Genomic DNA, 55976 nt, shown 5'->3' on the forward strand with positions numbered 1-55976 from the left:
CGCCGCCCGATCCAACTTCCCCACCGGCGTCAACGGAATCTCATCCAACACCATGATCGACGCCGGAATCATGTACGCGGGCAACGACTCGGCGATGAAGTCGAACAGCGCCGCGGTGTCGAATTCGGCCCCGACGCCCACCGCGTGCGCCTCCGGCAGCACATAGGACACCAACATGGTCGTGCCGTTCTGCTGCCGCTTGCCCAACGTCACCGCGAACTCCACATCGGGGTGGCGGCTGAGCGCGTCATCGATCTCGCCCAGTTCGACGCGGAAGCCGCGCACCTTCACCTGGAAGTCGGAACGTCCGAGGACCTCGATGCCGCCCCCGGCCAGCCTGCGGGCCAGGTCGCCGGTGCGGTACATGCGTGACCCGGGATTGCCCGCTTCGCCGCCGAAAGGGTTGGCCACGAAGCGCGCCGCGGTGAGCCCTCGCCGGTTCAGATAGCCTTCCGCCAGCGCGGGACCGGACAGATACAGCTCACCGACCACTCCGGCCGGGGCCGGGCGCAATCGGGAATCCAGCACGAACAGGCCGAATCCCGGTATCGCGTTGCCGATGGTGATCGTCTCGCCCGCCACGAGCGGCGCACTGCTGGTCGCGATGACCGTGGCCTCGGTGGGGCCGTAACCGTTGATCATCGCGCGGCCGTTCCCGCTCCACCGGCTGACCAGGTGCGGGCCGAACCGGTCCCCGATGACCATCACGACGCGCAGATCGTCCAGGCCGGCCGGGTCGACCGATTCCAGCGCTCCCGGTGTGATCAGCATGTGCGTGACGTGTTCGCGGCGCAGCAGATCGGCGAGTTCGAACCCGCCGAACACCGTCGGCGGCGCGATCACCAGGGTGGATCCGGTGGCGAAAGCCAGCAGCAGTTCCAGCACCGAGACATCGAAGTTCGGCGAGCAGATGTGCATCACCCGCGAGCCTTCGGTGACGTCGTAGCGCTCGCGTTCGGACGCCACCATCGCGCCCAATCCGGAGTGGGTGACCACGACACCCTTCGGCTTGCCGGTCGAACCCGAGGTGAAGATGACGTAGGCGGGATGCTGCTCGGTGAGCGGCCGCACCCGATCGGCATACGAAACCGGGTGCGCGGGCCGCTGCGCGATCCGCTCCTGGTCGCGTGGGTCGTCGAGGTCGATCCACGGGATGGACGTGCCGAGCGCTTCACGGTACGCGGAGGTGGTCAGGCCGAGCGCGGCTCCGGAATCGGACACCATGTAGGCGATCCGCTCGGGCGGGTAGGTGGGATCGATCGGCACGTAGGCGGCGCCCGTCTTGGCGATCGCCCACACCGACAACACCGACTCGATGGAGCGCCGGATACCGATGGCCACCACGTCACCGGGGCCGAGGCCACGGTCGATCAACTCCCGTGCCAGCCGAGACGAGGCTTCGTCGAGCTCTCGATAGGTCAGCTGGGCGTCATCGGCGGGGTCACCTGTCGGATTGAACCGGATCGCCACGGTGTCGGCGGCGGACTCCACCGCGGCCGTGAGCAGTTGCCCGAAGAGTAGACCGCCGGAACGGCGACGGCGGTTTCCACGCGCAGAACGGCGGTCCATCTTCATTTTCCGTGCTCTCCTTCAAGTGGTGCCGGCACTCGCGGCCGTACACCAACGATCCAACCCACAACCTCGCTACTTGCTCGCAATGGTGTCGCAGACAGCCTGCGGGCACGCTCGCGAGCAGCCCCGGACCGTCTGGTCCCGTCGGGACAGTACACAGCCGGTAACCCGCTTACGGCACGGCATACTGCGGCGCCGGCGAATTATGCTGTGTCTCACACCTTTCACTGATCAAGTGTGCCAACGCGGCGCGACTCAGACGATGATTCCGGTCGACCCGCTCGACTGGCTCCCCGAACTCCATCGCGAGGATTTCTTCCCCCACTTCTGAGATGGCAAGCCGATCAGGCTATCTCACGCCCCCCGGTGCCGTAGTCGCGGGACCTCGCTCGTGCTCCGACCTCGATGATCCTTCGGATTCGCGTCCGCGGCATCAGGGGAGTGCGCAGGCGGGGCCGCCGCCGGAACCGTCGATTTACCCGGCGCGCAACATCCGCAGCAGCAGGCACAGCGGTCACGTTGCCGATCCGGACGCGACCGACCCCGTTTCCGCGAGGGACGCCTCCGGCTGGATCGGCGCGGCGTGTGCGGTCGCCAGTGGTGCCAGGAGTGTGGCCGTCGCGAGGGTGCCCGCGGTGATCGCCTTCATGGGGACGAGTATTCGGCGAACTCCTCCGTCCCGCACGACCCTATTCATCGGGGCGCGGCGCACGCCATCGGGCCCGTGTCAGCGGCTGCCCGTCGGCATCAGTGCGAACCCAGCGGCTGCAACGACCACGATGTCGCCTCGATCGGCACCGCCGCGGCGGATCGCGCCACGCGGCCGGTCTTGGATCCGGTGAGGAATTCGGGATCGGTTCCCATGATGACGCGGCCTTCGCTGTTGACCAGCACCACTCGCCGACCGAATGCCCGGAATCGGGGCAGCAGGACTTCCTCGATCGAAGCGACCGGCACATCGGCGCCGGCGATTCCGAGGAAAGCGCCGGAATCGATCGTCACCGGTATCGCGAAGGTGCAGACATATTGATCGGTACACGCGTAATCGAGGCACGGGCCGTGTACCCAGCGCCGACCCTGGTCGCGCGGAATCGCGAACCATTCCATGGTCGTGTAGTCGTAGAAGTATTCACTGTGGGGATTCAGTTCCAGCACAAGGCGTTGCGATCCGGTCGCGGTGCCGAGAAACCACCATTCCAAGTATCGGGGGCGATCCGCCAGAACGCCGTCAGCCATCACCACGCCCGCGCTTTCGAGCAATTCTCCGCGGCGCTCCAGTTCGCCGACAATGGTGTCGCGCAGCGGTGCGAGATCCGTCGACCGCGGCGGGCGCTGCGCCTTCGCGGTGTAGCTTCCCCATAGCGTCGTCAGCGCGTCTCCGATGAAGCCCAGCGATCGGTAGATCTCCTCGGCCAATTCCGTGACGGCGTGAACGAGCGATTCGACGGTCACCGGGGCGCGAGAACTATCGGTATCCCTCATCGATCAACTGAGCTCCAAGCGTAAGGCGACGAGGCGGCGGATGCGTGATTCGGTTTGTGATTCTGCCAGTTCTCTGGCCCGGATGTCGTCTTCTCTTTCGATCGCGTCCACCAGGTCGCGATGAGCGGTGGCTTCGGCCGCCGGATCGAGTTTCAGCCGGGGCAACCAGAGCAAGGCGGAGAGTTCCGTCTGCAGCGCCACTTGGGCGCGGGTCAGACGGGTGGATTGCGCACACACCGCCATCTCGATATGGAAGCGGCTGTCGGCCCTGCGCGCCGAAATGGGCTCGCTGCTGACCTGTAGCCGGTCGGCCAGGGAACGCAGCCGTGCGATATCGGCCCGCAACCCACGGCGGGCGGCGAACACCGCGGCGGCTCCGGTGACGGCGAAGTGTTCGTCCCCGAGATCGCGCAATTCTTGAACGCTCATTTTCCTCAGACGCGCCAACGCGGTGCCCTCGAGGATTTCCGCCGCGCCGCGGATGAAGCTGCCGCCGCCGCGTCCGCGCTTGGTCTGCACAATGCCCTGCTGCCGGAGTACGGCCAGCGCCTCCCGTAGCGTCATCGTGGAGACGCCCAATTGGTTGGCGAGGTCGGTCTCACTGGGCAACTGCTGGCCGTCGACCATCAGGCCCAGACTGATGGCGGCGCAGAGTCGCTGCACCACGGCCTCGGTCTTCGGGCCGCCACCCTCGAGGGGGGCCAGCACGGCGCCGAGCGCGGTCAATCCGGCGCTCTCCTGCTTGGACAACGCGACTCCTCGCGTGGAATGTAACTCGATCCTAGCCAACGAACACTTGAACTATGAACTCTCGAGTTAGAGGTCAGTATCGCTGATCCGCGCTCTCCCGGTCGCGGCAGGATTGCCCCCCTTGTGCTCGGCTAACTTAACGCAATCCTTACCTGGCACCCGTTGAACTATGAAATCTAATGTCTTATGTTCAAACCCGTGCAACTGTCTTTCCTGGCACCGGGACGCGGCGGCGTCACGAACAGCCCTAGCGTCCACCGACGGTCACCCCGTCGCGGCCGTGCCGAGGCGTCGCGGCGGGGGCTGCGAACGGTGGGCGACGGTCGGCACGACTACAGGCAAATGGTGCGGAGCCACGGTGTCCGCGATGGATGACGTGCGCCATACCGAAGTCGACGGTGTTCGCGTGACCTGGCGTTTCGTACAGCATCACCTGATCGCGATCGTGGCCGTCCACAACGCCTCCGACGCTTCGCCCGTGGTCTCGTTCGGCCCGGGCAGCTATCCCGACCTCGCGCAGGCGCGTGAGCTTCTTCCGGAACTGGCGCGGCTGTGGGACGCGGTGCGCCGCGAATTCTGGGCGAAACTCATCCCGCCGTTCGGGCAGACAGCTTGGGCGTGACCCGGCTTCCGCCACGTCGGCGCGCGCATCGCCTGGACCTGCGCCCCGCCACCCGTGGCCGCTCGGACCGGTCGAGCCGGTGCTTGCGGCTGCGCGCCCGGCTTCGAGGCCGGGCGCGCAGCGTCGTACCCGCGCGGGAACCGGATCTCAGTCCCGCGTGATGGCCCCGTCCACGCGCCGCCAGATGCCGAGCGGGTTGTCCGCGCGGATCTCGTCGGCGAGCAGGTCGTCGGGGACGTTCTGGTAGGCGACCGGGCGCAGGAAGCGCTCGATGGCGCGGCTGCCGACAGAGGTGGTCGATGGCGCGCTGGTCGCGGGGAACGGGCCGCCGTGAACCACCGCGTGGCCGACCTCCACCCCGGTGGGCCAGCCGTCGAACAGCACCCGGCCCGCGATCAGTTCCAGCCTGCCGAGCAGGGTCACGGCGAGCTCGCGATCCGAGGGCGCGGCGTGCACCGTGGCGGTGAGCTGGCCCTCGAGCTCGTCCACCAGGGCGGCGAACTGCTCATCGCCGGTCACCCGGACGATGATCGAGGCGGGCCCGAACACCTCTTCCTGCAGTTCGCGGTCGGCGCGGAAGCGCTCACCGGTGGTCACGAACAACTGCGGCACGCCGGTGCACACCGCCTCGGCGCCGGCGCCCTTCGCGACGGTTCGCACGGCGTCGGTGGCGGCCAAGCGGCGTACGCCCGCGTCGAACGCGGAGGCGATGCCCGCGTTCAGCATCGGCGCGCCGGACGCGGCGGCGACCGCGGCGCTCGCCGCCGCGACGAAATCGTCCGCTCCGGGACCGTCGGCCAGGAAGACCAAGCCGGGGCTCGTGCACAGCTGCCCGACGCCGGTGGTCAGGGAGGCGACGAATTCGGCGCCGAGCCGCGCTCCGTGCTCGGCCAGGGCGCCCGGCAGCACGAACACCGGATTCACGCTGGACATCTCCGCGAACACGGGGATGGGTACCGGCCGCGCCGCGGCCGCCGCGACGAGCGCGAGCCCCGCCCGTCGCGACCCGGTGAAGCCGACCGCCCGGATGCGTGGGTCGCGCACCAGCGCCAAGCCGGTCTCCACGCCGCCGTGGACCAGCGAGAAGGTGCCCTCGGGCAGGTCGTGCTCCCGTACGGCCGCACGCACCGCGCGGCCCACCAACTCGGAGGTGCCCGGATGGGCAGGATGGGCCTTCACCACCACCGGCGCGCCCGCCGCCAGCGCGGAGGCGGTGTCGCCGCCGGCCACCGAGAAAGCCAGGGGGAAGTTGCTCGCCGCGAACACCGCGACCGGGCCGAGCGGGATGCGGCGCTGGCGCAGGTCGGGTTTGGGCAGCGGGCTGCGCGCCGGGTCGGGCCGGTCCAGCCGGGCGCCGGTCCAGCTGCCCTCCCGCACCACCTCGGCGAAGAGCCGGAGCTGGCCGGTGGTGCGGCCGATCTCGGAACGCACGCGGGACTCGGGGAGTCCGGTCTCGGCGATCACCCGGTGGACCAGGGCATCGCCGAGCGCATCGATTTCGCGCGCGATGGTGTCCAGGAACGCCGCGCGCGCGTCGAAGCCGGTATGCCGGTAGCGCTCGAAGGCGGCCGCGGCCAGTTCGGCGGCGCGGGCGACCGTCGCGGCGTCGGCTTCGCCGTACACCGGGTCGAGGTCGGCGCCGGTCGCCGGATCCGTCGCCCGGAACGCTCCGGCTGCGCCGTGGACGTCCACGGCGCCCACCAAGTTGGCGCCGGTCAGAAGTGCGGCATCGGTGTGTGCGGTGGTCATCAGCTCACTTTCTTCACAAGGTCGGCCAGCTCGGCGAGTTCGACTTCGTCGAGGTCGGTCAGCGGGCTGCGGACCGGGCCGGCCGGGCGTCCGATCACTTTCATGCCCGCCTTGATGATGCTCACCGCGTAGCCCGGCTTCCGGTTGCGCAGGTCGCAGTAGGGAATCACGAAGTCGTTCAACGCGGTGCGCACGAACTCGGTGTCGCCCGCCCGCAGAGCCCGGTAGAAGGCCAGCGCGAATTCCGGGACGAAGTTGTAGATCGCCGAGGAGTAAGTGGTGACGCCGAGGGCCAGGTACGGCAGCGCGAACATCTCCGCGGTCGGCAGGCCGCCCACGTAGGTGAGCCGGTCGCCCAGAGCGGCGTAGATGCGGGTCATCTGCTCGATGTTCCCGATGCCGTCCTTGAATCCGACCAGGTTCGGGCACCGGTCGGCGAGTTCGGCGACGGCGGTCTCGGTGTAGGCGGCGTTGGCCCGCGAATAGATGATCACGCCCAGCTCGGTGGCCGCGCACACCTGCCGGACGTGCGCGACCAGTCCCTCCTGGCTGGCCTCGGTGAGGTAGGGCGGCAGCAGCAGGATCCCGTGCGCGCCCGCGCGTTCGGCCGCGCGTGCCATCTCCACGGCGGTGGCGGTGCCGTATCCGGCCGGTGCGATCACCGGCAGCCCCTCGGGCGCCTCGGCCACCGCGGCGGTGACCACCTGCTCCACCTCGGCAGGGGTCAGCGAGAAGAATTCGCCGGTGCCGCCCGCGGCGAAGAGGCCGGAGGCGTCGTAACCGCCGAGCCAGGCGATGTTCTCCCGGTAGGCGGCCTCGTCGAAGGAGCCGTCGGCGCGCAGATGGGTGACCGGGAAGGACAGCAGCCCGGAGCCGAGCTTGCGGGCGATGTCCTGCGGTGCGGCAGTGGTCATGGGGCTCTCCTGTTCGATGGGCCGTGTGAGCCCACCCTAGGAACGACTTATGATTCACGTCCAACACTGTTTGCATATCTTTCAATACAAGGTCGGTATCGAATGTTCACCTTCGTGCAGCTCACCCACTTCGTGGCCGTCGCCGAGGAACTGCACTTCGGACGCGCCGCCGAACGCCTCCGGATGACCCAGCCGCCGCTGAGCAGGCAGATCCAGCTGCTCGAGAAGGAAGTGGGCGCCGAACTGTTCGACCGTGCCAATCGCACCGTGCGGCTCACCCGGGCCGGTCAGGCGTTCCTGGTGGATGCCCGCCGCCTGTTGCAACAGGCCGAGCGCGCGACTTTGGCGGTGCGCCGGGTCTCGGCGGGCACCGGCGGCGTGCTGCGTGTGGGTTTCACCGGGGCCAGCGTGCACTCCGGCCTGCCCTTGGTGCTGGCGACCGCCCGTTCGCTACTGCCGGACGTCGACGTGGAACTGCGCGAACTGGTGACGATGGACCAAGTGGAGGCGCTCTCGGACGGATCGCTGGATCTGGGCATGGTGCGCCCGCCGATCACCCGGCCCGATCTGACCGCCCGTACGTTCGTGCGGGAGGGCCTGATCGCCGCGTTGCCCGGCGGGCATCCGCTGGCGGCGTCGTCCGAGCCGCTGCCGGTCTCGGCGTTGCACGGCGCCGACATGGTCATGCATGCGCCGGTCGAGGCGCGCTACTTCCACGAATTGGTGACCAGCGTGCTGCACGCCGCGGCGGTGGTGCCGGTGGTGACCCAGTACATGACCCAGGTGCACAGCATCCTCGCTTTGGTCAACCTGGGGTGGGGCGTGGCGCTGGTGCCCGAATCGGCGGCGGGAATGCGATTCGACAACGTGCGGTACCGGCCGCTGGCCGAAGCCGGGAAGGCGGTCGAACTCGATCTCGTCTGGCGGCAGGACAACGAGAACCCGGCCCTGGCCCGCTTGCTCCACGGGCTGGAGCAGCAGGCCGAACCGTCGTCCGATACCTTTCCTGTATCGATTCATCCGTAAATAGTGTTGGACGGGAATCGTGCCTGCTCTCTAAGTTCGGTGCTGTGAGGCGAGTCACTCGCCCCGATGATCTCTTCCCACAGCACCGCGCAGCGCGGTGGTGGTTCGACCGAAAGGAGTGGACGATGTCGTTCACTCGGCAGCCGACGGCAGAACTGGATGCGGCCGTATCAAAGTTCTTTCGACGCGTCGTTCCGCTGTTCATCGTCATGTTGATCTGCAATCAAATCAACCGAGCCAATATCGGTTACGCCCGCGAATACCTCGAAGCGGACGTCGGCATCGGCGCCGCCGCGTACGGGTTCGGCGCGGGCGTGTTCTTCATCGCCTACGCGCTGTTCGAATTGCCGAGCAACGTGATGATGGAAAAGTTCGGCGCCAGGATCTGGCTCACCAGGATCATGGTCAGCTGGGGGTTGATCTCCGCGGCGATGATGTTCGTGCAGAACGCGACGATGTTCTACGTCCTGCGGTTCCTGCTCGGCGCCGCCGAGGCGGGATTCTTCCCCGCCGTGATCTTCTACCTGGCCAAATGGTTGCCCAACAGCCACCGCGGACGCGCCACCGCGCTCTTCGTCGCCGGATCGTCGATCGCGGCCGCGATCTCGGGGCCGCTGTCCGGACCGCTGCTTTCGCTCGACGGCGGCGGCGGGCTGCACGGCTGGCAATGGATGTTCGGCATCGAGGGAATGGTCTCGGTGATCGTCGGCTGTATCGCCTTCTTCTTCCTCGATTCCCGGATCGAGGACGCGAAATGGCTGACGGCGGGGGAACGAAAAGCATTGAACGAGACCATCGCCGCGGAGGAAGCCGACAAGGCCGTGCGTTCGGGCGTCGCGCACAAAGCGTCACGCTGGCGCATGCTCGCCGATCCGAAACTGCTGCTGTTCTGCTGGATCTATTTCGCCATCCAGCTTTCCATCTACGCCAATACGTTCTGGCTGCCCTCGATCATCCGCCGTATCGACGGCGTGAACGACATCACCGTCGGTCTGCTGGCCTCGCTGCCGTGGATCTGCGCCGTGGTGGCTATGTACGTCTCGGCCCGGATCGGTGACCGCACCGGCAACCGGCGGCCGCTGCTGATCATCGCGCTGCTCACCGCGGCGGCCGGCACCTACCTGGCCGCGATCACCTCGCCGTGGCTCGCCCTGGTGTTCCTGTGCATCGCCGCCATGGGCTTCAAGAGCGCAAGCCCACTGTTCTGGTCCATCCCGCAGTCGGGGCTGCACCCGTTGGTGCTGGCGCCCGCCATCGCCATCATCAACTCCATCGGCAACCTCGGCGGCTTCGTCGCACCGTACGGCTTCGGCCTGGTGAAATCGGCCACCGGCGAGGTGACCTGGGGTCTGTACGCGCTGGCCGCGGCGTCGGTGCTCGCCGCCGCATCGGTGCTGCTGGTGCGGCGTCACGCGGGATCCGGAACCGTCGACACCGATTCGCGTGCCGCCGCCGCCGAACCTTCCGTCGATCGCGCACCGGTCGGCTCCCCGAACACTCTTGCCGTCACCACCTCGGAGAATCGGTCATGACATCCTCGTCCCGCACTCCTCGCATCACCGGCATGCGCGTCGTCCCGATCGCGGGCCACGACAGCATGCTGCTCAACCTGAGCGGCGCGCACGCTCCCTACTTCACCCGGAACCTGGTGATCCTCACCGATTCCGAGGGCCGGACGGGGGTGGGGGAGGTGCCCGGCGGCGAACGCATCCGCACCACCCTCACCGACGCCGTCGACCTGGTGCTCGGCCGCTCGATCGGCGAGTACCACGCCGTGCTCGGCGACATCCGAAGCACCTTCGCCGCCCGCGACGCGGGTGGGCGCGGCAACCAGACGTTCGATCTGCGGGTCACCGTGCACGCGGTCACCGCCGTGGAATCCGCGCTGCTGGATCTGCTCGGCCAGCATCTGGACGTGCCGGTGGCCGCGCTGCTGGGCGACGGAGTGCAGCGCACCGAGGTACCGGTGCTCGGCTACCTGTTCTTCGTCGGCGATCGCACCCGCACCGACCTGCCGTACCGATCCGCCGCCGACGAGCCCGCCGACGCCGACACCTGGCAGCGGCTGCGGCACGAGGCGGCGCTCACGCCGGACGCGGTGGTGGCGCTGGCCCGCGCCGCCCGCGAGCGTTACGGCTTCCGCGATTTCAAACTCAAGGGAGGCGTGCTGGCCGGGCGGGAAGAGGCGGCCGCGGTGCGCGCGCTCGCCGAGGAGTTCCCGGACGCCCGCATCACGCTGGACCCCAACGGCGGGTGGTTGCTGAGCGAAGCGGTGCAGCTGTGCCGTGAGCTCACCGGCGTTCTCGCCTACGCCGAAGATCCGGTCGGCCCGGAGGGCTCCTACTCCGGTCGTGAGGTGATGGCCGAGTTCAAGCGGGCCACCGGCCTGCCCACCGCCACCAACATGATCGCCACGGACTGGCGCGAACTCGGCCACACCGTCCGGGCGGGCGCGGTCGACATCCCACTCGCCGACCCGCACTTCTGGACCATGGCGGGCTCGGTGCGGGTGGCGCAGCTGTGCGACGCGTGGGGCCTGACCTGGGGCTCGCACTCCAACAACCATTTCGACGTCTCCCTGGCGATGTTCACCCACGTCGCCGCGGCCGCCCCCGGCGCGATCACCGCCATCGATACCCATTGGATCTGGCAAGACGGTCAGCGCATCACGCGGGAGCCCTACCGCATCACCGACGGCCTGCTGACCGTGCCGTCTCGCCCCGGTCTGGGCGTCGAACTCGACGAGGAACAGGTCGCGGCCGCGAACGAGCTCTACCACCGGGAGGGCTTGGGCGATCGCGACGACGCCGCGATCATGCAGTATCTCGTGCCGGGCTGGCGCTTCGACAGCAAGCGTCCGGCGCTGGTGCGCTGAACCGCCCACGGGCCGGTCGGACATCACGGATGAGGGGGTGTCCGGCCGGCCCGGCTCGTCGGCGATGTCCGTCGAAGCCTCTTGACGAACATACGTTTGGGAGCCCCCTCAGGAGGCATTACCCCAGCGGACAAGCTCGACAAGGAGGTTCGGATGTCGGCTGCAGTTTGGGTAATCATCGTCGTCATCGCCATTGTCGTCATCGCGGCCGCTGTCGCGCTCCTGGTCCGGCCGATGCTGCGCAGACAGCGACTACGCCGCAGATTCGGCCCGGAATACGACCGCACGGTGCAGGAGCACGAGGACCGCAAGACCGCGGAGCGCGAACTCGCCGAACGCGAGCGCAGGCACGCGCAATTGCGGTTGCGTGAGCTGTCGGACGACGAGAAGCGGGTCTATTCCACTCGCTGGGTAGAGGTGCAGGAGCGATTCATCGACGACCCCGCCGGGGCGTTGAGCGAAGCCGACCGCCTCGTCACCACCATCATGGCCGAGCGCGGCTACCCCACGGAGAACTACGAGCAGCAGTTGGCCGATCTGTCCGTGGAGCACGCCGAGCCGCTGGGCCACTATCGCGCCGCGCACGACATCGCGACCCGGCCCGCCGGGGCGGCGGTGTCCACCGAGGACCGACGCACGGCCATCGTGCACTACCGGGAAGTGTTCCAAGATCTGATCGGCGTGGGCAGCCAGGGCAAGAAGGACGTGAAAGCATGAGCACCGAATCCGAGCGCCGACCCTACGGCGATGGGGCGGAAGGGAATTCGACGGCGGGGGAGAGCCGGGCAGAATCGCGGTACGACGGAACCGGGGCGGCCGACCGTCCGCAGACCGGACCGGTCGTGGACCCCGCTGCGGTAGAGCACGAGTCCGGGCAGGTCGCGGCGTCGGGCGGGATCGATGACGCCGAACGCGCGCAGGCCACCGGTGCGCCCGGATCGGGTACGCCCGCCGCCGCGGCCGCAGGCGCCGAGCCGGTCCGCGCGGATGCCGCGGCGCGACAGCAGACCATCGGCACCGAGTCCGGTGGCGCCGCGGCGGCCGAGCAAGCCGCGCCGACGGCGGAAGCCGCGGAGGCACGGCCCGAGCCGTTGTTCCCGGAAGCCGATCTCGATCGCCTGCGCACCCAGTGGCGAGAAGTGCAGGTCGCCTTCGTCGACGATCCCCGTGCCGCGGTCGATCGCGCGGACGAACTGCTCGGCAACACCATTCACCAGCTGACCGCCACCTACGAGCAGCGCAAGCACGAACTGGACTCGCGGCTCGGCGACACGTCCGACACCGAGGGGCTGCGGCAGGCGCTGCGCGGGTACCGGGCGTTCTTCGACCAGCTGCTCTCGATCGGCGGCTAGCGGAAAGACCTTGCGCATGAATGTCTTCCGATTGGCCGGCGGCACGGTCGACCGGGCGACGGACTGGGTCGCCCGGCAGGTGAAGCAGCGGGTTCCCGCCGCCGACCCCGCCGATCGCGACCCGCAGTTCATCGCGAGCACCGTGGATCTGGGCTGGCGGCTCGTCCGCCTCTACTTCCGCGCCGAGGTACGCGGCCTGGAGCGGATCCCGGAAGAGGGGCCGGTGTTGCTGGTGGGCAACCACTCCGGCGGGAACGTGTCGCCGGAGGTTTTGGTGACCACGCTGGCCTTCGTGCGGCGTTTCGGACCGCACCGGCCCTTCTTCCAGCTCGCCCACGACATGGTGATGGCCTATCCGGTGATCGGCTCGTTGCTGCGCCGCTTCGGGACGGTCAACGCCGACCCCGCCAATGCGGAGCAAGTGCTGCGTGACGGCGCGGCGGTGCTGGTCTATCCCGGTGGCGATTGGGAGGTGCACCGGCCGACCTGGGAGGAGGACCGGATCGACTTCGCCGGTCGCACCGGATTCCTTCGCCTGGCCTGGAACCAGGGCGTTCCGATCGTTCCGGTGGTGAACATCGGGGCGCAGCAGAGTCAGCTGGTGCTCACCCGGGGTGATCGGATCGCGCGCCTGCTACGGCTGGATCGGATGTTGCGGCTGAAGGTGTTCCCGATCTCCATCGCTCTGCCGTGGGGGCTGAACGTCGGTGATCTCGCCGGGCATCTTCCGTTGCCGAGCAAGATCACCGTCGAGTTCCTCGACCCGATCGATCTGCGCGAAGCGATCGGGCCCGAACTCGATCTCGACGCGGCCTACCGGTACGTCACCGGCATCATGCAAGGCGCGCTGACCAGGCTCGACGAGGAGCGCGCCCTGCCCATCGTCGGTTGACCGGAAGCGGCGGTGCGATCGCGCCCGAAGACGGCCACCTTCGTGATACTGTAAGTAACATATATTCGCTCGTGTGATGGAGGTCACCATGCGCGATGTCGCGCATGCAAGGATCGAATGGTTCGCCGCACCCGGTGCCGAGGGCGGCGGAGCGGCGCTGGACCAGGTGGCGATCATGACCGGCGCCGCCGGTCTGGTCGCGGTCGTTCTGCTGTGGGTCGGGTATCTGCACCGAACCCGCCGGATCACCTGGTTGCAGCGCGTCGCCGACCGGATCGGGCGACTGTTCAACCGGCCCGGCTGGGTCGCCCTTCCGCTCGCGATGTTCCTCGCGACCATCCTGACCGCGCTGCTCGGCTTCATCTGGGATGTCAGCTTGCACGTCGGCAACGGCCGCGACAACGGGCCGCTGGCGAACCCGGCGCACTACTTCATCCTGGCGGGACTGTTCTTCCTGTTCACCGCCGGAATGTCGGCGATCGTGCTGCCTTTGGACGAGAAGCCCGGCGCGGCGGCCGTGCGGATCACCCGCACCTGGTACGCGCCCGTCGGCGGCATCCTCATCGCGGGCGCCGGTCTCTACGCCTTGATCGGTTTCCCCCTCGACGACATCTGGCATCGGCTGTTCGGGCAGGACGTCACGCTCTGGGGCCCGACGCATCTGATGCTGATCGGCGGCGCAGGCTTGTCACTGGTCGGAGTGTTGCTGCTCGAATTCGAAGGCAGGCACAGCAAACCGGAGCCCGACCGCGCCGACGGCAGGCTGATGTGGCTGCTGCGTTCCTTCGCCTTCGGCGGCCTGCTCATCGGGCTCTCGGTGTTCCAAGTGGAGTTCGACTTCGGGGTGCAGCAGTTCCGGCTCGTCCTGCAGCCGATGCTGATCGCCGCCGCGGCCGCGATCTCCCTCGTCGCCGCCCGCGCCAGCCTGGGGCCGTTCAGCACACTGGTGGTGGTCGGCTTCGCCGCCTTGGTCCGCGCCGTGGTCGCCGTGCTGGTCGGCGGACCGGTCATCGACGCGCCGCGCAATGTCTTCCCGCTCTATCTCGGCTGCGCGGTGGTGGTGGAACTGCTCGCGCTGCTGCCGCTCATCCGGCGGCCGATCTGGTGGGGCGCGCTGTGCGGCCTCGGCATCGCGACGGTCGGGCTGTGGCTGGAATCCCTGTGGGTCGGGGCGATGTTCGTCAATCCGTGGCCGGCCGCCATGTGGCCGGAACTGCTCGCGATGGCCGTGCCCACCGGCGTCGCGGGCGGTGTCGTCGGGGCGCTGCTGGCGATGACGCTGCGCGGCGAGCCGCTGCCGCGCCCGGCGGTGCGGCGCGGGTTGATGGTCGCCGCGGTCGTGATCGTGGCGGCCGCCACCGCCAACGGGTTGCTGGTCGACGTGCCGCCGCAGGCCACCGCCACGGTCGCGCTGCGCGACGCCGGATCGGGCCCGGAAGGCAGGATGGTGCTGGCCGACGTTCGCGTCACGCCCGCCGACCTCGTCGGCTCCGATCCGGAATGGATGCAGATCCTGTCCTGGCAAGGTGGCATCGGCGGTGACAGTCCTGGCCGCGGTCTGGTCGTCGATCACCTGCAACGAGTGGGCGCCGGACACTATGTCTCCACCGAACCCGTCCCGGCCTACGGGTCGTGGAAGACCGTGCTGCGACTGCAGGACGGGCGCGTCCTGACCGCCGCGCCGATCTTCATGGCCGCCGACCCCGGCATCGGCGTGGAAGAGGTTCCCGCGCTCACGTCGTTCACCCGCCCGTTCATCGCCGAGATCACGGTGCTGCAGCGGGAGCGCTCGTTCGACTACCCGTCCTGGCTGTTCGGCGCGGCGTCGCTGGTGGTGCTGGTGTGCAGTCTCATCCTCGTCGGCGCGCTGTCCTGGGGTGCGGCGCGGATCAACGACCGATACCCGCATGCGAGCCGGGCGGCGGTGGCGGAACCGGCGGTGGCGCGATGACCCGAGGCTCGGGCAGCGTGGACGTGCTGGCCGATCACTCGCTCCTGCTCGCGATACCGGCCTTCCTGCCCGCCTTGGCCGTGGTGGCCGTCGTCGTGTTCGTCGCCGTGCGCGACCGCCGCGCCGAGGAACGCGATCGCACGCCAGGGGCGCCGTCCGAGCACGGCGCGGAGAAGGAGCGGTGATGGCCTCCGTGCGGCGCTGGGGCGCGCTCGCACTGCTGTGTGGTCTGCTGGTGACCGGCTGCGCCTCCTCCGAGCCCGCCACCGCCCCGTCGACGAGCGTGCCCGCAGGCGACTCCGACAGCCTCGTCGTCGCCGTCCGGATCGCGGCCGGGGAGGTGAGCCCGGCCGAGGTCCGCTTGGAGACCCGGGTGGGACGACCCATCGAGGTGGTGGTCGACAGCGACGCCGACGACGAATTGCACGTCCACGCCTCGCCGCAGCACACGTTCGCGATCACACCGGGGACCGGTCAGCGTTTCCGCTTCACCGTGGACGTGCCGGGGCGGGTGGAGATCGAACTGCACCACGCCCGGCGGACGGTGGCGACCCTGCTCGTGCGCGGATGACGGTTCTCGCACACGGCATCGGCGGTGCCGCCGATCTGCCGATCCCGTTGTCGTACGCGCTCGTCGGCGCCGCATGGGCCCTCACGTTCTCGTTCGCGGTGCTGGTGCTCGCCTGGCGCGAACCGCGACTGGATCCGCGGTCACCGGGAATCGCGGTCCCCTCGCTGGTGCGTGCGATCGTGGACGCCAGGGCTTTGCGGGTGGCTATCTCGGCGGTGAGCGTGACCGTCACGGTCGTGGTCGTCGTGATCGGCGTTTTGGGAAGTTCTGATCCGGCGCGCAATCCCGTGCCAGGTGTCGTGTACATCTTCCTCTGGGTCGGTGTGATGGTCGCCTCGCTGGTCGCCGGACCCGTGTGGAAGGTCTTGTCCCCGGTGCGCGCCGTGCACCGGGCGCTCTGCCTGGTGCGGCGCCGTGAACCCGGGCACGGCCCGGTACGGTATCCCGATTCTTGGGGACACTGGCCCGCGGTGCTGGGTCTGTTCTCCTTCGTGTGGATGGAATTGGCCTGTCCGGAACCGGGTTCGGTGGCCGTCGTGACCACCTGGCTGGTGGCATACCTCGTCGTGAACACCACCGGGCTCGTCCTGTGCGGCACCGCGTGGGCCGAGCGTGCCGACCCGCTGGAGGTGTACAGCAGTCTGCTGGGCAGGTTGAGCCCGTTGGGCCGTCGCGCGACCGGCGAACTCGTGCTGCGCTCGCCATTGGACAATCTGGCCGGCACGCCGGTCCGCATCGGCGCGGTGGCCGTGGCCGCCACCCTGCTGGGCTCGACCGCGTTCGACAGCTTCTCCACCTTCCCTTCCTGGCGCGGACTGCTGGCCGACACGGGCGGATCCGAGGTCATGCCGACCGTGCTGAAAACGGCGGGGCTGCTGAGTTTCATCGTGGTCGTCGGCGTCGCGTTCCGGACTGCCGCACAGGCCACCGGAGGCCTGCCCGCAGCCGAGCGGAAATTGCTACCCGCCCGCCTCGCGCACAGCCTGACCCCGATCGTCGCGGGCTATCTCGTGGCGCACTACCTCACGTTCTTGGTCGAGAAGGGCCAGGCGACGGCGCTGTTGTTCGCGGATCCGTTCGGACGGGGATGGAACCTGGCCGGCCTCGCCGACCGCGACGTCGCCTATCTGCTGTCCACCCACCCCGCCGTGCTGGGCACGATCAAGGTGCTGGCCGTGGTGATCGGCCATATCCTCGGCGTCGCCGCCGCGCACGACCGCTGCCTGCAGTTGCTGCCACGAGCCCATCGGGTCACGGGTCAGCTGGCCTTGATGCTCACCATGGTCGGTTTCACCTTCACCGGTCTCTACTTGCTGTTGGAACACCCATTTGGCAGCGAATTCGCCACGAAAGTGGGTTCATAGCGCGTCTCCCTACCGTGTCGGTCTCGCCGGGCTTGCCCCGCCGTCGCTCGACAGCGGATGTCGCGTGCCGATGGGGAGCAGTGGATGGGCCTCGGCGCTCAAGGCGACCAGCGCCTCGACGTCGAGCAAGCTGGCTTTGGTGTAGGTGAAGGTGGTCGGCTGTCGTCGTCGCGGCGACGTGGTGTCCGACGACGTGCGGAGAGTGCCGAGCACGTCGAGGGTGCTGCGCGGTGTAGTGGGCTGGCCGAGGCTGTCGGGGTGGGCGCGGGCGGGTTCGTTGGCGGTGTCGGCGCTGTCGGCCAGATGCAGCCATCCCAGTTCGTCGGGGAACAGCCGCCGCCAGGCGTCGGCCTCGGCGCACTCGGCCAGCATGTGCCGCGGCATCTTCGCCCAGCCGCGGGAAGGGTCGCCGGCGACGGTGCACGACACCGACGACGGTTTCGCGGCGACGTACGGAACAAAGAACTCGACAAGCTGCTCAGCGCGGCCGAGCAGGGGTTTGAGGGACAGTCACCCGAGGTCCGGCGCCGAGGAAAGTTCCGGAGCTCCGTCGAACCGGGGTCCCGGTAGTCGCGCGCCGCTGACAGTTGCGCCCAGATGATCGATTCCGAAAGTGCCACCTCGATGCACCCAGCGCCTGCGTGAACCTGCGTGTCGCATCCACCATCTACGCCCTTCCAACGTTCTTGCCGTGCCGTTGTTCGTCCACGACAAACCAACGAATTCGGTACGTCGGCGCATTCGCGCCGAACAACAGGCCTCCACGAGCTCACGCTCGAGGAGACCGCAACTGCCCGGATCCTCCACTACGAAAAGCTGGATCCTTGACCATCGGCCCGAACCAGCGATAGACCTGGGCGACAAAGCGCCCGCGTCATGAGGGCGAAGTGACGTCACTATTCGCCGTCACGATCACGGCTGAACTGACACACGCGGCTTCCGATTTCACCGATAACCGACGCCGGAATTCACTGGCACAACCACGCCCGGTCGCACAGCGGTGCACGGCTGCTGCGAATCTTCGCTTGACATTGTCGCGGCGACAACGTTTTCACTGGTGCTATGCGGATCAGAGAACTCGCCGACGCCGTCGGCATCACCACCCGTGCCGTGCGGTACTACCACCGCATCGGACTGCTGCCGGAACCCCCGCGCCAACCCAACGGTTACCGTCGATACTCGCTGCGCGACGCTGTCGAGCTCGCTCGGATCCGCCGTCTCGCCGAGCTGGGTTTGAACTTGGACGAGGTCGGTGACGTCCTGGCCGAGGACGCGGGCAAGGACTTGGTCGAAGTGCTCGTCGAGCTGGAGGCGGACCTGGCGCGCCAGGAGGCGTCCATCCGACAGCGCCGCGCCCGCTTGGCGCAGCTGCTGCGGCAGGCGGAGGAGGGCGGCGGGCTGTCCGCCGACGCGCCGGTTTCCCCGGCGCTGGCCGCGCTGTTCGACGACATGGCCCGCGCCGGCGCCCGCCATCCCGGTCCGGAGCCGGCGATGGCGGTCAAAGAACGCGAGCTGCTGGCGCTGCTGGAGACCAGCGCACCGGTCGATGACGGGTGGCTCGACGGCATGATGCGCGCGCTGAGGGCTGATCCGGAGGCCATGACGCGCGCGTATGAGATCTATGTCCAGCTCGACGAGCTGTCGGGACTACCCGAGGACGATCCTCGGGTGGAGCAGGCAGCCCGTGCCGTTGTCGCCGCCATGCCGGAGGGGATGCTGGAGGCGCTGAGCTTTCCTGGCGATCAGCAGCTGGAGCCGCCGGGCGGGAATGGTTTCGCCGAAGCGTTTTTCGCGGACTTCGCACCGGCGCAGGCGGCGGCGATACGTCGCGCCATCGAATTGCTGCAGGAGCGGGGACGATGAAGGGACTGTCGGCGCTGCGCACGGCCGTGCGGTGGTCATTCGCGGCGGTGCTGCCCGGCGAATCTGCGCTCGTCGTTTGCCTGGTGTCCGGGACATCCATCGCACCGCCTGTGCGGTTGGCCGTGGAGCTATCGGTGTTCGCCGTGCTGACGGCGGCGGCCACGCTGCTGGCCCTGGACTCCCACCGGCGCCGCCGCGCCGCCCTGACCTGGCGTCAGGCGATCACGGCTGCCGTCACGGATCTGGTTCCCGCGGTCGTACGCAAGCTCGTCGCGCACGAGTTCGCTCTCGTCACCAGCTTTCTGCGCTGGGCAACTCGTCGCGGTCCCCACGGTGTGCGCGACGGCGACGTGGCGGTGCCGTACGCCTCCGGGCAGGCGGCCGTCATGTACGGCTTCCTCGTCGTCTGCGTCGTGGAGACTGCGGCTCTCGCGTACCTCATCCCGTGGCCGCTGGTGCACGCGGTCGTCCTCGTCATCGACGTATGGGGGGTCTTCTTCGTCACCGCGTTGCATGCCTCCTGTGTCGTCCGCCCGCACGTCATCGGCGCCGACGGCTCGCTGCGGCTGCGTTACGGGGCGCTGCTCGACATCCACATCCCCGCCGAGCGCATAGCATCCGTCCGCGTGCACCGCCGGTACCCCGACACCCGACTGGCGGCCGTGGACAGCGACGCCGCGGCAGACCTCGCCGTAGCCGGCCAGACGTCGGTCACCGTGTCGCTGACCGAACCGATCGTCTTCACCAGGCCGTTGGGCAAGCCGGCGCGGGCTCGCACCTTCCGCTACTTCGCCGAAGACCCCGCCTCCGCTGTCACCCAACTCCGCGCTCGCGCGTCCCTCGACAGAAGCTGAACCCCGCGTTCCACACATGTGGTCCTCAGGTATCAGCTCAGAATCAATTCTGCGAATGGGGACACTCTTCCGTAGCGAACCCGCAAACCAGCGGCGGATCTACAACCGATCCGACACAAAGGCAGCCGGCGACGGGGGGTTGCGCTCCCTCTGACCGTCTCGAGGTGCGCGGCCACCGACTTCATGCGTACTGCCGCCCTGTTCGTGAGATCGTCGTGGACTCGGTTGCACACTCTGGACATCACCTTCGAAGGCTGACTCAGCGCTGGACGAAAGTAACCCGATCAAACCGGGTTACACCGTTGGGTGGACAGACCCGCGTCACGACGTGACCATCCACCACGGGACAGCCTCCCTCCAGATCGCCGACCGCGCTCTCGCTCTGCCGCCTAAGCTGGCTACCCTCGTTCACCAGCTGGTAGCACAACCACCGCAGCCACACGGCGCTCGCGGCCTCCTTCGAGCGCGCATCGTCCTTGCTGTTCCCCGGTACGAGTCCCAAGTGGCCGCTGGGCGCCAATCGCTTGTGCGGCCAGAACACGCCGAACTCCGGGAGCAGTCGATCGATCCTTGAAGTTCGGAGCATCAGGGGGAGTGGTGCTACCGCCGGAGGGGGTGGGCAAGGTGACTATCACCTCGCGCCGTCCCCGCACGGCAGCGACGGTTACCGCACCGCCTACCCCGGCGCCACCGACACCCGCCTCACTCGTGTCTACGGCGCAGAGCCGGACACCCGGCCGTACCCCGAAGAACGCTCTCGGCGCATCTGGTCCGGCCACCGATTCGACACCCTGGACCTGATCACCTGAGGCGGTCCTCGGCTCGCACGTGCTGTCGCGACGCGGATCGGCGATGAGCGCGGGTAGCCGCGACCATTGTCGGCATTCTCACCCGCCGCCGTTTCGATCGGCCGGGAGCAACTCGACGATCGAGCGCGAGCCGGCCGCGACGACCGAACCGACCCGCAGGCGCGCGGATTCGGCGATCTCGCGCAGTCCGCCCAGCGTGCGTTCCCGGCCGCGGACGTAGCACAGCATCCGCAGGTCTCCTTCGGTGTCCGGCGGGCCGCCGCCGGCATCGCCGATATGGTCCACAACGAGCACCCTTCCGTGCTCCGCGGCCGCGTCGGCGCATCGCCGCAAGATGCGGACGGCGGCCTCGTCGTCCCAGTCGTGCAGGACACCGGAGAGCAGATAACCGCCCGCTCCGGCGGGAAGGGGATCGAAGAAGCTGCCCACTCGCGCGTCGGCCCGGTGCTCGAGGCCCGCGGCGCGAATGGCCCGCCGGGCGCGAGCCGCCGGGCCCGCCAAGTCGACCACCGTCCCGCGCAATGCGTCATGGGCGCGAAGAAGGGCGATGAGCAAGCTGGCATCGCCTCCACCGACATCGATGACGTGACCGAGCGCGCCCCACGGGTAGGCGCCGGCCACCAGCGGGGCGTCGGCCACCAAACGGGCCCCCATCAGAGCGTCGAACGACGCGCCCAGCGCCGGATCGGCGGACAGGTCCTCCCAGAACGGCCGGCCGAACTGCCGCGGAAAAGCGGGCTCGCCGGTGCGGACGGTGTGCAACAGGTGGACGAAGCACAGATCGGCGCGCCCGACGGCGCCCTCCAGATCGAGCCAGCGTCGCACGCCTTCCGGATGGTCGTCACGCAGGCGCTCACCCAGCGACGTCAGCCCGTAGCCGCCGCTACCCTGACGAGCGAGCACGCCCGCGGTCACCAGGTGCTCCAGCACACGCGCCAGCGCGTCCCGGTCCGCGTCCACCGCTGCGGCGAGCGCCTCGCTCGTGCGCCTGCCCGCGGCGACGTGGTCGGCCAGCCGCAACGTCGCCGCCACGCGGATGGCCATCGGCGTCACGAGGTCGGCGGCCGCCCACAGCGCCCCACCCCATTCGGTCGGTTCCTCGGCCATGGCCCTCCTCGCTCGTCGGCTCCGGCTCGCCGCTCGCCGCGACGGTCAGCGCAGCGGCACCTGCCAGCACAACCGGGTGCCCGCGGCACGCCCGTCCGGCCCGGTTCCGGCCGTGAGGGTGAAAGTCCCGGCCGCTTCCTCGGCACGCCTGGCGAGATTCGTCAGGCCGCTCGGGGCGACATCGGGCGGCAGCCCGCAGCCGTGGTCCTCGACGACGATGATCAGATCGTCGGCCACCGTGATGTCGATCGTGACCGCGTCGGCGCCGGAGTGTCGGACGGCGTTGCTGACCGCTTCGCGGACCACGGCTTCGGCGTGATCGGCGAGTTCGGGGTCGATGACCGAGAGCGGTCCGCTGATGCGCACGGACGTGCGGATGCCACTGGGGGCGGTCTGCTGGCGGATGGCTTCCTCGATGCGCCTGCGCACCCGCGCGCTGTCGCTGTTGCCACCGTGCAGGTCGAAGATCGAGGTGCGGATCTCCTGGACGACGTCTTGCAGGTCGTTGATCGCTTCGGTGATGCGTTCGCGCACTTCGGGAACGCGGGTGCGGGGGACGGTGCCCTGCAGGCTCAGTCCGACGGCGAACAGTCGTTGAATGACGTGGTCGTGCAGGTCGCGGGCGATGCGGTCGCGATCGGAGAGGATGTCCAGTTCGCGCATGCGCCGTTGCGCGTCGGCCAGTTGCATCGCCAGAGCGGCCTGGTCGGTGAAGGCGGAGATCAGTTCGAGGATCTCGTTGTCGTAGGGCGCCGATTCCGCCGCCCGCAGCGCGACCAGCACGCCCACCGTGGAGTCGGAGGTCTGCATGGGCAGCACGAGCGCGGGCCCGGCGTCGGGAAAGATCTTGCCGAGATCCGCGCGGCGCGCGTCGTCCACCCGCTGGGGAGAATGCAGCCGGAACGCCTGCCCGATGGTGGTGTCGCCCAAAGGCAGCTCGATGAGCCGCTGATCGGGCGCGACCCCGGCGGTGTGGGTGATCAACAGCTCGGTGATCTCGTCGGGCGGCCCTTCCGAGTCCGGGACCACGGCGAGGTAGGTCCGTGCGGAGCCGGTGAGCCGGTGTGTGGCTTCGACGAGGTGGGTGAGGACCTGGCCGGGGGCGGTGCCCGCGAGGAATTCGGTGGTGATGTCGCGGGTGGCTTCGATCCAGGCCTGGCGGGTGCGGGCGGATTCGTAGAGGTGGGCGTTGTCGATGGCGATGCCCGCGGCGGCGGCGAGGGCGCGCACGATGACCTCGTCGTCTTCGGTGAAGGGTTGGCCGCCCTTCTTCTCGGTGAGGTAGAGGTTGCCGAACACTTCGTCGCGGATGCGGACGGGTACACCGAGGAAGGTGCGCATCGGCGGGTGGTGGGCGGGGAATCCGACCGAGGAGGGGTGGTCGGCGAGGTTGTCGAGCCGGATCGGTTTGGGCTGGCTGAACAACAGTCCGAGGACGCCGTGGCCCTGGGGGAGGTCACCGATCAATTCGCGGGTCGGTTCGTCGATGCCTTCGTAGATGAACTGGGTGAGTTGCTGGTCGTGGCCGCGGATGCCGAGTGCGCCGTAGCGGGCGTCGACCAGCGAGATGGCGGTGTGCACGATGGTGCGCAGCGTGCGGTTGAGATCGAGGCCGGAAGTGACGGTGAGCATGGCCTCGACGAGGCCGTCCATGCGGTCACGGGCGTCGATGATCTGTTCGATCCGATCCTTGACCTCGCCGAGCAGTTCGCGCAGCCGCAGTTGCGACAGCGTATCGCGCACGGAATAGGTGTCGGCCGGCGCGAAATCGGTCGTCTGCGCCCCTGGAACGCCGTCGGCGCGGCTGCTGGCCATGACTCAAGACTATTTCACCCGATTGCGGAAATGAACGCCGCCACGGTCAGAAGTCGATGGTGGTGCCCGAAGGCCGGGAACGGAGTTTGGAGGCGTAGACCGCGGCCTGGGTGCGCCGTTCCAGGCCGAGTTTGGCGAGCAGGCGGGACACGTAGTTCTTCACCGTCTTCTCGGCCAGGAACATACGTTGCGCGATCTGGCGGTTGGTCAGTCCTTCGCCGAGCAGGTCGAGCAGTTTGCGTTCCTGATCGGTGAGCCCGGCCAGCGGGCCGTCGTTGTCGGTGTTGGCGCGCAGTCGCTGCATCAGGGCGGCGGCGGCGCGGTTGTCCAGCAGCGACCGCCCCGCGCCGACTTCCTTGATGGCCTTGGCTAGTTCCATGCCCTTGATGTCCTTGACCACGTAGCCGCTGGCTCCGGCGAGGATCGCGTCCAGCATCGCCTGCTCGTCGGTGAACGAGGTGAGGATCAGGCACCGCAGATCGTCGAGCTTGGACAGCAGGTCACGGCAGAGTTCGATGCCGTTGCCGTCGGGCAGGCGCACGTCCAGAACGGCCACGTCCGGCCGGAGCGCCGGGATGCGGGCGAGGGCTTGGGCGACGTCGCCTGCTTCGCCGATCACGGTGAGCTCCGGGTCGTCGGAGAGCAGGTCGGCGAGGCCGCGGCGGACGATCTCATGGTCGTCGACCAGAAAAACCGTGATCATCTAGTGTCCAATCCGGGAGCTGGGGTGGGCTCGACACTACGCATCGGGCGGCCTGCTCGGTACGGACCAAAGTCCCTTCCTGCGTGGCCACCACGAACCCCACACACGCAGGTGATTCGCTCTCGGCGCAAACGTACCGCGCCGGAACGAAGTATCCGGTACGACCGGCCGGAGCCGGGCAGCGATCAGGTCGGCGCTTCGGAGCGGGTGAGCCCTTCGGCGAACAGGATCCGGTGGGCCTGCTGCGCGGCGGAGACCTGCGCGGCGTCGGGCGGCTGGCCACCGGAGAGTTCTTCCAGGCTGCGGGCGAGCACCGCCACCGCGTCGGTGAGCGCCCGCAGCCGGCTGTCCAGTTCATCGACACGAGACGTTTCCGGGGGCGTGACCGCGGTCGCCTGCTCGTGCATGGTGCCCGCGAGGTCGGCTCCGCGCAGTACGGCCCGCAGATCTTCCGGCAGCAGCGCGAACACGTGATCGAGCTGGCCGGGCGAGAACAAGTCGGCCAGCGCTTCGGTCACCGCCCCCGCGAGGGCGTAGGCCTCGTCCCGGGAGACGCCCGCTTCCTGCGCGAACTGGTCGAGGAAGGACGGCACGTCGTGCGGGAAGGGCACGTGGGCGGGCACCCACCCCTCGTAGAAGATCCCGCGCAGCAGTTCGGGCAGCTGGGCGCTGAGGTGGGCGGCCGCGTTGACACCGATGCGGTCACGCACCGTGTGCAGCCAGGCACGCAGTGCGCGGTGCGCGAATGCGCGGTCTTCGGTGGCGAGTTCGTCGGTCAGAGTGCGCAGCCACTCGTGCGCGGTGTGCACCGCGGGTGCGAGGGGGTCGCGGTGGTAGCTCATGACGTGTGCCTTTCCCGGGTGGATCGTGGTTGAGGTGCCATATCCACGCTGCTCGTCTGATCCCGGGACCGGTGAGAGGACTCGTACCCGCACTGACGGGACCATGGTCACCCGGACGCCGGATCACGTCCGCGCGGGCATCGAGTCGCGCAGGGTCGCCACAGCGGCGGCCAGCTGTCGCCGCAGCTCCCCGGCGACGGACCGCAGCCCCGGCGCGGCGGTGACGCAGACCAGCAGCTCCGGATCGGCCACCTCGACCTGCGTGCCGGTGCCGGTCGAACGCACCACGACACCGGCCGAGAACATCGCCCCCGCGTGGCGGTCGGCCAGCAGCGCCCGGTGGGTCAGCCGCGGATGGCAGACGCTCAGCAGCAGGTAGTTCTCGATCTGTTCGCCGATCTGCTCGCGCAGCGTCGCCCGCAGGTCCACTTCGGCGAGCACAACCAGTTCCGCACCGCGCAGGGCATCCCTGGTCCTGCGCACCGTCTCGTCGAAGGGTGCGTCGAGGTGCACCGCGACGGTGGCGACGGGGGCGACGGGCAACCTGATCTCGGTGAGCAGGCGCCGGGGGTCGGTGACCTCGTCCGGACCGACGAGGTAGGCCTCGGTGGGCGGGCCGATCGACCGGTAACCGCTGTCGCGCAACCATTCCCGCAGCGCCTGATAGGCCGCGCCGAGGTCGCGGTAGCTGCCGCGGTGGCAGGTTCGGGCGACCAGAGTTCCCGGCTGGACGACTACTTGCGCGCCGGAACCGGGCCCGAGGTTGGGCGCGGGCTCCACGGCGACGCCGAATTCCACCGCGACCGCCTCGCCTTCGGGCGGGTCGTCGCGGAAGGTGATCGTCGGCGCGCCGCTGGCGACCAACCCGGCCCGCCGCACGACGCGGGTCACTTCCCGCATTCCCTCGGCGATGTCCTCGCCGAGCAGGCCCGGGTCGGCACGCAGCCCGCGTGCCATCCGCAGCACCGTTTCCGGTGCCGCCTCCACCAGGGCGATCTGATACTCCACCGCGTCCTCCTCGATTCGTCGTGCCATGGGCGCGGGCCGCCCGCCCTTCCGGGCGCCGGTGGCCGCGGGTTTCAGCGAGAGCCGGTGACGGTGAAGACGTCCGTGACCGGTCGCCGGGGAGTCGGCGGGACCAGGTCCGCGTCGTCGGGCGCGGTGCCGACCCGCAGCAGCACTTGAGGTGTCGCAGGGCGGGGAACCAGGCCCGCGAGCAGCCCTCTGGTCGTCGGCAGCTCGGTGACATGGGTGAGCGCGCAGGTCGCCAGGCCCGCGGCGGTGCATTCCAGCAGCACGGCCGACAAAGCCTCACCGGTGCGCAGCCACCGCGGCACCGAATCGCCCTCGGTGCCGAGCAGCACCAGCCGCGCGCGATCGTCGAGTCCGGCCCGTCGCAGCGAGCGCGGCGCAGGAGGGAACGCGCGCCCGACTCCGACGCGGGCGAACTCCGCATCGGACACCAGCGCGGAGGTCGGCACGCCTTCCAGCGTCTCCGAACGTCCGGTCCACCACTCCAACTCGGTGCGGTAGAGCAAGTCGTGGTGGCGAAGCGCGCCGATCTGTTCCGAAGCGGCGGCGAGCCGAGGCCGGGCGCTGTCATCGAGGACGTCGAGTTCCACCTCGTGCGGGGAGCTGAGCATCCGCAGCCGGGGCAGCAGGTCGGCGAAGCCCTGCGGTTCGGTCATCGGCAGCCGGTCGGTGCGGCGCCGGTCGATGGCGCGTGCTCGGGCATGGATCCCCTCGGGCGGGTCGGTCCACGGCCGGAATTCGATCACCGCGAGATGGTCGGGCCGCTGCCGGTCCGGTACGCGCACGGTGTCGGTGTGCCAGCCTAGGTCGGCGAAGACGGTCCTGGCGTGATGCAGTACGGCTCCGCAGCTGATCACCAGTTGCCGGCCGTGCGGGTCGGTCGACGGCAGCAGCCGGGTTGCGTCGGTGTAGAGGTGCAGGCTGGTGCCGTCGAACACCCACCGCCACGGCTGAGTGTTGTGCACCGAAGGCGCCCGGGTGGCAAGCCGCAGGGCGGCGAGGATTTCCCGATGGCCGGGTACCGGGAGGGCGGGCGCTTCGTCGTTCGCGGTCATGGTTCGAGTCTTCGCGGGATCGGGTCGGGCGAATACGGGCGTTGCGCCCGCCACGCAGGGTCCTTGGTCACCGTCGTTGCCGCGGTTTCGGCGTGGCCGGTCTACTCATCGGTCTGCGCCACCCGCGCACGCAGTGTCGTCACGCCCCACCACAACAGCCGCAGCGCGAGACCGGCGTAGATGAGAACGGCGAAGTACACCAGGGTCGCGCCGTAGTCGCGGGCCCAGGCCGGTAGCAAGACGACCAGCGCGACGAGCATGCCGATCAGCATGATCGAAGCGACCACCACCGCGGGAACCGCCAGCGGCGCGGCATCCGGGTCCGGTGCTCTACCGGGCGGGGGACGAGGTGAACGGCGCAGTGACATAGCACACAGCTTGCTCACGCGGAGGATGCGACGGGAGGGTACTGCTGCCCGAAACGCGGGGGCGAACGTCCCGAGGCGGTGTGTCCTCAGTCCACCCCGCCCGCCGGGCCGGACATTTCGAGGATCTCCGCGAGCGGGCGGCGCGGCGTCTGCGGAACGTCCTGCCCGGGATCGGGCGCCGAGCCGACCCGCACCAGCACCTGCGGCAAGCCGAAACCGCCGGTCATGGTACGGACCAGCGCACGGCTCTGTGGAACCTCGGTCAGGTGGGTCAGCGGACAGGTGGCGTACCCGGCGAGGGTGCACTCCAGCAGTACCGTGGACAGCACCTCACCGCAGTGCACCACGTCGTCAGGGGAGTCGCTGTCGGTGGAGAGGACGAGGATCACCGAATGGTCGTCGGCGACCTCACCGCGCCGCTCACCGGCGACGGTGGGGAATTTCCGGCCCACACTCACCCGCTGCCGTTCCCGCTCGGAGATCAGCGACTCCTTGGGGACACCGGCGTCGGCGACGACATGACCTGTCCACCAGTGCAATTCGGCGTGGTAATCCGGGTCGTAGCGGCGCAGGGACGCGGTCATCTCCGATGCGCGGGCCAGCGTGGGGCGGCTGTCGTCGTGCAGCACGCTCAGCGTGGCGTCGGCGGGATCGAACGTGCTGCGCAGCACGGTTTCGAAATCCGGCCATCCGGGCGGCGCCGCGAACGGCAGCCGGTCGGTGCGCCTGCGCAGGATGGCGTCGGCGCGGGCGCGGTCGCCGTCGGTCACGAAGTGGGCCCGATGGAACGTGATCGTGGCCAGATGATTGCGGCGATTCGGGTTGGGAAAGTGGGCGACGAGGGTGCGCCAGCCGGCAGCGGACATGGCCGCGCGCAGATGTCCCAGCGCGACACCACAGCTGATCAGCATCTGACGTCCGGTGGTGTCGGTCGCCGGGAGGCGGCGTTCGGGTGCGGCGAACAGCCGCAGCGCTTGGCCGTCGAACGTCCAGTGCCAGGGCTGGCTGTTGTGCAGCGACGGCGCCCGGCCGGCGAGGAGGACGGCCTTCTCGATGGTTTCTCCGGTGGGTAGCTCGTTCATAGGGCCGACGGTAGGTCGCCCGCGCCGAGGGGAACACAGTCGTTGGTCCCGGATCTCGTCGCTGGTGGACCCCACCTCAGGCCGTTGCCGCGGACTTTCGTCCCTGGACGGGATATCGGCGGCCTGGATCGCTTGACCGTATGCGGCACGGCGTCGACCAGCAGTGCGCCCGCGGCGAACCGCGCGAGCGTGCGTGTCACGCCACGCGCCGGCATCCTGCCCCGGGACGACAGCCGGCAGTTCCGGGCGCTGCTGGCCGCGTCCGAACTTCCCGCCCCGCCCGGCGCTTCGGCGGATGACGGAGGGACAGGTGTCAGTGCCATTCAGGACGGCCGGCCCGGCAACGGAAAGAGGCCGAGGTCGGCGTCGAGCCGGCCGTCGATGACGAGTGTGGTCCCGCCGATTCCGGTGTGCGTTCGCCGTCAGCGGTGCGCCCATCTCTTCGCCGCGGTGTGGTCGTGGGTGGGGATGACCTCGACATCCGCGGGCAGGCGGTGCAGGCGGTGGATCGCGGCGAAGGCGGCGGATCGATCGTGATCGACGAGAAGCCCTGGCAACGGGGGCTTCTCGCGCAGCAGCCCGATCTGCTCCCGGCGCCAGACGGCGTCGCCCGCCAGCAGCACGGTCCCACCGTCGTCCACCGCGAGAACGAGACCGATGCTGCCGGGGGTGTGGCCGGAAAGATCCACCGCCAACACCGAGCCGTCCCCGAAAACGTCGTGGCTGCTCGCGAAGGTGAGAACGGGAGGTCCGTCGAGGTCGATGGATGGCGTCGGTCGTGAGCCGAGCGCCTCGGCGACTCCCATGGGGGCCGTCTCGGGGTCGGTCGCCCAGCCCAGTTCGGCCGTGGTCGCCCGCAGCGCGAGGGATGCCGGTAGGTCGAGCAGTCCGGCCACGTGGTCCCAGTGGATGTGCGTCGCGATCGCGAAGTCGATCGCGTCGACGGGGACGGCGGACAGCGCGAGCGAATCGGCCAGGCCGACAAGCGGTTTGCGCGGAGCGACCAGATCGCGATAGGGGCGGCGCAGCTGCGGCAGCACCCGGGAGTGCACGTCGGCGCACATCGCCGGATCGACGATGAAACGCGCCTGCGGGTGTTCGACGAGAAAGCTGGTCATCGCGATCGCCACCTCGGGCGGCCGCAACGCTCCTTCGATCACTCCGTAGGCCGGAGCGGGCCGCACACCGTGGATCAGCGCGGTCAGCCGGACCCTGGCTCGCGCCGGGGGCAGCCCCGCGTCGGTGAGCGTGCCGAGCAACTGCGTGTCACCGGGCCGGGGGCGCAGCGTGCGCCACGGCATCGACATCCCGGCGACGCAACACGACCACCACGTCCCGGCGGCACCGGTCCGCGCCGTCAACGGCCCCGCTGATGGCAACTCCACACCGGCCCCTCCCAGCCCGGTCGGCAGCGGCGCGGCCGACGAACAGCTTGCTCAGGCGAACCACGATGTTAACTCAGCTTCCGATAGTCGACCGGTGCGCGATTTCCGAGTTTCGCAACGTTGCCCGGTGGGCTTCCGGGAACATCTCGCCCCCGGGCACCGGGACCCACCGCGCGTTACCCGGATGCGCGCGATGATGGAACAGTGCGCACCCGCTTCCACGAGCATCTCGAGCAACTCGCCGATCAATTGCGAGCGATGTGCGCGCGCAACCGGGAGGCCATCGCGATGGCCACCGACGCCCTGCTCGGCGCGGACCTGGAGCTGGCCGAGCGCACCATCGACTACTGCGCCGAAACCGTCGCGATGCGCGACGGCGCCGAACACGCCGCGGTGACCCTCCTCGCGCTCGAAGCTCCCGTCGCGGGAGAACTGCGGCGGGTGGTGACGGCACTGCAGCTGGTCGACGACCTCACCCGGATGAGCACGCTGACCGAGCACATCGCCGACACCGCCAGACGCAGGCATCCCGCCGCCGCGGTGCCGGAACCGGTGCGAAACCTGGTGACCCACATGGGCGAGGCGGCCGTCGACCTCGCCGATGCCGCGGTCGGCGTGCTGACCACCGCCGACCCGGGCGACGCCGCGGACCTCGATGCCCGCGACGACACCATGGACGATCTGCACCGCGACCTGCTGGCGGCGATCCTGGCCGAAGGGTGGGACAACGGCACCGCCGCCGCGGTCGACGTCACCCTGCTCGGCCGCTACTACGAACGCTTCGCCGACCACGCCGTCGAAGTCGGCCGCCGCACCCTCTACATGACCACCGGACGCCGGGACGACGAGGCAGCGCGATCCATCCAGCTCCCCGAAACCTGAGTGCACGTGGCGGATTCGGTGCGCTCGACACGTCCATCGGACGGGACGACGGGCGACCGGAACGATCCAGGCCGGCCCCCGGAGGGACCGGCCTGGATGTCACCGGATACCGATCAGGCCAGGTCGAACCGATCGTTGTTGGCCACCTTGACCCACGCCGCGACGAAGTCGTCGACGAACTTCGCCCCGGCGTCGGCCTGCGCGTACACCTCGGCCACCGCCCGCAGCACGGAATGCGATCCGAAGACGAGGTCGTTGGCCGTCGCCGTCCACTTGGGCGCGCCGGAGGCGCGGTCGAAGCCCTCGTAGACGTTCTCCGCCGACTCCGACGCCTTCCACTCGGTGTTCTGGTCGAGCAGGTTGACGAAGAAATCGTTCGTCAGCACACCCGGCCGGTCGGTGAACACGCCGTGGTCGGTGCCACCGTAGTTCGCGCCGAGCGCGCGCAGCCCGCCGATGAGCACCGTCAGCTCCGGAGCGGTCACATCCAGCATGTACGCCCGGTCGAGCAGCAGGCGCTCCAGCGGGGCCTTCTCACCGGCCCGCACGTAGTTGCGGAACCCGTCGGCCCGCGGTTCGAGCACCGCGAACGACTCGACATCGGTGTTCTCCTGGGTGGCGTCCGTCCGCCCCGGCGCGAACGGGACCGTGATGTCGTGGCCCGCGTCCTTGGCGGCCTTCTCGATCGCCGCGGACCCGGCCAGGATGATCAGGTCGGCGAGCGAGACCTTCTTGCCGCCTGCGGCCGAACCGTTGAAGTTCTGCTGGATCTGCTCGAGCACCGGCAGCACCTTGGCCAGTTCGTCGGGCTCGTTGACTTCCCAGTTCTTCTGCGGCTCCAGCCGGATGCGAGCGCCGTTGGCGCCGCCGCGCTTGTCGGTGCTGCGGTAGCTGGCCGCCGAGGCCCAGGCGGTCTTGACCAGCTGCGCGACCGACAGGCCGGACTCGAGCACCTTGCTCTTCAGGTCCGCGATGTCCGCCTCATCGATCAGTTCGTGATCGACGGCGGGCACGGGGTCCTGCCACAGCTGCGGCTCGGGAACCCACGGGCCGAGGTAGCGGCTGATCGGTCCCATGTCGCGGTGCAGCAGCTTGTACCACGCCTTGGCGAACGCCTCGGACAGTTCCTCGGGGTGATCGAGCCAGCGGCGGGTGATCTCCCGGTAGATCGGGTCCTCGCGCAGCGCCAAGTCCGTGGTCAGCATGGTCGGCGTGCGCGCGGGCCCACCGAACGGATCCGGGATCGCGCCTTCGCCCGCGCCGTCCTTCGGCTTCCACTGCCAGGCGCCCGCGGGGCTCTTGGTCAGCTCCCACTCGTAGCCGTACAGGTTCTGCAGGAAGCCGTTGCCCCACTTGGTGGGGGTGGAGGTCCAGACGACCTCCAAGCCGCTGGTGATGGCGTCCTTGCCCTTGCCGGTGCCGTAGGCGCTCTTCCAGCCCAGGCCCTGCTGCTCGATCGGGGCGCCTTCCGGCTCGGCGCCGACCAGGCTCGCATCGCCGGCGCCGTGGGTCTTGCCGAAGCTGTGGCCGCCCACGATCAGCGCGGCGGTCTCCTCGTCGTTCATCGCCATGCGGCCGAACGTCTCGCGGATGTCGCGGGCCGCGGCCACCGGATCCGGCTGTCCGTTGGGCCCTTCGGGGTTCACATAGATAAGGCCCATCTGGACGGCGCCGAGCGGATTGGCCAGCTCGCGGTCACCGCTGTAGCGCTCGTCGCCGAGCCAGGTGTCCTCCGGACCCCAGAAGACCTCCTCCGGCTCCCAGATGTCCGGGCGGCCGAAGCCGAAGCCGAAGGTCTTGAATCCCATCGTCTCCAGGGCTACGTTGCCCGCGAACACCAGCAGGTCGGCCCAGGAGATCTTGTTGCCGTACTTCTGCTTGACCGGCCACAGCAGCCGGCGCGCCTTGTCGAGATTGGCGTTGTCCGGCCAGCTGTTGAGCGGCGCGAAGCGCTGCGCGCCCTGACCGCCGCCGCCGCGGCCGTCGGAGATGCGGTAGGTGCCCGCGGCATGCCAGCTCATTCGAATGAACAGGCCGCCGTAGTGGCCGTAGTCGGCGGGCCACCAGTCCTGCGAATTGGTCATGACCGCCGCGACGTCGGCCTTGAGGGCGTCGACGTCGAGCTTCTTGAATTCCTCTGGGTAGTTGAAGTCCTCGCCGAGCGGGTTGGACTTGGAGGTGTGGGCGTGCAGCACCGAGACATCGATCTGCTCCGGCCACCAGTCCTTGTTGCTGCGGGGACGATGGTCCGTCTTCGCGGTGGGGGACGGGATCGCCGGGTTCTCGCTCTCGCTCGCGCTGCCGGTCTTGGTGTCAGGATTGGGCGGGCGGCTATCGGATGACACAGCATTCCTTCCTGAATGAGTGATGGGGGCTGTGATCACGAATGTGATCGGGAAGCCTGTGTTTCGACACAGTCGGGGCACAGGCCCCAGTAGATGACCTCGGCCTCGTCGATCGAGAACCCGCTGTCATCGGACGCGGTCAAGCAGGGGGCCTCGCCGATGGCGCAGTCGACATCGGCGATCACCCCGCAAGCTCGGCATACGACGTGATGGTGGTTGTCGCCGACCCGCGATTCGTAGCGGGCGACGGATCCGGACGGCTGGATACGCCGGACCAAGCCGGTGGCGGTGAGCGCGTTCAGCGAGTCGTACACCGTCTGGTGGGACACCTCGGGCAGCGCGGATCGGACAGCGCGGATGATCGACTCCGTGTCGGCGTGTGGGTGGTCGTGCACCGCGCTGAGCACCGCGACCCGCGGACGGGTCACGCGCAGCGAAACTCCTCGCAGCATCTGCTGGAATTCCGAGGCCGTTGGCATGCACGGAAGTCTTGTCCGTTTTCTGGAACGAGTCAAGAGTTTGTTTCGAAGTCGCGCTGTGCTAGCGGCTGTGCGGGTGCCCGCCTCGGGGAACTGCCGGGCAGCGTACCCACTGGGGCACGAGGCGCGGGGGCGTTTGCGCGATTCGATCGCGCCGATGAAGCCGGGCTTGTCCGGCTTCGAACGGGCAACCCTGCGGTACCGCGATCAGCAACCGCTCAGGGGCGGGGATTCGTGCGGGTCCATCGACGACGTTCCCGGTCGCCGGCCGCGGCGCAGCGACGGCAGGTCGCGATCACCTGGTCGGAAGTGTCGGCCAACCACAGCGCCTCGCTCCACGGGACATGCGGGAATCGCGCCAGCCGTGCGCGCGCGAGCGGGATGCCGCACAGCGTTTGATTGGTTCCCGGTAGCCATGCGTGCGTATCGCCGCAGGGGTATCGGATACCGTCGGCATCGATCCACCGGCTCGACGCGGCTACGGCGGGTTCGGTCCGTCCTGCCATATCCGGCGGGTGCCCCGCTCGTCCCGGCGGAAACTCCGGATCACGGCCGGAAAACGGCGCGGATGCAGCCTTCCTTCTTGTGCTTGAAGATGTCGTAGCCGTATACCGCGTCGTCGAGCGGCATGTCGTGGGTGATCAGGTAGGAGGGGTCGAGATCGCCCTGCTGGATGTAGTCGAACATGCGGGGGACGAACCGCTGACCGTATTGCTGTGCGGTGCGGATGGTGAGCCCCTTGTTCGTCACGATGCCCATCGGGAATTTGTCGGTGAGGCCGTAGATGCCGAGCACCGAGACGACTCCGCCTTTCCGGCACGCCAGAATCGCTTCGCGCAGCGGCGTCGCACGATCCGTTTCCAATCGGAGCAGTTGTTTGGCGCGATCGTAGAGCTGCTGCAGGCCGGTGCCGTGCCCCTCCATCCCGACGGCATCGATGCAGGCGTCCGGGCCGCGACCGCCGGTGTTCTCCCGCAGGAATTCCTGGACGCTGTCGACGGCGGTGTAGTCGATCGTCTCCGCGCCGAACTGCTCCTTCGCCACGCGCAGCCGTTCGGGAAAGCGGTCGATGACGAAAACCCGGTCGGCGCCGAGCAGGCGAGCGGTGTGCCCGGCCATCAATCCGACGCCACCGCTGCCCCACACCGCGACGGTGTCTCCGGGGTGGATGTCACAGAATTCCGCGCCCATCAGACCCGTCGGCACGGCATCGGACAGGAACAACGCCTGTTCGTCGGTGATGCCGTCCGGTATACGGAAGCAATTGGTGTCGCCGAAGGGGACACGGACATATTTCGCGTGGGAGCCCTGATAACCGCCGAAGGGATGGGTGTAGCCGTAGATTCCGCCGGTCGGGTAGCCCAGAATCGGTTGCTGTAGAGCGCCGTTCGGATTGGTGGTGTCGCACAGGGAATACAGCTCGTGGTCGCAATACCAGCACGACGAGCATCCGATGAAAGACGGAACCACGACACGGTCGCCGACGGCGATAGAGGTGACTTCGGCGCCGGTTTCCACGACCTCGCCCATGAATTCGTGTCCGAAGACGTCACCTTCCCGCATTCCGGGCAGATATCCGTCGATGAAATGCAGATCGGATCCGCAGGTGGTGGTCAGGCGGACCTGGACGATGACATCGTGCGGATTGACCAGCACCGGGTCGGGGACGTCTTCCACGGCGAGGTCGTCGACGCCGTTCCAGCACAGCGCATGCATGTCTCCTCCTGTTCACCGAGCCGACGAGCGCGCGCTCGGATTGTGGGCCAGGGTGGGCATTTCGCCGGTCTGCAGCCGGGCTCGGGCACGGTAGAGGGCGGTGAACATGCCCGCGCCGGTCAGCAGGTCGGGCAGCGGGGTCTTGGCTCGCATCGTCACCTCGGTACCGAGATCTCGGGGTGCCTCCCGGAAGCTCAGTTCGATTTCGAGACCTTTGCCGAACGCGGTGTCCTGGTCGTCCGCGCCGACGAACCGGAAGTGCCCTTCCTCCTCGCGCAGCGTGGTCTTCCAGGTCGTGCGTCCATCGGCGCCCGCCTGCAGCGTCCATTCGTAGATCGGCGGTGCAGGCGACGCGACTTCGGCGACGTCGCCGAGCACTTCGGACAGGTTCGCCGGGTCGCGCCAGAACTGCTCGACCTCGGCGCGTGGCCGGGCGATGGTCACGGTCTGGCTGCCCGAATAGCTGCCGGCCGATTCGATCACCCGTCCCACGAGATCGCTGAGCAGGTGTTTGGTGTCATCGATGTAGTGCATGGGCCCTCCTCTCGCTCTGCGTGGTCGCAAGCCACCCGGCACACACGAGAAGCGCCGCGCCCTGCGGTTCGGCACGAACTGTCTCGCCAGCGGCTACCCGCCACCGGCGACGCCAAACCGTTTCCCTCCCGCTGCGATGACATTCGCCCGCACCGCAGTGCCGCCGATCATCGCGATCGGCTGATCTCGGCCTGTTTCGCGGCCAGCCGCGCGGCGAATTCCGGCGACTCGAGCGACGCCACCTGTGGCACGATCTCGGCGTCCACCGCGTCGGCGTGCGCGTCGAGGTTCGCGGTGTGGCGCATGGTCCGCTTGGTGGTGATGAGCAGATCGCGCGGCGCTTCGGCCGCGCCCGCGGCGAAGTCGATCGCTCCGGCGAGCAGCGCGTCGTGATCGCCGTCGATCACCCGGTGCGTCAATCCGGCGGCGAGCGCTGCCTCGGCGTCGAGGATCTCGCCGAACAGCGTCATCGCGGCGGCCCGTTGCGGTCCGACGGCGCGTTGCAGCATCCAGGTCATCCCGCCGCCGGGATGCAGGCCGAGCCGCAGGAATCGCGCGTCGAACCGCGCGCGGGGACCGGCGATCCTGACGTCGGCGGCCAACGCGAGATTGAGTCCGGCGCCGACGGCGGCGCCGCCGACCGCCGCGATGGTCGGCAACGCGCAGCGCGCGATCGCGAGGAACCCGTCATAGATCACCCGCAGCCCCTCCTCGCGGGCCGCGCCGAGCGCGCTGAGATCGGCGCCCGCGCAGAAGGCGGGCGGCGTTCCGGTGACGATCACCGCGTGCACGCCGGTATCGCGCTCGGCCGCGGCGACCGCGGCGGCGAGTTGTTCCGACAGCGCCGGTGTCAGCGCGTTTCGCCGATCCGGGTCGTGCACGGTGATGATCGCGACCTTGCCCCGCCGTTCACTGCTGATCTGCGCCATGACCGGATCGTAGGCGCCGGCGGTGTCCGGGAGGCGCCCGGGATCGCATGGATCGGCACCGTACGGGACGCCGCCGGACGGGAGTACCATCGGGCGGCGTCGCCGGGTCGCGCCGGGTGCGTCAGTCGTGCGGAGACGATTCCGTCAGCGCCCGCGCACCGAGGGCGAAGGCGCGGTTGCTGTTCGGTACGCCCGCGTAGATCGCGGTGTGCAGGAACACCTCCGCGAGTTCCGCGGCGGGCACCCCGGCGCGCACTGCGGCCCTGATGTGCATGTCGAGTTCGTGCTCGTTCCCGACCGCCGTGAGGACGGCCAAGGTCAGCAATCGGCGGGTGCGGTGGTCGAGACCGGGGCGGGACCAGATGTCGCCCCACGCGGTCCTGGTGATGAAATCCTGGAACGGAGCGGTGAATTCGGTCATCGCGGCGATCGAACGATCGACATGCGCGTCGCCGAGGACTTCGCGGCGCACCCGCATGCCCTGCTCGAAAGCCGCTGCGCGCTGTGCTCCCAGCGGGGTGGCGCGCTGGATGTGCGACCGGAGGAGAGCGGTCACCGTGCCCGCGCTCTCCACACTCGCCAGGTGCGCGCCCGCCACGATCCGGAATTCGGCCTCCGCTACGCCGTCGGCTATCTCCCGCACCATCTCCGGTGGGGTAGCGGGGTCCTGCGCCCCCGCGATCACCAGGGTCGGTGCGACGATCCGGGCGAGGTCGGCCCGCCCGTCCCACTCGGCGAGCGCGGCACAGCATCCCGCGTAACCCTCCTCGCCGGTGCCCGACACCATCGCTGTGTGCCGGGCCACCAGTTCGGGGTCGCGCCCGGCGAGTTGCGGGGTGAACCACCGGCCGACGACAGCTCCGGCGATCGAGGCCACCCCGTCGGCGCGGACGGTGGCGGCGCGGTCGATCCACCCTTGCGCGGGCGGGAAGACGGCGGCCGTGCACAGCAGAGTCAGACTGCGCACCCGGGCCGGGTGATGCGCCGCGAGCCACTGCCCGACCGCACCGCCCAGGGACAGTCCGACGAAGTGCACCGAATCGAGGTCGAGCGCGTCGAGCAAGGCCAGCGCATCGGCTCCGAGTTCCGCGACGGTGTAGGGGCCCGGGGGAGTGGGCGAGCCGCCGTGGCCGCGATGGTCGTAGGCGATGGTCCGGTACCCGGCCGCCGCGAGCGCCGCGACCTGCGGCTCCCACATCCGCCGATCGCTGCCCAGCGAGCCGCTGAACAGTACGGGAACGCCGCTGTCGGGTCCGTCGACCGCGTAGTCGACCGCGATTGCTTGCACAGTGTCTCCGATCCGATGGCCTAGAGGGGGGGTTCACGAATTGGGCCAGCCGGTGTAGCCCTCGGCGAGGTAGGCCGTCCCCGCGGCGGAACCGACGATGCTGTCCAGTTCGCCGAGCTGACGTCGTTCGTCGAAGTCGCTCGCGCTCGCGACCCGGTGCAGCAGCGTCGTCATCCAGTACGAGAAATGCTGCGCCTTCCACACCCGGGCGAGCGCGCGATCGGTGTAGCGCGTCAACGCGTCGTCGTCGCCGCCGCGCAGCGCCCGCTCCACCGCTTCCGCGAGTACCCGCACATCGGCCAGGGCCAGGTTGAGCCCTTTGGCGCCGGTGGGCGGAACGGTGTGGGCGGCGTCCCCGGCCAGCAGGAGCCGACCGTGCCGCATGGGGGTCTGCACGAAACTGCGGAACGGCAGCACCGTCCGCTCGATGACGGGCCCCTCGCGCAAGGTGAAGCCGTCCGTCCCCGCCAGCCGCGTCTGCAATTGGTCCCAGATCCGGTCGTCGGACCACGCGGACGGATCCTCGGAGGGATCGCATTGGAAATACATGCGCTGCACGGTTCGCGTGCGCTGGCTGATGAGGGCGAATCCCTGCTCCGAGCGCGCATAGATCAGTTCCGGCGCGCTGGGCGGCGCCTCGACCAGCACGCCGAACCAGGCGAACGGGTACTCGCGGAAGTACCGGGTCGCGCCGCCGACGAGGCCGCGGCACACGCTGCGCGAGCCGTCCGCGCCGATCACCAGATCGGCGCGGATCTCTTGCGGCCGCCCGTCGGCGCCGACGCACCGGACCCGCGGCTCGTCCCGCACGTCGAGCACCTCGGTGCCGGTGACGCCGTAGCGCAGATCGCCGCCGTCGCGCACCCGGGCGCGGTGCAGATCCGCGAAGACCTCGGTCTGGGGATACAGCCAGCACGAGGCGCCCACCGCGTCCTGGAAGTCGATCCGGTGACTCGCCCCGCCGAACCGCAGATCGATGCCGCGGTGCTCGTGTCCCTCCCGCAGCACCCGGTCCGACACCCCTGATTCGACGAGCAGCCGCACGCTGTCGCGTTCGAGGATTCCCGCCCGGTGCGTGTTCTCGATCGCGGTGACCGATCGATTGTCGATCACGGTGTTGTCGATTCCGGCCGAGTGCAGCAGATGCGACAGCATCAGACCGGCCGGGCCGCCTCCCACGATCGCTACCTCGACCCGGGTCGAGCTGTAGGCCACGGACATCGTTGCTCCCTTCTTGCCAGGCCGACGCTAGGGAGCCGGTCTTTCCGAGGGCGAGCCGTGCTTTCCGCTCAGTGAAATCAGCTCGGTGGAACTCGTGCGGCGGCGCCGGTTGCCGCCCGGGGCGGCGCGGCCGCACCGGATTCCAGTTGCCGCCCGATGCCCTGCGCGGCTACCTGGAGCGCGGCGACGAGCCGTCCACGGTGGCGGCGCAGATCCGGCACCACGACACCGATGGCGGCGACCGTGGTCTCGCCACGCCGCACGGGCACCGCGACGGTGCAGGCGCCCAGCGTCATCTCCTCGACCGTGCTGGCGTAGCCATCGCGGCGAACTCGCAGGAGTTGCTCGTTCAGCCGTCCCGGATGGGTGATGGTGTACGGGGTGATCCGGGTGAGCGAGCCGAGCACCCGTCGCCGCACGTCTTCGGGCGCATACGCCAGCAGCACCTTGCCCACACCGGTCGCGTGCATCGGCAGCGTGCTGCCGACGGTGCTCACCACCGGCACCGACGCGCGCCCGGAGAACCGTTCGAGGTACAGCACCCGGTCGTCGTCGCGGATCGCGAGATGCACGGTGGCGCGGGTCGCGGCGTAGATGTCGTGCAGGAACGGGGAGGCCGCCTCCCGTAGCGAGGACTGCACGGGGGCCAGCAGGCCGATCTCCCACAGCCGTCGCCCGACGGCGTACTCGCTGCCCTGCCGGGCGAGCGCGCCGTGCTCGGTCAACTCGCCGACCAGGCGGTGCGCGGTGGCCGGCGCCAGTCCGGAGCGCCGGGCGATCTCCGACAGGGTCAGCCGAGGATGCCGCTCGTCGAAGGCCCACAGGATCGAAAGCACGTGGCCGGTGACGGTTGCGCCAGGGGTGCTGGTGTTGCCGGCCATGCGATGAGTATTCCACTGAGCAGAAAACACACCATGGTCGGCCGCTGGGAGCGGACCTACGCTGCGAGCCATGGGCAACGAATTTCCCCCGGCAGTAGCCCGGTTGTCGCCGCAGTCGGTCATCGATGCGCAGATCGCCGCCATCGAAACCGACTACCAGCAACAGGGAGTCGAGCAGACCCAGCCGCGACTGAACTACCCGCCCTACCGCTCCAGCGCGTTGCGATATCCGACGAAAGACCCGCAGCCGGTCGACCCGGAGACGATCGAGCTGGCGGCGCCGTGCTTCGGCCATTGGGATGTGGATCCGCTCGAAGCCGACCTCACCATCGGCCATGCCGGTGAACCGCTCGGACAGCGGATCGTGGTCACCGGCCGCATCACCGACGGCGACGGACGACCCGTCCGGCGGCAACTGGTCGAGATCTGGCAGGCCAACGCCAGCGGCCGATACGTGCACCAGCGCGACCAGCATCCGGCTCCGCTCGACCCGAACTTCACCGGCGCGGGCCGGTGCCTGACCGACGACGACGGGCGCTACCGGTTCCAGACCATCAAGCCGGGTCCCTACCCTTGGCGCAATCACCACAACGCGTGGCGCCCGGCGCACATCCACTTCTCACTGTTCGGCACCGAGTTCACCCAGCGACTGGTCACCCAGATGTACTTCCCCGGCGACCCGCTGTTCCCCTTCGACCCGATCTACCAGGCGATCACCGACAGCAAGGCCAGGCAACGGCTGGTCGCCACCTACGATCACGACCTGACCACGCACGAATGGGCCACCGGCTACCGCTGGGACATCGTGCTGTCCGGTTCTCGGCGCACCTACATCGAACAGGAAGGCGATGACCTGTGACACTTCCTTCGACTCCGGGCCAGACCGTCGGCCCGTTCTTCCACTACGGCCTGCTCCATCCCGGTGATCGCGATCTGGTGCCGCCCGGCAGCGCCGGCTCGGTGCGCCTGGGCGGACGGGTGCTCGACGGCGCGGGCGCCGGACTCCCCGACGCGCTGGTGGAGATCTGGCAGGCCCGTCCCGACGGCGTCGTGTCGCGGGAACCGGGTTCCATCCGGCGCGACGGCTGGACCTTCACCGGATTCGGGCGCGCCTCCACGGGACGTGACGGCCGCTACGCCTTCAGCACACTGCCCCCCGGTCCCACGGAGCCGGGCAAGCCCGCGTTCTTCGCGGTGACCGTCTTCGCGCGCGGCCTGCTGGACCGGCTTTTCACCCGCGCCTACCTGCCCGACGATCCGGCCGCCCTCGAACGGGACCCGCTTCTCGCTTCGCTTCCGCCGCAACGCCGCCGCACCCTCATCGCCGATCGCGACGAGCACGGTTTCGTCTTCGACATCCGCTTGCAGGGCGAGGACGAGACCGTGTTCCTTCGCTTCCCGGCCCGGTGAGCGACCTGTTCTGGGCGGGTGACGAGCGCGCCGGGGAACTGCTCACCGAGCAGGCGTGGCTTGCGGCGATGGTGCGGGTCGAGCAGGCGTGGCTGGACGCCATCGCCGCCCGCCGCATCGCACCCGGGTCCGTCGCGCTGACCGGTCTGGTCGGCCCCGCCGACATCGACGGCATCGCCCGCGGCGCCGAGTCCACCGGCACGCCCGTCCTACCGCTGGTGACCCTGCTGCGCGAACGCGCCGACGCCGCGGCGGCGCGGTGGATCCATCGCGGTCTCACCAGCCAGGACGTGGTGGACACCGGTCTGATGCTGTGCCTGCGCGCGGTGGTCGAGCGGCTTCGTGCCGAGTTGCGCGCGCAGATCGAGGCCATGACCGGCCTGATCGCCCTGCACCGGCACACCGTGATGGCGGGCCGGACCCTCACCCAGTACGCGGTGCCGATCACGTTCGGGCTCAAGGTTTCCGGCTGGCTGACCGGAGTGCTCGACGCCGCCGACGCCGTGGACCGGGTGCGGCTGCCCGCGCAGGTCGGCGGCGCGGCCGGAACCCGTTCCGCGATCGCGGATCTCGCGGGAGGCGCCGCCGAAGCCGCCGATTTGATCATCGCCGCGACGAGACTCCTCGGCTTGGAGCAGGCGCTGCCGTGGCACACCGCCCGCGCCGCGGTGACCGCCCTCGGTGACGCGATGGTGCGCTGCACCGACGCTTGGGGCCATATCGCGACCGATGTCCTCACGCTGTCGCGGCCGGAGATCGCCGAACTCGCCGAACCGGACGCGCCCGGCCGCGGCGGCTCGTCCACGATGCCGGGCAAGCGGAATCCCGTGCTCTCCGTGCTCATCCGGCGCGCCGCCATCGCCGCGCCTCCGCTCGCCTCGACGCTCCATCTCGCGGCGAGCCTGGCGGGTGACGAACGTTCGGACGGCGCGTGGCACACCGAGTGGGCGTCGCTGCGCACCCTCGGCCGCCGAACCGTGGTCGCGGCCGCGCAGACCACCGAACTTTTGACCGGCCTTCGAGTGGACACCGATCGGATGTCCGCCACGGCCGCGGGCTCCTGGAGCACACTGACCGCAGAACAAAGGTCCATCGCCGCGTTCACCGGCGCCGATGCGCCGCAAGACGACTATCTGGGCAGCACGCAGACGGTGATCGACGACGTGCTGGCCCGTGCCGCCGCGTTGCTGGACAGCACTCGATAGCGGTCCGGCGGGGCCGGCCGATACCAGCGTCCGGCGGCCGGAGCCGCCGGACGCGTGGCGATCACGGGCGTCAGAAGCGTTCGAAGACGGCGGCGAGCCCTTGGCCGCCGCCGATGCACATCGTCTCCAGGCCGTAGCGCGCTGCGCTGCGGTCCATTTCACGCAGCAGTGTCGCGAGGATGCGGGCACCGGTGGCGCCGACCGGATGGCCGAGGGAGATGCCCGATCCGTTCGGGTTCAAGCGGGGGTCGTCGGGCTCGACCTTCCACTCCTGGAGCACGGCCAGGACCTGTGCGGCGAAGGCTTCGTTCAGTTCGATGACGTCGATGTCGGCCAGCGTGAGCCCGGCCCGGCCGAGTGCCTGGGCGGTGGCGGGCACCGGCCCGATTCCCATGGTTCTCGGCGGCACTCCCGCGACCGCCCAGGAGATCATCCGCGCCATCGGCCGCAATCCCAGCGCGCGGGCGTGGTCGGTGGTGGTGACGATGCAGGCGGCGGCTCCGTCGTTCTGGCCGCTGGCGTTGCCCGCGGTCACGGTCGCGTCGGCATCGATGGCGGCGCGGATCGGCCGCAGGCGCGCCAGCGACGCCACGGTGGTGTCAGCTCGGGGATGCTCGTCTTCGGCCACCTGGAGAGGTTGCGACTTGCGTTGCGGCACAGGGACACGCACGATCTCCGCGGCGAACGCTCCGGATTCCTGGGCGGCGACGGCGCGCCGATGCGACTGGGCGGCGAACGCGTCCTGGTCGGCACGGCTGATCGAGTACTCGGCGCGGAGATTCTCGGCGGTCTCGATCATGCCGCCGGGCACCGGGAAGTTCGCTCCACCGGCGGTGACGCGCGCTCGCGCCAAGCGGTCGGCCAAGGCCACGCCGTCACCGCGCACGCCCCAGCGGATGCCGGTGGCGTAGAACTCGGCCTGACTCATCGATTCGACGCCGCCGGCCACCACGAGGTCGCTGCCGCCCGTGCCGACCTGCATGCAGGCCTGGATCACCGCCTGCAACCCCGACCCGCAACGCCGGTCCACCTGCACACCGGGCACCTGGATGCCGAGCCCCGCGTCCAGCGCCGCGACCCGGCCGATGGCAGGGGCCTCGCCGTTCGGCGTCGCCTGCCCGAGGATCACGTCGTCGATCCGCGCCGGGTCGATCCCGGTCCGCTCGATGAGCTCGCCGATCACGATCGCGGCCAACCGTTGCGCTGGAACATCTTTCAGCACTCCACCGAACCGCCCCACCGGTGTGCGCAAGGGCTCGCAGATCACAACGTCGTGCATCAGATGTCCTTCGAGGAACGGATCGGTGCCGCGGTCGCGGCGAGATCGGCGGAGATCGCCGCCGCGGTGCGCAGCAGGTGGGGAAGCAGGTCGCGGCGGACGGCGTCGGCGGAGTAGCGCGCGGTCTGCGTGGACAGGTTGACCGCGGCGACGACGTCGCCGGTGCGGTCGCGGATCGGCGCCGCGAGCGAGCGCAGGCCGACCTCGAGTTCTTCGTCGACGACGCAGTAGCCGTCGGCGCGGACCCGGGAGATCTCCGCGCGCAGCGCCTTCGGCGTCGCCAGCGTCCGTCCGGTCAGCGGAGCCAATTCGACGCCGCGCAGGTAGCCGTCGAGTTCCGGTTCGGGGAGACCCGCCAGCAGCACCCTGCCCATCGAGGTGGCGTACGCGGGAAAGCGGGTCCCGATGGTGATGGTCACCGTCATGATGCGGCGAACCGCGACCCGGGCGACGTAGACGACATCCGCCCCGTCGAGGACCGAGACGGAGGCGGATTCGCGCACGGATTCGGTGAGCGCTTCGAGGTGGGGCTGTGCCAGTTCGGGCAGGCCGAGTCCGGACAGATAGCTGTATCCGATTTCCAATACGCGCGGGGTGAGCCAGAAAACGGTGCCATTGGTGCGGACATAGCCGAGTTCGATCAGAGTGAGCAGGAATCGGCGGGCGGTGGCCCGGGTCAGATCGGTGCGTCTGGCGACCTCGCTCAGCGTCAGCCGGGTGTGGTCGGCATCGAAGGTCCGGAGGACGGCGAGGCCGCGGGCCAGGGACTGCACGTAGTCGGGTGACGGCTCGGTCATGCCCGCGCCTCCTTCGTTGCCGACGACGCTGCCGCGCTCATAGTTTGCCTTTCGTTCGAATAACGAACACATGGACGAATAGCGAACATATTACCGAGGCGCGACCTCGTGCGCCAAGTCGATGTTCGCATAGCGAACGGATGTGCATATAACGAACCCGACGGCTAGGCTGGTCGGCGTGATCGACAAAGTGATGCCAACCGCGGCCGACGCCGTGGCCGACATTCCCGACGGGGCTTCCCTGGCGGTCGGCGGCTTCGGCCTGGTCGGGGTGCCTGAGGCGCTGATCGTGGCCTTGCTGGAGCAGGGCGCGACGCGGCTGGAGACGGTCAGCAACAACTGTGGCACCGCCGGGTCCGGTCTCGGCCTGCTGCTCGATGCGCACCGGATCCGGCGCACGATCAGCTCTTATGTGGGCGACAACGCCGAATTCGCCCGGCAGTATCTGAGCGGCGAGCTCGAAGTGGAACTGACACCGCAGGGCACGCTGGCCGAGCGGCTACGCGCAGGGGGCGCCGGGATTCCGGCCTTCTTCACGCCCGCGGGTGTCGGGACGGTGGTGGCCGAGGGCGGACTGCCACTGCGTTACGACGGTGCCGGCGGGGTGGCGGTGGCGAGTGCTCCGAAGGAGACCCGCGACTTCGACGGCGTCACCTACGTGCTGGAAAGAGGTATCGCGACCGATTACGCCCTCGTCCATGCCTGGAAGGGGGATCGGCACGGCAACCTCGTCTACCGGCGCAGCGCCCGCAACTTCAACCCCGTGGCGGCCGCGGCAGGACGCATCACGATCGCTCAGGTGGAGGAACTGGTCGAGCCGGGAGAGATCGATCCCGATCGAGTCCACACGCCGGGCATCGATGTCCAGCGGGTGGTGCACGTCGGCAAGGTCTCGGTCGGCATCGAGAAGAGGACGGTACGAGCATGAGGCTCACGCGGGAACAGATGGCGGCCCGAGTCGCCCGGGAACTCGAGGACGGCCAGTACGTCAACCTGGGCATCGGGATGCCGACGCTGGTACCCAACTACCTGCCCGATGGCATCGAGGTCGTCCTGCACTCGGAGAACGGAATCCTCGGTGTGGGACCGTATCCCGCCGAGGACGAGCTCGATCCCGAAGTGATCAACGCGGGCAAGGAGACGGTCACGGTGCTGCCCGGCGCGTCGTGCTTCGACTCGGCGACCTCGTTCGCCATGATCCGGGGCGGACGGGTCGATGTCGCGGTGCTGGGCGCGATGCAGGTGAGTTGCCGCGGCGACCTGGCGAATTGGATGGTGCCCGGCCGCATGGTCAAAGGCATGGGCGGCGCTATGGATCTCGTGCACGGCGCCCGGCGGGTGATCGTGATGATGGACCACGTGACCAAGAGCGGTGAGCCCAAGATCCGCACCGAATGCACCCTCCCGCTCACCGGACTGCGCTGCGTGCAACGGATCATCACCGACATGGCGGTCCTCGACGTGACCGGCGACGGTCTGCGGCTGGTGGAGACGGCCCCCGGGGTGACGGTCGAGGAGGTTCGCGCCGCGACCGGAGCGCCGGTGGCGGTCGATCCCGTGCTCGTCGCCGCCGGATGACCGGGCGCCCCGCCGCGCTCGTCCGTCCTCTGCGTGGTGTTCGCCACGTCGTACAGGTCGGCGTCATCGAGCACGACGATCAGGTCCGGGATGTCCTCGGTGTGTCCGTTGCCGAGTTGGTCGACCATGAGATCGAGGGCGTTCTCGGCGAACTCGCCGACTTCTCCCAACGTGGCGGAGGCTTGCGGTGGGGCGATGAGACTCTCGATCTGCTCCCGGGCGCCGCTCACCCGCGGGGGCGGCCGCGTCGCCGATCCGGGATCGTCGCCGCTGGGCGCAAGCGGCATGCAAGAATCCGCAAGAGCCGGGCAATGCGGCCGCCGCACAGTGGTTCCCATGAACGAGACACGTGAAGTGGTGGTCGTCGGCGCCGGGCCGGTCGGCCTGATGCTGGCCTGTGAACTGCGGCTCGCCGGGGTGGACGTGCTGGTGGTGGAGCGCCTCACCGAGCCGGACCGCACCATCAAAGCCGGGGCGATCAATGTGCCGACCGCTCAGGCCATGTACCGCCGCGGGCTGCTGCCGCAGCTGCGCGCCGAGCAGGACGCCGCGTTCGCCCGGTTCGCGCAGTTCCGCCGCGAGGCCGGTATGCCGCCGATCGACCGCGGTCGGCGGCCCGCGGTGGGGCATTTCGCGGGCATCATGCTGAACACCGAGGCCGTCGACCTCGACGATCCGGAATTCGCCGAGGTCGGCCCGGCCGCCGAAGTGTTCCTGGTGGCCCAGCAGTCCATCGAGGCGATCCTGGGGCGCCGCGCCGCCGAACTCGGCGTGGAGGTCCGGCGCGGAGTCGAGGTCACCGGACTCTCCGACGACGGGGCGGGTGTCACCGTCGAGTGCGGTGACCGCGGGGTGCGCACCGGCTGGCTGGTCGGCTGTGACGGCGGGCGCAGCACTGTCCGCAAGCTCGCCGGGTTCGCGTTCCCGGGCTTGGACCCGGAGATCACCGGTCATCAGGCGATCGTGGAGATGACCGGAGCCGAGAACCTGCGGATGAGCTGGAACACCACCGAGACCGGCATCTACGCCTACGGGCCGATGCCGGGGCGCGTGCTCACCGTCGAACTGGACGGCCCGCCCGCCGATCGGGATGCTCCGGTGACGGCGGCCGAACTGCAGCACAGCATCCGCGCCGTCACCGGAGTCCCGGTGGTCGTCACCGCGGTGCATTCGGCCACCCGCTTCACCGACAACACCCGTCAGGTCCCCGACTACCGCAAGGGCCGGGTGCTGCTCGCCGGCGACGCCGCGCACGTGCACTCGCCGTTCGGAGGCCAGGGCCTGAATCTCGGCATCGGCGACGCGGTCAACCTCGGCTGGAAGCTGGCCGCCGCGGTGCGCGGCTGGGCGCCCGACGGCCTGCTCGACACCTACACCGCCGAACGGCATCCCATCGGCGCCTGGGTGCTGGAGTGGACACGGGCGCAGATCGCGTTGATGCGCACCGACCTTCGCAGCCGCGCCCTGCGCGCCGTCGCCACCGAACTGCTCGCCACGCGCGACGGCGCCACCGGCGTGTTCAAGCACATCTCCGGTGTCCGGCATCGCTACGACCTCGGCGAAGCGCACCCGCTTGCCGGAAAGGTCACGCCGGATGTGGAATTGGCCGACGGTACCCGCCTCGGCGCGCATTTCGCCGGAGCCGATGGCGTCCTGCTCGACCTCACCGATTCCGCCGACCTGCGCTCCCGCGCCGAGGGTTGGTCCGGGCGGGTGCGCGTCGTCACCGCGAAAGCCGCGCAGGCGCGCGAGCTTTCGGCGCTTCTGGTCCGTCCCGACGGTTGTGTCGCCTGGGCTGCCGACGGCGGCGACCTGGACGGCATCGAGGAGTCGCTGGCCCGGTGGTTCGGCGCTCGCGCCTGACATCGCACCGACCGTCGTCGCGTGGCGCACCCGGCGATGTGGTGGGTGACCGCGCCGGGTGACGGTTCAGCTCAGCAGCCGTTGTTCCAGCTGGGCGAGGACGGCTCGGTTGCGCTGCGCGTCCAAGGCCAGCGCGGCGGCCCAGACGTGCGCCGAGATGACTCCGGTCTGGACGCGGTCGATCCAGTCGTGGATGGTGCTGCGCCGATCGAGGGTATCGCTGTCGAAGGTGATCGGTTCGAGTTCCGGCAGATGCACGTAGCGCAGCTGGGTGCTCTCTCTTCCGCGGGCGTCGAAGATGCTGGCGGCCCAGACTTCCTCGGTGGTGGCGTTCGGCGAGGTGGTGCCCGGGTCCGGCTCGTTGTCGATCCCGTGCACCACCGCGTCCGCGGCGGCCTGGTGGGCCAGCCCGAAACCCCAGAGGCGACCGTGCATGCCTGCCATCATCCGCCCGGCGATGTCCAGGATCGGCGAGCCGGCGACGGTGGGGCTGTCGTTGGGCGAGAATTCCGCGAAGCCCGCCGCGCTCGCGCTGTCGTCGCCGCCGGTGCCGGTGAAACCCCAGATGTGCACGAGGCCGGTGTCGGTGGTCGGCGCACCGCTGCGGCGCGTGATCATGGCGGGCAGCAGGATGTCGATGACGGATCGGGCCGGATACCGGATCGCCGGTACGGTGTCCGAACGACGTGTGCTGGTGTTGCGCTTGTGGTTCCGGCGGCCGGACATGAGCGTCTCCGTCGAAGTGTGGTTTCGGACAAGGCATCGACCCGGTGGTAGTCAGCGCTGTCAGTGTAGATAGATCGACCGGTGACGTTGTCGACAACAGCACATACTCGTGCCCGCCGGATGTCCGGTCGCCCGGCCCTCGTCGTCGCGCGTGGTTCACCGTCTCGCCGCATGCCGCGGGCTGTTCGCCCAGGTGACGGCAGGCGGCGGCCGGTTGTGCGGTCGGATCTCCCCGTGCGGCGCCGAAATCAGGACGTATTGACAAGCGGAGAACCGACGGCGACCGCGCGGCGGCGTCAGCCGGGAAGCCGGTCGTCGGGCATCAGGCGGGTGATCGAGAGATCCCGTCGGGCTATTCCGGGGCCGTGCTCGTATATCGGGCGGATCGCGTCCAGCGCCTGCACACAGCTCAGGTGGTCGGCCGGATGCAGGCCGTCGGTGAATCGGAACCGCAGGCCCGCCGTGCCTTTGGCGGTGTCGGTGGTCGTGACGAGGCGGTAGCGCAACGGCGCCACGTCGGCGACGGCGGCGGTCCAGATGGAGCGGTAGCTCAACTGGGAGCCGAGATCACGTTCGACGATCACCTTCTCGACGGTTCCGGAGTCGTCGGTGATCACGTCGACCGATGTGCTCGGGGACGTGGCGGGCTCGGCGGAGCCGGGGAAGACCGCGTCGTGCAGGACGCGGAGCCCGGCCGCGTAGTACCCGTCGACGGCGGCGGCCGCGATCGCCGGGGCGTCGGTGGCGGTGGTGCCGATCCCGGTGTCCCGCAATGTTTCCCAGGGATATACCCCCGTTTCGGGAAGGTCGAGTTCCTCGACGAGTTCCAAGCGTCGGATGCCGCGGGTCACCTCGGCCAGGGAGCGAACCAGCCGTGCCGGGATCGTGGCTTGGAAACCTCCGGTCGCGTGGAAGGTGGAACGGCCGGCGCGGCAGGCTGCCAGAATGTCCGCGTGCGAGACGCGCCCGTCTCGCGGTGCGGTGGATATCACGTCGTAGCCGTCTCCGAGCAGCTGCGGTACAACGTCTTTCCAGATGTCGGTGGTGATCTCCGCGAAGGCCGGGACGAAGACGACCGACTTCGTGCCCTCGGGCGGCGCCTGCGTGGCCCCTACCCGCCCGGTCACCGCCAGATCCGGTCGTTGCTCGATTCGCTCGGCGATCCGCTGGGCGAGCGGGCCTGTGCCGAGCACCGCGACGGGCAGCGTGGGTGAACTCATCAGGACTCCACAAGGTAGTGCGGGCGCAGGTCGGGCATCATCACGCCGGGCGGTGCGTCGCACAACGGCGCGACCACGCTCAGCATGGCGGCGACCGAGATGTCGGTGACGGCCGACCAGTCGCCGCTGTAGGCCTCGTCGTCGAGTTCGTTGCGCATCTCGATGTCGCCGGGGCTGCCGAGGAGGGTGATCACATGCCCACCGGACAGGCTGCTCGGATGGTCCTGGCCGAGATGGGCGTTGCCGCCACCGACATGCCAGCACTCCTCGTTGGTCATGAAGAGGCGCTCGCCGAGATAGCCGCGATAGGTCATGTGGATCGCCCCGACGGTGCCGGGCTCGACGACCGTGCCGCCTGCGCGCACCCGGACGCGGGCCGGGACCGGGTACAGGTGCCGTTCGACCCGTACCTGCTCCGGACCGGCCCCGTACAAGGCGTGCGCGACGTTGCCGAGCACGGCGTCGAAATAGAAGTGCTGCATCAGGCCGATCGCGTGATCGGAGTCGACGGCGGCCAACGGCATGCCGAATCCGAGGCTCTCCAGGCCGCCCCACATCCCGTCGGGCGCGGAGGACAGATCCCCGACTTCCAGGAACCGCACCTCCCGTACGCGGTCGAGCACTCCGGCCAGTCGCAACAGCACCTGCTCCACCATCAACCCCGGATGCAGGCCGGTGCCGTGCAGGGAGACGCCGCCGGCCAGGCACGCCGCTTGCAGTCGGCTGCCCGGTTGCCGCCGGGGAATCACCCGGTCCACGACGAGGCCGGCCAACCGTTCCAGACCGGGACGCAGTGGTCGTGCGGCTGCCGAGTCGACCGCCTTCATGCCGAAACGCAAGGCCGCCAGCGCGTTGCGCAGCTGCGGGCCGAAGGCGTCGCCGGTGACCTTCATGTCGGCCACCGTGCGCAGGACGTCGAGCGGTGAGCGCGACGCGGACAACCAGGTCGGCATCGACGGATTGTGGTAGGACGCCGCGGAGACGACGTTCTTGCCCGATTCGAGCAGGTCGATGACGTCGTCGTCCGCGCCACGCACCAACGCGGGGGTGGTGGGGGTGTGGATGACGCAGTCGGCGTCGAGCGCGAGGATCTCCGCTTTCGACGTGGTCGCCGTGCGACCCACCGGCGGCAGGCCGGCCAACTCGCCGATGTCCTTGCCGTGCTTGTGCGGACTGAACACCTTGACTCCGACGACCTCGAAGTCGGGCGACTCGAGGGCCGTGCGCAGGGCGCGGCCACCCATGTCGCCGGGCCCCCAGATGATGAGCCGATAAGGACCTGACACAACCGTCTCCTTGCCGATCGCGAAATTCTCCGGCCCGCCGGCGATGTGTCGCCGCGGCAGCACCGGCGGGGCGTGCTGGCGGGCGGGCGATCAGGCGGTGCGATCCAGCTGTGGTGCCGAATGCCCGATGGTGGCCTCGGTTTCGCCGATGAGGCGGCGCAGGAAGGCTTCCTGCTGCTGGCGCCCGTGGACGGCGGCACGGTCGAGTCCGCCGGGCGTCAGGTGGGTGTAGGCGGTGCGCACGAGGTTGACGGGGATGCGCAGGGCGGGGTACCAGGGCGGGACGTAGGGCAGGCCGAGAATCCGCATCGCGCCGGGTCCGAGGAAGGCGCTGCTCACGGACAGGTGCTTGGCGCGGGCGAGCCGGCCGCGCAGGGTGGGCAGGTTGGGGTAGGACCAGCGCAGTGGATCGTCGGCCATGGGCAGGGCGAGCTGGCGGCTGGTCTCGTCGGGGTTGGTGATGGCGGTCAGGCAGTGGTCGAGGATGGCGATGCCGTCGCGGAAGCCGGTCGGCAGCCAGTGGTCTTCGACGCCGATGAGCCAGCCGACGTAGCGGGTGAGGTGGGCGGCGGCGGCCAGTTCGCGCGGGGACAGGACGACGCCGAGCGCCATGCCGCCGACGACGGGTGCGAGCAGGGCGCCGACGAGGGTGGCGGCCATGTCGGTCTGGTTGATCGGCAGACCCCATTCCTCGGTGCGCCAGTCCGGCATGGCGACGACGTGCCTGCGGACCAGGGAGTGGATGAGCCGCACGTGCAGGGTGGAGCGGTAGCCGACACCGTAACGGTCCATGCCGTTCTCGGTGGATACGTCCATCGCCCACTGCAGGGTTTCGGCGAACCGGCGGGCGGGACCTTTCTCCAGGGCGCCGGTGCGCAGCAGGGTCTTGTTGAAACCCGAGGCCAGATAGCCGCCGATGAACGAGACGTCGCGCGCGAAATACAACCCGTCGTTGCCGCCGGAACGGAACACGCGCTCGCCGTCGCGCAACAGCTTCGGATCGACCCACGCCGGGGTCGCCTCGACGACGGTGAAGAACTCGCGCAGCGGTGCGGGTGCGCCGGGGATGCTGTCGATGCCCGACCGCAGTGCCTGCTCGAACAACGGCCGTGTGCCCGCCATGCCTTCGGCGTACATCCATTCGACGAGGCGGTCCATCGGCTCGTCGCCGACCAGCAGTGCTTCGCCGAGCAACTGCCAGCGCTGCGCGGAAGGCTTCCCGATGCGCAGCAGCGCGGCGAACGGGCCGAGGCCGGGCGCCTTACGCGGCCGGTCCGGGTGGCGTGCCGGGATTGTCGCGGACGTGGTCATGGAAGGGCTCCTCATCGGGGCGGGTGATGCCGTGTTTCAGCAACGGCACGATGGTGGTGCGGACGAAGGCGCGGGCGCGATCGTCGTCGGTGAAGTCGACGCTGCCGCCGCCCGGGGTGAGCAGCAGCGAGTGGGCGAGGCGCGCGACGAGTTCGGCGACCGGGCGCGGGTCGTACTCGTCGATGAGGCCCGCGGACTGGGCGTGGGTGATCATGCCGACGATGTACTCGATGCCGATGGCGACCAGGCGTTCGCCCTGCACGGTGGAGAAACGCAAGGCTTCGTCGGGCGCCACCCGCAGCAGCTGGGTGACCAACCGGTGGATGCGGGTCTGCAACAGGACGTACAGCATCGTGTCCTCGATCTGGGCGTCCACACCGGCGGCGGTGGCGGCGATCGCGGTGACCTCCGCGAGCATGCGGCGGGTCTCCCGGGCGAGCACCGCTTCGATCAGGTTGTCCTTGCCCGCGAACCGGCGATGGACGGTGATCCGGCTGAGCTCGGCCCTGCGGGCGATGTCCTCCATGCTGGCCCGGCGGATGCCGACCTGCAGGATGCGTTCCAGCGCGGCGTCCAAGATCCGTTCGTCGACGCCGTCGGACCCCTCGCTCATGAAACAAACATACAAAGATTGTGTCATTGAGTCAATGATTCGATGCGCTCGTCCCGGCGGCCGCGAATAGGATTGCGCCAGAAGCGGCCTGGCGATCCGTGCGGCCGCGGGCACTCGGGAGACGACGATGACCGGACCGCGCTGGCCGACCGCCGCTCTGCGCTGGTGCGTCGCGGTCGCGGTCGCGGCGTCGGCGGGTGGATGCGCGACCCTGCTCGGCGAGCAGGCCCCGCCGCCGTCCGCCGAGGAGATCGCCGCCGCGACAACGGAATTGACCGGCCTGCCGTCTTCGGAGGCGGCGGAGCGGCAGATGGCAGCGGTCGTCGACCGGATCGCGGCCGCCGCCTCGGCGATCGAACCCGGATTGCGCTGGAGCCGAACCGGGGACCGCGCGCTCGGCCCGTGCTACGGGCCGTATGAGCACACCGGCGGAAGGCGTGTCGTCCTCCCGCGCTACTACGCGGACGCATCGCTCCCAGCGGGAGCGTGGCTCGGTTTCCAGGAGACGGCCCGCACCCTGGCCGCGTCCGTGGGCGCGACGGACGTGTTGCCCGGCGGCTCCTCATCCCCGGACCGGCACATCACGTTCGAGGGAGCGGACGGAGCGGAGTGGAACAGCAACACAGAGCTGTCGGTTTTCGCCGATGCCCGCTCGATGACGATCACCGCCACCGTGGGCTGCCGATTGCCCGAGGAAGATCGGTCGACCCGGTGACGTCGGTGCCCCCCGGCGCCGACTGATCGGTGCGCACACACGTTGCGCTCGGTTCTCGGCCCAGCTGTTCGCGGCGTGGGCTCGGGCCGATCATGGGCGTCGGTGTGGGCGTCAAATCTGTTGAGCGGTAGCGGGTCTTTGTTCAGGATGGTCGAATCTCCGATCATCGCTGTGGAAGGGGTCGCGGGTGCTGCCGATGTCTGTGCTCTGGCTGACCGGTGCGCCCGGGGTGGGCAAGTCGACCGCCGGTTGGGCGCTCTACTCCTGGGCGCGGGCGTCGCACCGGCCGGTCGCGTATGCCGACATCGATCAACTGGGTCTGCTCGTTCCCCCGCCCGTCGGCGACCCGGAAGCTCATCGGCTGAAGGCCGCCAATCTCGTGCGGGTTCTCGACACGTTCCGCCGTCGCGGTGCGCGACAAGTCGTGGTGTCCGGTGTGGTGGATCCGAGTGCCGGCATCGACGCGGCTGTGCGCGAGGCAGCGGATGTCGAGGTGACGCTGATCCGCCTGCGATGCGCGCGCGAGGAACTGCGACGCCGCTATCTCGCGCGCGGCTCGTCGAGCGAAAGACTCGACGAGCTGATGGCGGTGGCGGATGCCTTCGACCGCAACGGTGTGGGCAGGCCCTTGGACACCACGGCGATGTCGCCACGCACGGTCGTCGAGGCGTTGGCGGACCGGATATGCCCAGCGGCCGTGGGCTTCTCGCCCGTGTCGTCCTCGGCGCCCGAGGTAGGGCCACGCGTCGAGCCGTCGCCCGTGCTGCTGCTGACCGGCGCGACCGCGGTGGGCAAGTCGACCGTGGGCTGGGAAGTTCTGCGGATAGTGCGCGGCCGCGGCATCACCGCGGCGTACGTGGATGTGGACCAGCTCGGATTCGGTCCTTCCGGCTTCGCGGCGAAGACGGACAATCTCCTCGCGGTGTGGCGGGGGTACCGTCACGCGGGCGCGCGAGCGTTGATCGTCGTCGTCCGTGGAGCACCCCATCGGTACCGGGAAGCGCTGGCAGGTGAGCGGGTCGTCACGGCATGTCTCGAGGCGTCGCCCGCAGAGCTGGCGCGGCGGATCGCGCGGCGCGCTCGCGGCGACGGTCCACGCCTGGCGGGCGATTCGCTCGTGGGGGCCCCGGCCGGGCAACAGCTGGCAACGGTGCGCCGCGCCATCGAGGAAGCGGCTGTTCTGCGCGGCGGCGGAGGTGCCGATGTGGTCATCGATACCGGCGCCGAGACCGGTTCGACGGTGGCTGCCGCACTGGCCGGCGTGCTGGCCCCGGTGTGCCCGGCGTGAGCGGATCTCCCGGCGCGGCTGATCGCAAACGCCTACCGGAAGGTTCATCGATCACGAGCCCCGGAATGCTCGCCGGTAGGCGCCAGGGGTTGTGCCGACCTGGGCGCGGAAGCGGCGGCGCAGGTTGACCGCCGAGGCCAGGCCGACGCGTGCCGCGATCGCCTCCACCGGCAGGTCGGTCTCCTCCAACAGGGTGCGCGCCTCGGCCACCCGGCGCGACAGCAGCCATGCCCCCGGGCTCGTGCCGAGCTGATCGGCGAAGCGCCGGGCCAGCGTGCGCGGCGAGACGCTGAGGTGGGCGGCCATATCCGCGACCGACAGCGCCGTGCCGAGGCGCGCACCGGCCCACTCCAGCAGGCCGTCCAGCGCGTCCGT

Annotated in this window: 54 protein-coding genes (1 of these 54 running past the window's edge); 22 read left to right on the forward strand and 32 right to left on the reverse strand. The window is 69.5% G+C overall.

The features are described from left to right. The 4 genes from ACWDMM_RS24035 to ACWDMM_RS24050 form a co-directional block, all read right to left on the reverse strand. On the reverse strand, positions 1-1575 hold a 1575-nt coding region (locus tag ACWDMM_RS24035), incomplete at its 3' end, for an amino acid adenylation domain-containing protein (protein ID WP_357109801.1). A 511-nt stretch (positions 1576-2086) separates the two neighbouring features. After that, entirely contained in the window at positions 2087-2221 is a 135-nt protein-coding gene (locus ACWDMM_RS24040) for a hypothetical protein (RefSeq protein WP_323124644.1), read from the reverse strand. Positions 2222-2319: 98 nt separating this feature from the next. Continuing rightward, positions 2320-3054 (reverse strand): cache domain-containing protein, encoded by a 735-nt coding sequence (locus ACWDMM_RS24045; RefSeq protein ID WP_357109805.1) that lies wholly within the window; start codon positions 3052-3054, stop codon positions 2320-2322. 3 nt (positions 3055-3057) lie between these two features. Then, complete coding sequence (locus ACWDMM_RS24050) at positions 3058-3780, reverse strand: FadR/GntR family transcriptional regulator (RefSeq protein ID WP_323124643.1); 723 nt, start codon at positions 3778-3780, stop codon at positions 3058-3060. Positions 3781-4162: 382 nt separating this feature from the next. Between ACWDMM_RS24050 and ACWDMM_RS24055 the strand changes: the two genes are divergently transcribed. Beyond that, positions 4163-4426 (forward strand): hypothetical protein, encoded by a 264-nt coding sequence (locus tag ACWDMM_RS24055; protein ID WP_195082979.1) that lies wholly within the window; start codon positions 4163-4165, stop codon positions 4424-4426. A 147-nt stretch (positions 4427-4573) separates the two neighbouring features. Here the strand turns inward: ACWDMM_RS24055 and ACWDMM_RS24060 are convergent, their stop codons facing one another. Together ACWDMM_RS24060 and kdgD are read right to left on the reverse strand one after the other, a co-directional pair. Beyond that, the gene (locus ACWDMM_RS24060) at positions 4574-6175 is read right to left on the reverse strand and encodes an aldehyde dehydrogenase (NADP(+)) (RefSeq protein ID WP_195082980.1); all 1602 of its coding nucleotides are present in this window, start codon (positions 6173-6175) and stop codon (positions 4574-4576) included. Beyond that, a complete protein-coding gene (gene kdgD / locus ACWDMM_RS24065; RefSeq protein WP_195082981.1) occupies positions 6175-7089 on the reverse strand; it encodes a 5-dehydro-4-deoxyglucarate dehydratase in 915 nt (304 codons plus the stop codon). The genes ACWDMM_RS24060 and kdgD overlap by 1 nt, the downstream gene beginning before the upstream one ends. A gap of 102 nt (positions 7090-7191) precedes the next feature. Between kdgD and ACWDMM_RS24070 the strand changes: the two genes are divergently transcribed. The 10 genes from ACWDMM_RS24070 (at position 7192) to ACWDMM_RS24115 (ending at position 17120) form a co-directional block, all read left to right on the forward strand. Further along, on the forward strand, positions 7192-8115 hold the full coding sequence (locus ACWDMM_RS24070) for a LysR substrate-binding domain-containing protein (protein WP_195082982.1): 924 nt from the start codon (positions 7192-7194) through the stop codon (positions 8113-8115). Between the two features lie 125 nt (positions 8116-8240). Further along, entirely contained in the window at positions 8241-9647 is a 1407-nt protein-coding gene (locus ACWDMM_RS24075; protein ID WP_195082983.1) for an MFS transporter, read from the forward strand. Beyond that, entirely contained in the window at positions 9644-10990 is a 1347-nt protein-coding gene (gene gudD / locus ACWDMM_RS24080) for a glucarate dehydratase (protein ID WP_195082984.1), read from the forward strand. The genes ACWDMM_RS24075 and gudD overlap by 4 nt, the downstream gene beginning before the upstream one ends. A gap of 153 nt (positions 10991-11143) precedes the next feature. Then, positions 11144-11707, forward strand: a complete 564-nt coding sequence (locus tag ACWDMM_RS24085; protein ID WP_195082985.1) for a hypothetical protein — start codon at positions 11144-11146, stop codon at positions 11705-11707. Then, positions 11704-12342, forward strand: coding sequence for a hypothetical protein (locus ACWDMM_RS24090; RefSeq protein ID WP_195082986.1), 639 nt, complete (start codon positions 11704-11706; stop codon positions 12340-12342). The genes ACWDMM_RS24085 and ACWDMM_RS24090 overlap by 4 nt, the downstream gene beginning before the upstream one ends. Positions 12343-12358: 16 nt before the next feature. Continuing rightward, entirely contained in the window at positions 12359-13234 is an 876-nt protein-coding gene (locus ACWDMM_RS24095) for a lysophospholipid acyltransferase family protein (protein ID WP_195082987.1), read from the forward strand. Between the two features lie 76 nt (positions 13235-13310). Continuing rightward, complete coding sequence (locus ACWDMM_RS24100) at positions 13311-15185, forward strand: hypothetical protein (protein ID WP_435406602.1); 1875 nt, start codon at positions 13311-13313, stop codon at positions 15183-15185. After that, complete coding sequence (locus ACWDMM_RS24105) at positions 15182-15370, forward strand: hypothetical protein (RefSeq protein ID WP_195082988.1); 189 nt, start codon at positions 15182-15184, stop codon at positions 15368-15370. Before ACWDMM_RS24100 ends, ACWDMM_RS24105 begins: the two co-directional genes overlap by 4 nt. Next, complete coding sequence (locus ACWDMM_RS24110) at positions 15370-15756, forward strand: hypothetical protein (RefSeq protein ID WP_195082989.1); 387 nt, start codon at positions 15370-15372, stop codon at positions 15754-15756. Before ACWDMM_RS24105 ends, ACWDMM_RS24110 begins: the two co-directional genes overlap by 1 nt. Further along, positions 15753-17120, forward strand: coding sequence for a hypothetical protein (locus ACWDMM_RS24115; protein ID WP_195082990.1), 1368 nt, complete (start codon positions 15753-15755; stop codon positions 17118-17120). Before ACWDMM_RS24110 ends, ACWDMM_RS24115 begins: the two co-directional genes overlap by 4 nt. Positions 17121-17129: 9 nt before the next feature. Here ACWDMM_RS24115 and ACWDMM_RS24120 read toward each other — a convergent pair whose 3' ends face one another. Continuing rightward, positions 17130-17492, reverse strand: a complete 363-nt coding sequence (locus ACWDMM_RS24120; RefSeq protein WP_357109814.1) for a hypothetical protein — start codon at positions 17490-17492, stop codon at positions 17130-17132. A gap of 690 nt (positions 17493-18182) precedes the next feature. Here ACWDMM_RS24120 and ACWDMM_RS24125 point away from each other — a divergent pair. Both ACWDMM_RS24125 and ACWDMM_RS24130 read left to right on the forward strand, forming a co-directional pair. Further along, entirely contained in the window at positions 18183-18983 is an 801-nt protein-coding gene (locus ACWDMM_RS24125; protein WP_195082992.1) for a MerR family transcriptional regulator, read from the forward strand. After that, positions 18980-19837, forward strand: coding sequence for a hypothetical protein (locus ACWDMM_RS24130; protein WP_357208703.1), 858 nt, complete (start codon positions 18980-18982; stop codon positions 19835-19837). The genes ACWDMM_RS24125 and ACWDMM_RS24130 overlap by 4 nt, the downstream gene beginning before the upstream one ends. Positions 19838-20724: 887 nt before the next feature. Here the strand turns inward: ACWDMM_RS24130 and ACWDMM_RS24135 are convergent. The 9 genes from ACWDMM_RS24135 to ACWDMM_RS24175 form a co-directional block, all read right to left on the reverse strand. Next, entirely contained in the window at positions 20725-21753 is a 1029-nt protein-coding gene (locus ACWDMM_RS24135) for a methyltransferase (RefSeq protein WP_195082994.1), read from the reverse strand. 45 nt (positions 21754-21798) lie between these two features. Continuing rightward, positions 21799-23568: a sensor histidine kinase gene (locus tag ACWDMM_RS24140; protein WP_195082995.1), complete on the reverse strand. Its 1770-nt coding sequence runs from the start codon at positions 23566-23568 to the stop codon at positions 21799-21801. 46 nt (positions 23569-23614) lie between these two features. Beyond that, a complete protein-coding gene (locus ACWDMM_RS24145; RefSeq protein ID WP_195082996.1) occupies positions 23615-24271 on the reverse strand; it encodes a response regulator in 657 nt (218 codons plus the stop codon). A 185-nt stretch (positions 24272-24456) separates the two neighbouring features. Next, complete coding sequence (locus ACWDMM_RS24150) at positions 24457-25113, reverse strand: DUF2267 domain-containing protein (RefSeq protein ID WP_357208698.1); 657 nt, start codon at positions 25111-25113, stop codon at positions 24457-24459. 123 nt (positions 25114-25236) lie between these two features. Further along, positions 25237-26148 (reverse strand): GyrI-like domain-containing protein, encoded by a 912-nt coding sequence (locus tag ACWDMM_RS24155; protein WP_195082998.1) that lies wholly within the window; start codon positions 26146-26148, stop codon positions 25237-25239. Between the two features lie 44 nt (positions 26149-26192). Beyond that, the gene (locus ACWDMM_RS24160; protein ID WP_449939685.1) at positions 26193-27200 is read right to left on the reverse strand and encodes an Acg family FMN-binding oxidoreductase; all 1008 of its coding nucleotides are present in this window, start codon (positions 27198-27200) and stop codon (positions 26193-26195) included. A gap of 101 nt (positions 27201-27301) precedes the next feature. Beyond that, on the reverse strand, positions 27302-27490 hold the full coding sequence (locus ACWDMM_RS24165) for a hypothetical protein (RefSeq protein ID WP_324722491.1): 189 nt from the start codon (positions 27488-27490) through the stop codon (positions 27302-27304). Between the two features lie 164 nt (positions 27491-27654). Further along, the gene (locus tag ACWDMM_RS24170) at positions 27655-28650 is read right to left on the reverse strand and encodes an Acg family FMN-binding oxidoreductase (RefSeq protein WP_449939687.1); all 996 of its coding nucleotides are present in this window, start codon (positions 28648-28650) and stop codon (positions 27655-27657) included. Positions 28651-29072: 422 nt separating this feature from the next. Beyond that, positions 29073-29957, reverse strand: coding sequence for an MBL fold metallo-hydrolase (locus ACWDMM_RS24175; protein WP_449939689.1), 885 nt, complete (start codon positions 29955-29957; stop codon positions 29073-29075). A gap of 282 nt (positions 29958-30239) precedes the next feature. Between ACWDMM_RS24175 and ACWDMM_RS24180 the strand changes: the two genes are divergently transcribed. Then, on the forward strand, positions 30240-30917 hold the full coding sequence (locus ACWDMM_RS24180; protein ID WP_195083002.1) for a phosphate signaling complex PhoU family protein: 678 nt from the start codon (positions 30240-30242) through the stop codon (positions 30915-30917). Positions 30918-31030: 113 nt separating this feature from the next. Here ACWDMM_RS24180 and katG read toward each other — a convergent pair whose 3' ends face one another. From katG to ACWDMM_RS24220, 8 genes are all read right to left on the reverse strand, one after another. Beyond that, on the reverse strand, positions 31031-33262 hold the full coding sequence (gene katG, locus ACWDMM_RS24185) for a catalase/peroxidase HPI (protein ID WP_357109826.1): 2232 nt from the start codon (positions 33260-33262) through the stop codon (positions 31031-31033). A 35-nt stretch (positions 33263-33297) separates the two neighbouring features. Then, entirely contained in the window at positions 33298-33741 is a 444-nt protein-coding gene (locus ACWDMM_RS24190; protein WP_195083004.1) for a Fur family transcriptional regulator, read from the reverse strand. A 546-nt stretch (positions 33742-34287) separates the two neighbouring features. Next, a complete protein-coding gene (locus ACWDMM_RS24195) occupies positions 34288-35457 on the reverse strand; it encodes a zinc-dependent alcohol dehydrogenase (RefSeq protein WP_195083005.1) in 1170 nt (389 codons plus the stop codon). Positions 35458-35469: 12 nt separating this feature from the next. Beyond that, complete coding sequence (locus tag ACWDMM_RS24200) at positions 35470-35991, reverse strand: SRPBCC family protein (protein ID WP_357109829.1); 522 nt, start codon at positions 35989-35991, stop codon at positions 35470-35472. A gap of 167 nt (positions 35992-36158) precedes the next feature. Next, on the reverse strand, positions 36159-36920 hold the full coding sequence (locus tag ACWDMM_RS24205; RefSeq protein WP_195083007.1) for an enoyl-CoA hydratase: 762 nt from the start codon (positions 36918-36920) through the stop codon (positions 36159-36161). A 121-nt stretch (positions 36921-37041) separates the two neighbouring features. After that, positions 37042-38208: a bifunctional 3-oxoadipate enol-lactonase/4-carboxymuconolactone decarboxylase PcaDC gene (gene pcaDC / locus ACWDMM_RS24210; RefSeq protein ID WP_435406601.1), complete on the reverse strand. Its 1167-nt coding sequence runs from the start codon at positions 38206-38208 to the stop codon at positions 37042-37044. Positions 38209-38241: 33 nt separating this feature from the next. Then, positions 38242-39429 carry a 4-hydroxybenzoate 3-monooxygenase gene (locus tag ACWDMM_RS24215; protein ID WP_449939693.1) on the reverse strand — a complete coding sequence of 396 codons (1188 nt, stop codon included), beginning with the start codon at positions 39427-39429 and terminating at the stop codon, positions 38242-38244. A gap of 77 nt (positions 39430-39506) precedes the next feature. After that, positions 39507-40310 (reverse strand): IclR family transcriptional regulator, encoded by an 804-nt coding sequence (locus ACWDMM_RS24220; protein WP_449939695.1) that lies wholly within the window; start codon positions 40308-40310, stop codon positions 39507-39509. 70 nt (positions 40311-40380) lie between these two features. Between ACWDMM_RS24220 and pcaH the strand changes: the two genes are divergently transcribed. The 3 genes from pcaH to ACWDMM_RS24235 are packed head-to-tail and all read left to right on the forward strand — an operon-like array spanning position 40381 to position 42925. Then, positions 40381-41169 carry a protocatechuate 3,4-dioxygenase subunit beta gene (gene pcaH / locus ACWDMM_RS24225; protein ID WP_449939697.1) on the forward strand — a complete coding sequence of 263 codons (789 nt, stop codon included), beginning with the start codon at positions 40381-40383 and terminating at the stop codon, positions 41167-41169. Then, positions 41166-41720 (forward strand): protocatechuate 3,4-dioxygenase subunit alpha, encoded by a 555-nt coding sequence (gene pcaG / locus ACWDMM_RS24230; protein WP_195083011.1) that lies wholly within the window; start codon positions 41166-41168, stop codon positions 41718-41720. Before pcaH ends, pcaG begins: the two co-directional genes overlap by 4 nt. After that, positions 41717-42925, forward strand: coding sequence for a lyase family protein (locus ACWDMM_RS24235; RefSeq protein ID WP_357208692.1), 1209 nt, complete (start codon positions 41717-41719; stop codon positions 42923-42925). The genes pcaG and ACWDMM_RS24235 overlap by 4 nt, the downstream gene beginning before the upstream one ends. Positions 42926-42995: 70 nt before the next feature. On the opposite strand, the gene ACWDMM_RS24240 is transcribed toward ACWDMM_RS24235, so the two are convergent. Next, the gene (locus tag ACWDMM_RS24240; protein WP_195083013.1) at positions 42996-44204 is read right to left on the reverse strand and encodes an acetyl-CoA C-acetyltransferase; all 1209 of its coding nucleotides are present in this window, start codon (positions 44202-44204) and stop codon (positions 42996-42998) included. After that, positions 44204-45001 carry an IclR family transcriptional regulator domain-containing protein gene (locus ACWDMM_RS24245; protein WP_195083014.1) on the reverse strand — a complete coding sequence of 266 codons (798 nt, stop codon included), beginning with the start codon at positions 44999-45001 and terminating at the stop codon, positions 44204-44206. Before ACWDMM_RS24245 ends, ACWDMM_RS24240 begins: the two co-directional genes overlap by 1 nt. Before the next feature lie 181 nt (positions 45002-45182). Here ACWDMM_RS24245 and ACWDMM_RS24250 point away from each other — a divergent pair, with 181 nt between their 5' ends. From ACWDMM_RS24250 to ACWDMM_RS24260, 3 genes are all read left to right on the forward strand, one after another. Beyond that, on the forward strand, positions 45183-45929 hold the full coding sequence (locus ACWDMM_RS24250) for a CoA transferase subunit A (protein WP_357109968.1): 747 nt from the start codon (positions 45183-45185) through the stop codon (positions 45927-45929). Then, a complete protein-coding gene (locus ACWDMM_RS24255; protein WP_195083015.1) occupies positions 45926-46579 on the forward strand; it encodes a CoA transferase subunit B in 654 nt (217 codons plus the stop codon). The genes ACWDMM_RS24250 and ACWDMM_RS24255 overlap by 4 nt, the downstream gene beginning before the upstream one ends. A 336-nt stretch (positions 46580-46915) precedes the next feature. After that, positions 46916-48442, forward strand: coding sequence for an FAD-dependent monooxygenase (locus tag ACWDMM_RS24260; RefSeq protein WP_357109847.1), 1527 nt, complete (start codon positions 46916-46918; stop codon positions 48440-48442). Between the two features lie 66 nt (positions 48443-48508). Here the strand turns inward: ACWDMM_RS24260 and ACWDMM_RS24265 are convergent, their stop codons facing one another. From ACWDMM_RS24265 to ACWDMM_RS24285, 5 genes are all read right to left on the reverse strand, one after another. Continuing rightward, complete coding sequence (locus ACWDMM_RS24265; protein WP_357109849.1) at positions 48509-49168, reverse strand: hypothetical protein; 660 nt, start codon at positions 49166-49168, stop codon at positions 48509-48511. 296 nt (positions 49169-49464) lie between these two features. Next, positions 49465-50388, reverse strand: coding sequence for a hypothetical protein (locus ACWDMM_RS24270; RefSeq protein ID WP_357109852.1), 924 nt, complete (start codon positions 50386-50388; stop codon positions 49465-49467). Beyond that, positions 50388-51674, reverse strand: coding sequence for a hypothetical protein (locus tag ACWDMM_RS24275; protein ID WP_195083019.1), 1287 nt, complete (start codon positions 51672-51674; stop codon positions 50388-50390). Before ACWDMM_RS24275 ends, ACWDMM_RS24270 begins: the two co-directional genes overlap by 1 nt. A 90-nt stretch (positions 51675-51764) precedes the next feature. Further along, positions 51765-52985 (reverse strand): oxygenase MpaB family protein, encoded by a 1221-nt coding sequence (locus ACWDMM_RS24280; RefSeq protein ID WP_195083020.1) that lies wholly within the window; start codon positions 52983-52985, stop codon positions 51765-51767. Then, positions 52936-53598: a TetR/AcrR family transcriptional regulator gene (locus ACWDMM_RS24285; protein ID WP_195083021.1), complete on the reverse strand. Its 663-nt coding sequence runs from the start codon at positions 53596-53598 to the stop codon at positions 52936-52938. The genes ACWDMM_RS24280 and ACWDMM_RS24285 overlap by 50 nt, the downstream gene beginning before the upstream one ends. 127 nt (positions 53599-53725) lie before the next feature. On the opposite strand from ACWDMM_RS24285, the gene ACWDMM_RS24290 reads away from it, so the two are divergent. Both ACWDMM_RS24290 and ACWDMM_RS24295 read left to right on the forward strand, forming a co-directional pair. Beyond that, the gene (locus ACWDMM_RS24290) at positions 53726-54313 is read left to right on the forward strand and encodes an LppA family lipoprotein (RefSeq protein ID WP_449939706.1); all 588 of its coding nucleotides are present in this window, start codon (positions 53726-53728) and stop codon (positions 54311-54313) included. A 196-nt stretch (positions 54314-54509) separates the two neighbouring features. Beyond that, positions 54510-55601, forward strand: a complete 1092-nt coding sequence (locus tag ACWDMM_RS24295) for an AAA family ATPase (protein WP_449939708.1) — start codon at positions 54510-54512, stop codon at positions 55599-55601. Between the two features lie 51 nt (positions 55602-55652). On the opposite strand, the gene ACWDMM_RS24300 is transcribed toward ACWDMM_RS24295, so the two are convergent. Next, on the reverse strand, positions 55653-55976 hold the 3' portion of the coding sequence (locus ACWDMM_RS24300; RefSeq protein ID WP_357109865.1) for a GlxA family transcriptional regulator. The gene runs 612 nt beyond the window's last position; the window shows 324 of its 936 coding nt (coding positions 613-936); its start codon lies beyond the right edge, outside the window — the gene reads right to left on this strand; its stop codon occupies positions 55653-55655.

The organism is Nocardia sp. NPDC003726, from assembly GCF_053586955.1.

Bases quoted from the DNA above. Each gene is read 5' to 3' on its own strand.
- ACWDMM_RS24040 (WP_323124644.1), bottom strand. From the start codon at position 2,221: ATGAAGGCGATCACCGCGGGCACCCTCGCGACGGCCACACTCCTGGCA.
- ACWDMM_RS24045 (WP_357109805.1), bottom strand. From the start codon at position 3,054: ATGAGGGATACCGATAGTTCTCGCGCCCCGGTGACCGTCGAATCGCTC.
- ACWDMM_RS24060 (WP_195082980.1), bottom strand. From the start codon at position 6,175: ATGACCACCGCACACACCGATGCCGCACTTCTGACCGGCGCCAACTTG.
- kdgD (WP_195082981.1), bottom strand. From the start codon at position 7,089: ATGACCACTGCCGCACCGCAGGACATCGCCCGCAAGCTCGGCTCCGGG.
- ACWDMM_RS24070 (WP_195082982.1), top strand. From the start codon at position 7,192: ATGTTCACCTTCGTGCAGCTCACCCACTTCGTGGCCGTCGCCGAGGAA.
- ACWDMM_RS24075 (WP_195082983.1), top strand. From the start codon at position 8,241: ATGTCGTTCACTCGGCAGCCGACGGCAGAACTGGATGCGGCCGTATCA.
- gudD (WP_195082984.1), top strand. From the start codon at position 9,644: ATGACATCCTCGTCCCGCACTCCTCGCATCACCGGCATGCGCGTCGTC.
- ACWDMM_RS24085 (WP_195082985.1), top strand. From the start codon at position 11,144: ATGTCGGCTGCAGTTTGGGTAATCATCGTCGTCATCGCCATTGTCGTC.
- ACWDMM_RS24090 (WP_195082986.1), top strand. From the start codon at position 11,704: ATGAGCACCGAATCCGAGCGCCGACCCTACGGCGATGGGGCGGAAGGG.
- ACWDMM_RS24095 (WP_195082987.1), top strand. From the start codon at position 12,359: ATGAATGTCTTCCGATTGGCCGGCGGCACGGTCGACCGGGCGACGGAC.
- ACWDMM_RS24100 (WP_435406602.1), top strand. From the start codon at position 13,311: ATGGAGGTCACCATGCGCGATGTCGCGCATGCAAGGATCGAATGGTTC.
- ACWDMM_RS24105 (WP_195082988.1), top strand. From the start codon at position 15,182: ATGACCCGAGGCTCGGGCAGCGTGGACGTGCTGGCCGATCACTCGCTC.
- ACWDMM_RS24110 (WP_195082989.1), top strand. From the start codon at position 15,370: ATGGCCTCCGTGCGGCGCTGGGGCGCGCTCGCACTGCTGTGTGGTCTG.
- ACWDMM_RS24115 (WP_195082990.1), top strand. From the start codon at position 15,753: ATGACGGTTCTCGCACACGGCATCGGCGGTGCCGCCGATCTGCCGATC.
- ACWDMM_RS24120 (WP_357109814.1), bottom strand. From the start codon at position 17,492: ATGCTGGCCGAGTGCGCCGAGGCCGACGCCTGGCGGCGGCTGTTCCCC.
- ACWDMM_RS24125 (WP_195082992.1), top strand. From the start codon at position 18,183: ATGCGGATCAGAGAACTCGCCGACGCCGTCGGCATCACCACCCGTGCC.
- ACWDMM_RS24130 (WP_357208703.1), top strand. From the start codon at position 18,980: ATGAAGGGACTGTCGGCGCTGCGCACGGCCGTGCGGTGGTCATTCGCG.
- ACWDMM_RS24135 (WP_195082994.1), bottom strand. From the start codon at position 21,753: ATGGCCGAGGAACCGACCGAATGGGGTGGGGCGCTGTGGGCGGCCGCC.
- ACWDMM_RS24140 (WP_195082995.1), bottom strand. From the start codon at position 23,568: ATGGCCAGCAGCCGCGCCGACGGCGTTCCAGGGGCGCAGACGACCGAT.
- ACWDMM_RS24145 (WP_195082996.1), bottom strand. From the start codon at position 24,271: ATGATCACGGTTTTTCTGGTCGACGACCATGAGATCGTCCGCCGCGGC.
- ACWDMM_RS24150 (WP_357208698.1), bottom strand. From the start codon at position 25,113: ATGAGCTACCACCGCGACCCCCTCGCACCCGCGGTGCACACCGCGCAC.
- ACWDMM_RS24155 (WP_195082998.1), bottom strand. From the start codon at position 26,148: ATGGCACGACGAATCGAGGAGGACGCGGTGGAGTATCAGATCGCCCTG.
- ACWDMM_RS24160 (WP_449939685.1), bottom strand. From the start codon at position 27,200: ATGACCGCGAACGACGAAGCGCCCGCCCTCCCGGTACCCGGCCATCGG.
- ACWDMM_RS24170 (WP_449939687.1), bottom strand. From the start codon at position 28,650: ATGAACGAGCTACCCACCGGAGAAACCATCGAGAAGGCCGTCCTCCTC.
- ACWDMM_RS24175 (WP_449939689.1), bottom strand. From the start codon at position 29,957: ATGTCGATGCCGTGGCGCACGCTGCGCCCCCGGCCCGGTGACACGCAG.
- ACWDMM_RS24190 (WP_195083004.1), bottom strand. From the start codon at position 33,741: ATGCCAACGGCCTCGGAATTCCAGCAGATGCTGCGAGGAGTTTCGCTG.
- ACWDMM_RS24195 (WP_195083005.1), bottom strand. From the start codon at position 35,457: ATGCATGCGCTGTGCTGGAACGGCGTCGACGACCTCGCCGTGGAAGAC.
- ACWDMM_RS24200 (WP_357109829.1), bottom strand. From the start codon at position 35,991: ATGCACTACATCGATGACACCAAACACCTGCTCAGCGATCTCGTGGGA.
- ACWDMM_RS24205 (WP_195083007.1), bottom strand. From the start codon at position 36,920: ATGGCGCAGATCAGCAGTGAACGGCGGGGCAAGGTCGCGATCATCACC.
- ACWDMM_RS24215 (WP_449939693.1), bottom strand. From the start codon at position 39,429: ATGTCCGTGGCCTACAGCTCGACCCGGGTCGAGGTAGCGATCGTGGGA.
- ACWDMM_RS24220 (WP_449939695.1), bottom strand. From the start codon at position 40,310: ATGGCCGGCAACACCAGCACCCCTGGCGCAACCGTCACCGGCCACGTG.
- pcaH (WP_449939697.1), top strand. From the start codon at position 40,381: ATGGGCAACGAATTTCCCCCGGCAGTAGCCCGGTTGTCGCCGCAGTCG.
- ACWDMM_RS24240 (WP_195083013.1), bottom strand. From the start codon at position 44,204: ATGCACGACGTTGTGATCTGCGAGCCCTTGCGCACACCGGTGGGGCGG.
- ACWDMM_RS24245 (WP_195083014.1), bottom strand. From the start codon at position 45,001: ATGACCGAGCCGTCACCCGACTACGTGCAGTCCCTGGCCCGCGGCCTC.
- ACWDMM_RS24255 (WP_195083015.1), top strand. From the start codon at position 45,926: ATGAGGCTCACGCGGGAACAGATGGCGGCCCGAGTCGCCCGGGAACTC.
- ACWDMM_RS24260 (WP_357109847.1), top strand. From the start codon at position 46,916: ATGAACGAGACACGTGAAGTGGTGGTCGTCGGCGCCGGGCCGGTCGGC.
- ACWDMM_RS24265 (WP_357109849.1), bottom strand. From the start codon at position 49,168: ATGTCCGGCCGCCGGAACCACAAGCGCAACACCAGCACACGTCGTTCG.
- ACWDMM_RS24270 (WP_357109852.1), bottom strand. From the start codon at position 50,388: ATGAGTTCACCCACGCTGCCCGTCGCGGTGCTCGGCACAGGCCCGCTC.
- ACWDMM_RS24280 (WP_195083020.1), bottom strand. From the start codon at position 52,985: ATGACCACGTCCGCGACAATCCCGGCACGCCACCCGGACCGGCCGCGT.
- ACWDMM_RS24285 (WP_195083021.1), bottom strand. From the start codon at position 53,598: ATGAGCGAGGGGTCCGACGGCGTCGACGAACGGATCTTGGACGCCGCG.
- ACWDMM_RS24290 (WP_449939706.1), top strand. From the start codon at position 53,726: ATGACCGGACCGCGCTGGCCGACCGCCGCTCTGCGCTGGTGCGTCGCG.
- ACWDMM_RS24295 (WP_449939708.1), top strand. From the start codon at position 54,510: ATGTCTGTGCTCTGGCTGACCGGTGCGCCCGGGGTGGGCAAGTCGACC.